48 protein-coding genes and 1 tRNA gene (2 of these 49 running past the window's edge) are annotated in these 57,227 nt (G+C 66.7%); 30 read left to right on the top strand and 19 right to left on the bottom strand.

Annotated features, from left to right (window positions below):
• From tssF to IED13_RS21395, 7 genes are all read right to left on the bottom strand, one after another.
• Positions 1-1,866 carry the 5' portion of a type VI secretion system baseplate subunit TssF gene (tssF, locus tag IED13_RS21425; protein WP_191125406.1) on the bottom strand. It extends 96 nt beyond the left edge of the window, so only the first 1,866 of its 1,962 coding nucleotides appear in the window; its start codon is at positions 1,864-1,866; its stop codon lies off the left edge, out of view.
• Positions 1,866-2,414, bottom strand: a complete 549-nt coding sequence (locus tag IED13_RS21420) for a GPW/gp25 family protein (protein WP_248312699.1) — start codon at positions 2,412-2,414, stop codon at positions 1,866-1,868. The genes tssF and IED13_RS21420 overlap by 1 nt, the downstream gene beginning before the upstream one ends.
• A 62-nt stretch (positions 2,415-2,476) precedes the next feature.
• Entirely contained in the window at positions 2,477-2,962 is a 486-nt protein-coding gene (locus tag IED13_RS21415) for an Hcp family type VI secretion system effector (RefSeq protein WP_038358308.1), read from the bottom strand.
• Between the two features lie 139 nt (positions 2,963-3,101).
• Entirely contained in the window at positions 3,102-4,607 is a 1,506-nt protein-coding gene (gene tssC, locus IED13_RS21410; RefSeq protein ID WP_038358310.1) for a type VI secretion system contractile sheath large subunit, read from the bottom strand.
• Between the two features lie 56 nt (positions 4,608-4,663).
• Positions 4,664-5,194, bottom strand: coding sequence for a type VI secretion system contractile sheath small subunit (tssB, locus tag IED13_RS21405; protein ID WP_081925067.1), 531 nt, complete (start codon positions 5,192-5,194; stop codon positions 4,664-4,666).
• Between the two features lie 124 nt (positions 5,195-5,318).
• A complete protein-coding gene (locus tag IED13_RS21400; protein ID WP_191125405.1) occupies positions 5,319-6,770 on the bottom strand; it encodes a type VI secretion system protein TssA in 1,452 nt (483 codons plus the stop codon).
• A gap of 85 nt (positions 6,771-6,855) precedes the next feature.
• Entirely contained in the window at positions 6,856-7,422 is a 567-nt protein-coding gene (locus IED13_RS21395) for an OmpA family protein (RefSeq protein ID WP_113254798.1), read from the bottom strand.
• Positions 7,423-7,539: 117 nt separating this feature from the next.
• On the opposite strand from IED13_RS21395, the gene IED13_RS21390 reads away from it, so the two are divergent.
• From IED13_RS21390 to tagH, 3 genes are read left to right on the top strand one after another with little or no spacing between them, the layout of a single operon-like run.
• A complete protein-coding gene (locus IED13_RS21390) occupies positions 7,540-9,396 on the top strand; it encodes a type VI secretion system Vgr family protein (protein ID WP_191125404.1) in 1,857 nt (618 codons plus the stop codon).
• Between the two features lie 14 nt (positions 9,397-9,410).
• A complete protein-coding gene (locus tag IED13_RS21385; RefSeq protein ID WP_191125403.1) occupies positions 9,411-9,959 on the top strand; it encodes a DUF6931 family protein in 549 nt (182 codons plus the stop codon).
• Positions 9,960-9,992: 33 nt separating this feature from the next.
• Positions 9,993-11,375, top strand: coding sequence for a type VI secretion system-associated FHA domain protein TagH (gene tagH, locus IED13_RS21380; RefSeq protein ID WP_191125402.1), 1,383 nt, complete (start codon positions 9,993-9,995; stop codon positions 11,373-11,375).
• Positions 11,376-11,509: 134 nt separating this feature from the next.
• Here the strand turns inward: tagH and IED13_RS21375 are convergent, their stop codons facing one another.
• The gene (locus IED13_RS21375) at positions 11,510-11,863 is read right to left on the bottom strand and encodes a RidA family protein (RefSeq protein ID WP_191125401.1); all 354 of its coding nucleotides are present in this window, start codon (positions 11,861-11,863) and stop codon (positions 11,510-11,512) included.
• Positions 11,864-12,011: 148 nt separating this feature from the next.
• On the bottom strand, positions 12,012-12,515 hold the full coding sequence (locus tag IED13_RS21370) for a PAAR domain-containing protein (protein WP_191125400.1): 504 nt from the start codon (positions 12,513-12,515) through the stop codon (positions 12,012-12,014).
• A 179-nt stretch (positions 12,516-12,694) separates the two neighbouring features.
• Between IED13_RS21370 and tssK the strand changes: the two genes are divergently transcribed.
• The 6 genes from tssK to IED13_RS21340 are packed head-to-tail and all read left to right on the top strand — an operon-like array spanning position 12,695 to position 22,726.
• A complete protein-coding gene (gene tssK / locus IED13_RS21365) occupies positions 12,695-14,032 on the top strand; it encodes a type VI secretion system baseplate subunit TssK (RefSeq protein ID WP_191125399.1) in 1,338 nt (445 codons plus the stop codon).
• The gene (tssL, locus tag IED13_RS21360; protein ID WP_113254805.1) at positions 14,029-15,477 is read left to right on the top strand and encodes a type VI secretion system protein TssL, long form; all 1,449 of its coding nucleotides are present in this window, start codon (positions 14,029-14,031) and stop codon (positions 15,475-15,477) included. Before tssK ends, tssL begins: the two co-directional genes overlap by 4 nt.
• A gap of 12 nt (positions 15,478-15,489) precedes the next feature.
• Positions 15,490-19,125 carry a type VI secretion system membrane subunit TssM gene (tssM, locus tag IED13_RS21355; RefSeq protein WP_191125398.1) on the top strand — a complete coding sequence of 1,212 codons (3,636 nt, stop codon included), beginning with the start codon at positions 15,490-15,492 and terminating at the stop codon, positions 19,123-19,125.
• A gap of 4 nt (positions 19,126-19,129) precedes the next feature.
• Positions 19,130-19,840, top strand: a complete 711-nt coding sequence (gene tagF / locus IED13_RS21350) for a type VI secretion system-associated protein TagF (RefSeq protein WP_191125397.1) — start codon at positions 19,130-19,132, stop codon at positions 19,838-19,840.
• A gap of 10 nt (positions 19,841-19,850) precedes the next feature.
• Complete coding sequence (locus IED13_RS21345) at positions 19,851-20,660, top strand: PP2C family protein-serine/threonine phosphatase (RefSeq protein WP_038358330.1); 810 nt, start codon at positions 19,851-19,853, stop codon at positions 20,658-20,660.
• Positions 20,657-22,726, top strand: coding sequence for a protein kinase domain-containing protein (locus tag IED13_RS21340; protein ID WP_191125396.1), 2,070 nt, complete (start codon positions 20,657-20,659; stop codon positions 22,724-22,726). The genes IED13_RS21345 and IED13_RS21340 overlap by 4 nt, the downstream gene beginning before the upstream one ends.
• A 63-nt stretch (positions 22,727-22,789) precedes the next feature.
• On the opposite strand, the gene IED13_RS21335 is transcribed toward IED13_RS21340, so the two are convergent.
• From IED13_RS21335 to IED13_RS21325, 3 genes are all read right to left on the bottom strand, one after another.
• Positions 22,790-23,068: a hypothetical protein gene (locus tag IED13_RS21335; RefSeq protein WP_191125395.1), complete on the bottom strand. Its 279-nt coding sequence runs from the start codon at positions 23,066-23,068 to the stop codon at positions 22,790-22,792.
• Between the two features lie 90 nt (positions 23,069-23,158).
• Positions 23,159-24,961, bottom strand: a complete 1,803-nt coding sequence (locus IED13_RS21330; protein ID WP_191125394.1) for a transglycosylase SLT domain-containing protein — start codon at positions 24,959-24,961, stop codon at positions 23,159-23,161.
• Positions 24,962-25,027: 66 nt separating this feature from the next.
• Complete coding sequence (locus IED13_RS21325; RefSeq protein ID WP_191125393.1) at positions 25,028-26,587, bottom strand: methyltransferase domain-containing protein; 1,560 nt, start codon at positions 26,585-26,587, stop codon at positions 25,028-25,030.
• 352 nt (positions 26,588-26,939) lie between these two features.
• Here IED13_RS21325 and IED13_RS21320 point away from each other — a divergent pair, with 352 nt between their 5' ends.
• The 12 genes from IED13_RS21320 (at position 26,940) to hydA (IED13_RS21265) (ending at position 40,946) form a co-directional block, all read left to right on the top strand.
• Positions 26,940-29,141: a caspase family protein gene (locus IED13_RS21320; protein ID WP_191125392.1), complete on the top strand. Its 2,202-nt coding sequence runs from the start codon at positions 26,940-26,942 to the stop codon at positions 29,139-29,141.
• Positions 29,142-29,810: 669 nt separating this feature from the next.
• Positions 29,811-29,884: transfer RNA gene (locus IED13_RS21315), tRNA-Gly, on the top strand.
• 257 nt (positions 29,885-30,141) lie between these two features.
• A complete protein-coding gene (locus tag IED13_RS21310) occupies positions 30,142-30,990 on the top strand; it encodes an ABC transporter substrate-binding protein (protein ID WP_260368353.1) in 849 nt (282 codons plus the stop codon).
• Positions 30,991-31,189: 199 nt separating this feature from the next.
• On the top strand, positions 31,190-32,023 hold the full coding sequence (locus tag IED13_RS21305) for an amino acid ABC transporter permease (protein WP_191125390.1): 834 nt from the start codon (positions 31,190-31,192) through the stop codon (positions 32,021-32,023).
• A gap of 11 nt (positions 32,024-32,034) precedes the next feature.
• Positions 32,035-32,865, top strand: a complete 831-nt coding sequence (locus IED13_RS21300) for an amino acid ABC transporter ATP-binding protein (protein WP_191125389.1) — start codon at positions 32,035-32,037, stop codon at positions 32,863-32,865.
• Between the two features lie 17 nt (positions 32,866-32,882).
• Entirely contained in the window at positions 32,883-33,725 is an 843-nt protein-coding gene (locus IED13_RS21295) for an ABC transporter substrate-binding protein (protein ID WP_113253594.1), read from the top strand.
• A 70-nt stretch (positions 33,726-33,795) separates the two neighbouring features.
• Positions 33,796-34,668 (top strand): polysaccharide deacetylase family protein, encoded by an 873-nt coding sequence (locus IED13_RS21290; RefSeq protein ID WP_133563457.1) that lies wholly within the window; start codon positions 33,796-33,798, stop codon positions 34,666-34,668.
• 127 nt (positions 34,669-34,795) lie between these two features.
• The gene (locus tag IED13_RS21285) at positions 34,796-36,250 is read left to right on the top strand and encodes an amidohydrolase family protein (RefSeq protein ID WP_191125388.1); all 1,455 of its coding nucleotides are present in this window, start codon (positions 34,796-34,798) and stop codon (positions 36,248-36,250) included.
• 78 nt (positions 36,251-36,328) lie between these two features.
• Positions 36,329-37,234 carry a LysR family transcriptional regulator gene (locus tag IED13_RS21280; protein WP_191125387.1) on the top strand — a complete coding sequence of 302 codons (906 nt, stop codon included), beginning with the start codon at positions 36,329-36,331 and terminating at the stop codon, positions 37,232-37,234.
• A 199-nt stretch (positions 37,235-37,433) separates the two neighbouring features.
• Complete coding sequence (locus IED13_RS21275; protein ID WP_191125386.1) at positions 37,434-38,735, top strand: Zn-dependent hydrolase; 1,302 nt, start codon at positions 37,434-37,436, stop codon at positions 38,733-38,735.
• 54 nt (positions 38,736-38,789) lie between these two features.
• The gene (locus IED13_RS21270) at positions 38,790-39,449 is read left to right on the top strand and encodes an aspartate/glutamate racemase family protein (protein WP_191125385.1); all 660 of its coding nucleotides are present in this window, start codon (positions 38,790-38,792) and stop codon (positions 39,447-39,449) included.
• A gap of 15 nt (positions 39,450-39,464) precedes the next feature.
• Complete coding sequence (gene hydA, locus IED13_RS21265; protein ID WP_191125384.1) at positions 39,465-40,946, top strand: dihydropyrimidinase; 1,482 nt, start codon at positions 39,465-39,467, stop codon at positions 40,944-40,946.
• 151 nt (positions 40,947-41,097) lie between these two features.
• Here the strand turns inward: hydA (IED13_RS21265) and phhA are convergent, their stop codons facing one another.
• The 3 genes from phhA to IED13_RS21250 all read right to left on the bottom strand — a co-directional run bounded on the left by phhA (position 41,098) and on the right by IED13_RS21250 (position 44,369).
• Positions 41,098-41,973 (bottom strand): phenylalanine 4-monooxygenase, encoded by an 876-nt coding sequence (gene phhA, locus IED13_RS21260; protein ID WP_191125383.1) that lies wholly within the window; start codon positions 41,971-41,973, stop codon positions 41,098-41,100.
• A 273-nt stretch (positions 41,974-42,246) separates the two neighbouring features.
• The gene (gene hydA / locus IED13_RS21255) at positions 42,247-43,656 is read right to left on the bottom strand and encodes a dihydropyrimidinase (protein WP_191125382.1); all 1,410 of its coding nucleotides are present in this window, start codon (positions 43,654-43,656) and stop codon (positions 42,247-42,249) included.
• Between the two features lie 8 nt (positions 43,657-43,664).
• On the bottom strand, positions 43,665-44,369 hold the full coding sequence (locus IED13_RS21250; RefSeq protein ID WP_191125381.1) for a GntR family transcriptional regulator: 705 nt from the start codon (positions 44,367-44,369) through the stop codon (positions 43,665-43,667).
• Positions 44,370-44,635: 266 nt separating this feature from the next.
• On the opposite strand from IED13_RS21250, the gene IED13_RS21245 reads away from it, so the two are divergent.
• The 5 genes from IED13_RS21245 (at position 44,636) to IED13_RS21225 (ending at position 49,390) form a co-directional block, all read left to right on the top strand.
• Entirely contained in the window at positions 44,636-45,676 is a 1,041-nt protein-coding gene (locus tag IED13_RS21245; RefSeq protein WP_191125380.1) for an ABC transporter substrate-binding protein, read from the top strand.
• An 85-nt stretch (positions 45,677-45,761) separates the two neighbouring features.
• The gene (locus IED13_RS21240; RefSeq protein ID WP_191125379.1) at positions 45,762-46,838 is read left to right on the top strand and encodes an ABC transporter ATP-binding protein; all 1,077 of its coding nucleotides are present in this window, start codon (positions 45,762-45,764) and stop codon (positions 46,836-46,838) included.
• The gene (locus tag IED13_RS21235; RefSeq protein WP_191125378.1) at positions 46,835-47,665 is read left to right on the top strand and encodes an ABC transporter permease; all 831 of its coding nucleotides are present in this window, start codon (positions 46,835-46,837) and stop codon (positions 47,663-47,665) included. Before IED13_RS21240 ends, IED13_RS21235 begins: the two co-directional genes overlap by 4 nt.
• Positions 47,662-48,462, top strand: a complete 801-nt coding sequence (locus IED13_RS21230) for an ABC transporter permease (protein ID WP_191125377.1) — start codon at positions 47,662-47,664, stop codon at positions 48,460-48,462. Before IED13_RS21235 ends, IED13_RS21230 begins: the two co-directional genes overlap by 4 nt.
• Position 48,463: 1 nt before the next feature.
• Positions 48,464-49,390, top strand: coding sequence for an allantoinase PuuE (locus IED13_RS21225; RefSeq protein WP_191125376.1), 927 nt, complete (start codon positions 48,464-48,466; stop codon positions 49,388-49,390).
• A 72-nt stretch (positions 49,391-49,462) separates the two neighbouring features.
• Here IED13_RS21225 and IED13_RS21220 read toward each other — a convergent pair whose 3' ends face one another.
• From IED13_RS21220 to IED13_RS21205, 4 genes are read right to left on the bottom strand one after another with little or no spacing between them, the layout of a single operon-like run.
• Positions 49,463-50,206 carry an aspartate/glutamate racemase family protein gene (locus IED13_RS21220; protein ID WP_191125375.1) on the bottom strand — a complete coding sequence of 248 codons (744 nt, stop codon included), beginning with the start codon at positions 50,204-50,206 and terminating at the stop codon, positions 49,463-49,465.
• A gap of 38 nt (positions 50,207-50,244) precedes the next feature.
• Positions 50,245-51,036, bottom strand: a complete 792-nt coding sequence (locus tag IED13_RS21215; protein WP_191125416.1) for a BtpA/SgcQ family protein — start codon at positions 51,034-51,036, stop codon at positions 50,245-50,247.
• Between the two features lie 13 nt (positions 51,037-51,049).
• Positions 51,050-52,090, bottom strand: coding sequence for a carbohydrate kinase family protein (locus IED13_RS29265; protein WP_191125374.1), 1,041 nt, complete (start codon positions 52,088-52,090; stop codon positions 51,050-51,052).
• Positions 52,087-53,220: an SIS domain-containing protein gene (locus tag IED13_RS21205; RefSeq protein ID WP_191125373.1), complete on the bottom strand. Its 1,134-nt coding sequence runs from the start codon at positions 53,218-53,220 to the stop codon at positions 52,087-52,089. Before IED13_RS21205 ends, IED13_RS29265 begins: the two co-directional genes overlap by 4 nt.
• A 117-nt stretch (positions 53,221-53,337) precedes the next feature.
• On the opposite strand from IED13_RS21205, the gene IED13_RS21200 reads away from it, so the two are divergent.
• From IED13_RS21200 to IED13_RS21185, 4 genes are all read left to right on the top strand, one after another.
• The gene (locus IED13_RS21200; RefSeq protein WP_191125372.1) at positions 53,338-54,153 is read left to right on the top strand and encodes a DeoR/GlpR family DNA-binding transcription regulator; all 816 of its coding nucleotides are present in this window, start codon (positions 53,338-53,340) and stop codon (positions 54,151-54,153) included.
• A 136-nt stretch (positions 54,154-54,289) separates the two neighbouring features.
• Positions 54,290-55,336 (top strand): ABC transporter substrate-binding protein, encoded by a 1,047-nt coding sequence (locus IED13_RS21195; protein WP_038358364.1) that lies wholly within the window; start codon positions 54,290-54,292, stop codon positions 55,334-55,336.
• A gap of 14 nt (positions 55,337-55,350) precedes the next feature.
• Entirely contained in the window at positions 55,351-56,418 is a 1,068-nt protein-coding gene (locus IED13_RS21190) for an ABC transporter ATP-binding protein (protein ID WP_191125371.1), read from the top strand.
• A protein-coding gene (locus tag IED13_RS21185) for an ABC transporter permease (protein WP_191125370.1) crosses the window boundary here: on the top strand, positions 56,415-57,227 show its 5' portion. It continues 93 nt past the right edge of the window; only the first 813 of its 906 coding nucleotides appear in the window; the start codon lies at positions 56,415-56,417; the stop codon falls past the right edge of the window. Before IED13_RS21190 ends, IED13_RS21185 begins: the two co-directional genes overlap by 4 nt.

Here is a 57,227-nt window from a genome sequence, read left to right as displayed (position 1 = left end):
CGCATATTCGGCGAAGAAGCGGTCGAGCACCGCGCCCAGCAGGAAGACGCCGGAGCCCTCGAAGGCCTTCTCGTCGAGCAGCACGGTGATTTCCAGGCCCCGCCCAGCCCCCGTTCCGGCCCGCTGGGGAAAACGGCGCACGACAGGCCGGCTGTCGACGTTCTTGATGCCGCGGATGCGCCGCTCCGTCGCGCTGTCGGCAAGATCGGCGAAGAGCGAAAGCAATTCGCGCAGCGCCTCGCCATTCTGCCCGGCGCCGCGCTGGACGAGGCCGAGATGGTTGAGACTGAGCAGATTGATCAGCCGCCAGGTCACGACGCCCGTGCTCGCCGTCTCCGCACGCAAGCGAAGCTGCGAGACGATCGGCTCGCGCGGCGGTGTCGGCCCGACAAGGCAGGCAAGGTCGAGCGAGACATTGTCGATCAGCCGGAAATCGGCGCCGCCGCCGCCGGTCGGCAGATGCTCGGTGAGATGCCGGTTGGAACATAGCGCGCGCACGCTCAGCTCCGCCACCGAGGCGCTGTCGCCCATCTTCGCCGGCTCGACCAGCGAGATGAACATGTCCGTGCCGGTATAGTCGGAGGCCCGCCCCTGGCGCCGCTCGGCCGAGGAACGCCGCCGCGGCAGGCGCCGCTGCGTATAGTGCAGGCCGTGAACCGGCGAGGCTCCCTCGGGCGAAGAATAGAGCGGATGCACCGGCTGCTTCTCGCGACCGCCGGTATAATGCGCATGCACCGAGAGAACGCTGTGCGGCTCGTAGTCGAGCGCGCGACTGCGGTCCGGTACGACATGGAATTCGTGCTGGTTGCTCTTCACCGGGATGCGGTCGGCCGTCTTCTCGAAGAGGTTGACCGCAGGCGCCGCGTAGAGCGCAAACATCTCCTTGCGCACCGCGCCGGGCAGCCGCGTATTGACCTCGTCGAAGACGAAGATCAGCTCGACCGTCTTGGCCGTGAGCTTGGGCATGATCCGGCCCAGCCCTTCCAGCCGGAAGCCGAGGAACTTGCGCGGGAACCAGAACAGCTCGTGCAGCAATTCGAAGCCGCGGAAGACGCGGGTATCGGCCGGCAGCAGCGCCTCGTTCTCGTCGAAGCCGATCTGCTCCAGCCGGCAGCCCTCGCCCAGCGTCACCACCGGGTCGCCGAACGCGTCGAGATGGCGGAAATGGATGCCGACGCAGTTCGCGAAGAGCTGCTCGTAGAGAGCGACCGCATCGCCCTCCCCACCGAGCAGATGGAAGGCGAGCTCCTTCGTCCGGCAGCCGGCGAACCAGCTCGCCGGATTCTTCAAGGCCTGGGCCGGAGTCGGCTCCTGCTCGGGGTCCGCCATCACCCGGTGCGTCAGGGTCAGGCGCAACCCCGCAAGCGCGCGCTGATCGGTGCGCAAGCCGAGCGCCTGCAACGGCGCCGGCGCCGGAATATACTCGGCGGCCACGATCTCGAACGGCCAGAGCGTGATGTCGCTGCCCAGCCGGTAGCGGCAGGCGACACGCCGCTCGCGCTCCAGATAGGTCGCGTCGAGATAGGCGCCGCGCGCGATGCGCATCCCCTCGCGCAGGCCCGGATCGGAGTAAGGCGGCACGACGCCCGCCAACAGCGCCGAAGGCGTCGGCGCCAGATAGTTCGGCAGGAGCTGTTCGAGCAGATTGTTGGTGAATTCGGGGAACTCGTGCTTCAGCTTCAATTGCACGCGGGCGGCGAGGAAGGCCGCGCCTTCGAGAAGGCCACCGACCATCGGGTCCATGCGCTCGCCGACGAGCCCGCCCAGCCGCTCGGCGATGCCGGGATACTCCTCCGCGAACTCCTTGCTGTGCTCCATGAACAGCCGGAGTTCCTGATTGTAGAGATCGAGAAACTCCTGGTTCATCACCGCCCCTTGATCGCGATCTTGCCGGTATCGAGTTCGAGATCGGCCACGAATTGCACGGGCACGTTCAAAGGTTCGCAGTTCAGATCGGCGCGGACGAGGAAGCGTACCTTCAACTCGGCGGAATCGAGCGTCCTGTCGCGCTCGACGGCGATGGAATTGCGGATCAATCGCGGCTCGTAGCCCATCAGGGCAGCGGCGAGATCCTCGCGGATCGTATCGACGCGGTGCTCGTCGATCGACAATCGCGTCATGTCCGGGAAGCCGTGGTTCAGGATCGAGCGGCGCACGAGCTCCAGCTCGGAAAGGTCCACCGCCGAGCCAAGATTGACCGTATTGACCAGCGCGTCGAGGTCGATGGCGATCTCGCGCCGCAGCTTCGGCTCGGTGATCGCGGCCCGCGGCGCGGCGCGACGTTGCGCGATCACACGTTCGCCGCCCTCGTCCCGCAGGTCGAGCGCGGTCCGCGCATCCTTCTCCAGATGCGCTTCGCGGAATGCGAACATCAAAGGCGGCCGAAGCCGCTTCTTCGAAAGGGGGTCGGCCATGACATCGCGTCCGGGGCGGGCGACGAACCGGCTCCGGCTCAGCCGGAGCCGGTGCGCGCGGCTCAGCTCTTGGCGTTACCCTTGAGATCCCACTTCATCTCGATCGCCGAGTCGAGCGTCTGGTCCGACTTCTGCGGCCGATATTGGAACTCGACCTTGGCATAGTTCAGCGCGAACTGGTCGGTCGGGACGCTCGAACCGCCGGCGGCATCGCCGGACTGGTAGCTCGACACGATCAGGTCCTCGAGCGTCACCGTGTAGTATTCCTGCGGCTTTTCGCCCTGCTTTCGGACGTAGAGAACCGCCTTCTTGATGTATTTGCCGCTGGCGCAATACAGGGCGAGGTTTGCCGAAGCCTTGCTGACCTGCGCGGTGAAATGCATGTCCTGGAAGTTCGCCTTGCCCGCGCCGCCGCCGCCGCCATGGGCGTAGGAGCCGGGGTTGCTGATGCCCCAGGAAAAGGAATCGACCGCGATCGTATCCTTGTGGGTCTTGTCCTGGGCCTCGCCCTTGATCTCGTCGATCTTGAGCAGAAAGTCGGCAGCCATGTTTACCTCCAAAGTAGGGTCGTCGGATTGCTCGGATGCGCGAGCGCGCTGATGGACGCATCTCTCCGATCGCGCACCCGCATCGGGTCAGCGCGTCGAAGGGTCTTCGTGCTTCCGTCACCTGCCGATCAGGTGGCGGTCACTGCTTGGGAGCTGGCAGTCGCGAGACCAGGCTCAGGCCGATATCCATGCCTTCGAGCTGGAAGTGCGGCCGCAGATAGAACTTGGCCGAGTAATAGCCAGGGTTCTCCTCGTCCTCGAAGACGTCGATGCGTGCATCCGAGAGGGGGCGCCGCGCCTTCGTCTCTTCGCTGGAATTGACCGGATCGCCGTCGACATATTCGGTGATCCACTCCTGCAGCCAGCGTCGCAGCGGCTCCTTTTCCTTGTAGGAGCCGATCTTGTCGCGAACCATGCACTTCAGGTAGTGCGCGAAGCGCGAGACCGCGAACATGTAGGGCAGCCGCGAGGACAGGTTGTCGGACGCCGTCGCCGCCACGCCGTCGGGCCCCGAGAAGGCCTTGGGCTTGTAGAGCGACTGGGCGCCGATGAAGGCCGCCTTGTCGGTGTTCTTGCGATGGATCAGCGGGATCAGGCCGGATTTCGCCAGCTCCGCCTCGCGCCGGTCGCTGATCGCGATCTCGGTCGGGCATTTCAGATCCACGCCGCCATCGTCGGTCGGGAAGGTGTGGGTCGGCAGGTTGAGAACCTCGCCGCCGGACTGGACGCCGCGGATGCGGGTGCACCAGCCATATTCCTTGAAGGCGCGGTTGATGTTCACCGCCATGGCATAGGCGGCGTTCATCCAGGCGTATTTCTCGCCCTTGTGGCCGTCGGTATCCTCCTCGAAGGCGAATTCCTCGACGGGCTCGGATTTGGCGCCATAGGGCACCCGGGCGAGCACGCGCGGCAGGCACAGGCCGACATAGCGGGAGTCGGCGGCGTCGCGCAGGCCCTTCCAGGCCGCATAGTCAGGCGTGTCGAAGACCTTGCTGAGATCGCGCGGATCGGAGAGCTCCGTCCAGGCATCCATGCGCATCAGCATCGGATCGGCGCCGGCAAAGAAGGGAGCATGCGCAGCCGCGGCGATCTTCGAGAGGTCGCGCAGAAGCTGGACGTCCGTCGCCGTGTGGCTGAAGTGATAATCGCCCACGAGGCAACCGAAGGGCTGGCCGCCGAGCTGGCCGAACTCCTGCTCATAGACCTGCTTGAAGAGCGGGCTCTGGTCCCAGCGCGCGCCGGGATAGGTCTTCAGGTTGCGGTAGAGCTCGTTCTTCGAGACGTTCATCACCTTGATCTTCAACTGAGCATCGGTCTCGGAGTTGAAGACGAGGTAGTTGAGGCCACGCCAGGCGCTTTCCAGCTTCTGGTATTCGGGAGCGTGCAGCACCTCGTTGATCTGCTCGGTCAACTTGGCGTCGAGCCGCGCGATCATCTCCTCGATCGTGTCGATGACGTCGCCCTTGATCACGGTCGAATCCGCCAACGCCTGATTGACGAGGGTCGCGACCGCGTTCTCGACTTCCGTCGCCGCGCGTTCCGTTCTGGGTTTGAAACTCTGCTTCAGGATCGCCGAGAAATCGTCGATCTCGCGCGTCTCGACTGCCGCCCCGCCGGGCTGTTGGGTTTGTGCTTCCGCTGCCATTGCCGCCTCGCTCGCTTAACCGCCTGCCGACCCGGAAAGAGGGCCCGCGCCCTGCCTCAGTTCTGCGCCTCGCCCTCGGGCTTCCCGTTCTTGCCGAGCCTGTCCTTGAGGGCTGTCATCAGCTGCGGATCGGCCAGCAGCGCCTTGATCTGGTCGCTCGCCGCCATCTTGCCGTCCATGTAGCGCAGCAGGTTGGCGAGCTGCTCGCGCGCCTCCAGCAGCTTGGCGGTCGCCGGGATCTGGCGGGCGACGGCCGCGGGGTTGAAATCCTCGAACTTGGTGAACTTCAGCGCGACGGAGAGCTTCTCGCTTTCGTCCTCGCCGAGCTTGTTGGACACGTTGAAGGCAAGGCCCGGCTCGATCGCGGCCATGCGCTGGTCGAAATTGTCCATGTCGACGTCAAGGAACTTGCGCTGCGAGATCTCCGGCTTCTCGACCGCCGAGGCGTTGCCCGAGAGATCGGCCAGCACGCCCATCACGAAGGGCAGCTCGATCTTCTGCTCGGCGTTGTAGGGGTCCTCATAGGTGATGTGCACCCGAGGCGGCCTGTTGCGGCGAATGAACTTCTGCCCTGAATCTCCGGCCATGACGCATGCCCCTTTTGCTAACCGGACCACGCTGACGTAGCGTGATACTGTATAGAACTTCGGAATTCATCGATATAGTCTCATCATCGCGACGAGAGGTTCAAATCGAAACCGAAAAACTTCCCTAGCTGTCGGCATCCGGCATCTGCGCAACCTCGGGCAGGATATTGCCGAGCAGCGACATGAAATCATGCTGCGCCAGAGCGCAGGCCTTGTCCATCAGGAGCGGCGTCGGATGCGAAGGCTCCACCTGCCGGTAGAAGGATGCGACCGCCCTCATCGCGTTGACCGCATCGGCGCGGTTGCCGATGGCGATCACCGCCATGGCGGCAGCCGGCGGCGGCACGTGGGACGGAGCCTCCGCCACACCGGAATCGGCCTCTCCGCCCTCGGCCAAGGGCTCGGACTCTTCCACCACGCCGTCGTCATGGCCGTCGCCGTCATCGCTTTCGACGGAGGCGCTGTCGTAACCGTCCTCCCCCGCCTCGGAATCATGGCCGTCCGGCACCGGAAGACGCTCGAGCGGCAGCCTGAACCGGCGCACTTCGCCGATCTCGAGAACCGCCTTGTCGACGTGCTCCGGAAACATGATCTGGATGACCTCGATCAGCGACTTGCCGATGAGCTGCTGCGCCTGCCCGATCAGCAGGACAGCCGGGCTCGACGGCTCCGTTTTGCGAAAGTAGCCGAGGCAGGCCGCCAGCGTATCCTTCACTTGGAGGATGCTCGAAAGGCCGCCCGGATTGAAGGTTGCAGCGCTAGTTGCCGGCATCTGCGCGTCGGTCGCCGCAGCCGCCGCCGAGGGCTGATGCCCCGGAACGCGCCGCGCGACCGCCATGTCCAGAAAGCCGGCGATCTGGTCCAGAAGTGCCACGAGGCGCGGGAAGCCGAGCGGATGATCGACGCCTACTCTCTCGATCCAGATCGCACGCAGGCGCGCGAGCCCTTCGCGCGCGGCGTTGATATGGCCGAGGGTCGCCGTCAGGGCATCGACCTCGACCTCCCCCAGCGCCGCCTGGATCGCGCCCGCATCGGGATGCTGCTCGCCCTCGACCAGCTTCGTCTCGCCGCTGGCGACAAGCTGGCTGCGGAAGGCGAAGGCGCCGATGCGGCGGCTCACGAACAGCGGCGCGTGCTGCAACGGCAGAACCACGGTCGGCAAATCGTCCAGCCCCTGCAGCGTGACCTCGCGCATGATGAAGTCGCCATCCAGCGCGCGCGGATGCACCTCCTCCCAATGCTCGCCGAGGATCTCCGCCATGGCTGAGAGACAGGCGGCAAAGCCGGCGATGTCGCGATTGAGGATCGAGAGCTTCGCCGCGAGCACGAAGAGCCGGAGGTCCTGCGAGCGGGCCATCAGCTTGCCGAGATCGGCGAAGGCGGCGGGGAACTCGATGCTCGAGCGGTCGAAGGCGACCTGCCTGCCGTCGTCGTCGCGGCGGAAATACGCCACCGGAAGCACGACCTCGAGCCGCGCCGTGACATTCATGAAGTCGGTGTCGTCCTCGAGGTCCGGCCCGCAGGGCCCGTCATCGGCCATCGGCTTCGACAGTTCGGCGAAATTCAGCGCGGCCATGCCTCTCCCCAGAATGCCTCTTCCCGCCCGGCAACGCGGCGGCCCGGAAGCCCCACGAACCGCCGTGAACAGATCGACCGTGCGCTCAATTCGCGGCGCGCAAGCGCGTCTCGACGCGGCGGTTGTCGCCGGAGAAGGGGTCGGCGACCACCGGCTGGCTCTGGCCATAGCCCTTGGCGACGAGCTTGCCGGTGTTGACGCCCTTCTCGCCGAGATAGCGGACCACCGCCTCCGCGCGGCGCTCGGACAGGCTCATGTTGTAGCTCGGATTGCCGGCGGCATCCGTGTGCCCCTCGACCATGAAGGTCTGGCTGGAAAGCTGGGGCGTCTTCAGGGCCTTGGCGAATTCGTCGAGATTGCCCTTGGCCTCGGGCTCCAGCACGTCGGAATTGTACTTGAACTTCACCACGAGATCGAAGGCGCTCGGCGGCTTGGCGACCTCGACCGCATGGCCAGCCTTCGCGCATTCGGCCTCGGTGCCGATGCACAGCCCGCGCGTGACGCCCGCCGGCTTCGGTGCGACGACGCCGGGCTGGAAATGCTTGACGATGTCGTCCGCCTTGTAGGTCTGCGCCATGGCGCCTGTCGCCATGGTGAGAACCATCGAGCCCGCCAGAGCGACGAATACCTTGAATGCGGATTGCTTGCGCATGGGAACCTCCCAATGTGTCACGCCAATCGGCGGATGAAAACTTACGGATCCGACGATGACTCTGAGAGTTAGTTACGTCAAGTCTAATTTAGGTTCAATCGTCGAAAGGTTTCGTTGATGCCATCGAATCCTGGGCAAGAACAAAGAATTGCATCTTTTACAACTCCGGCCGGAAAGGACGAGTTTTCACTTATCCGGTTCGAAGCCGACGAATCTTTAAGCGAATTGTTTACTTATAATGTCGAGGCGATCAGCAAAACCGAGAATGCCGACCTGCAAAGCATCATGAGCGAGAAGTGCTCGATCAAGTTCACGTTGAAGAACAAGAGCGAGCGGGTTCTCAACGGCACGCTCGTCGATGCGCAATGGCTCGGCAAGCAGGACGACCTCTATGTCTACCGATTCACGCTGAGGCCCTGGCTCTGGCTGCTCTCGCAGCGCGCAGACTGCCGGATCTTCAAGAACAAGACCGCGCTCGACATCATCAAGGAGATCTTCAAGAAGGAGAACGCGGCGAGCTTCGATGACCGCACCAGCGAGACGCTGCAGCCGATCGACTACTGCGTGCAATATCGCGAGACCGATCTCGACTTCGTGCTGCGTCTGATGGAGCAGTACGGCATCTACTACTACTTCAAGCACAGCGACGGGGACCACAAGCTGGTGCTCTGCGACTCCCGCTCGGGCCATGACCAGGTGATGCCGAGCGCCGAGGCGAACTTCACGGGCGACAGCTCGATCTTCGCCTTCGTGGCGCCGGGCAGCCGCTTCCCGCGCGCGGATGTCGAGCATCTCACCCAATGGTCGACGGTGCGGCGCCTGCGCACCGGCAAGGTCGAGCTCAAGGACTATGATTTCGAGAAATCGGGCTCCGACCTCACGGCGCGCGCCGAGGAAGGCTTCCCCAAGGCCAAGTCCTATGAGGCCTACGACTATCCGGCGAGCTACACCCAGCGCGACCAGGGCGAGCATTTCGCCCGCGTCCGGGCGCAGGCGCAACAAGCCAAGGACGACCGGCGCTACACGGCCGGCGAGGCGCCGAGCCTCTATCCGGGCGCGCTGATGAAGCTCGGCGAGCACCCTTCAGGTGCCGAGAACACCGAATATCTCGTGGTACGCGCCACGCATGTGCTGGGTGCCCAGAGCTATCGCTCCGGCCAGCAGGATGAGGCGCTCTACAGCGGCTCCTTCGAATTGCAGAAAAGCGACCGGCGCTTCCGAGCGCCCCTCGTCACGCCACGCCCGAAGGTCTACGGGCCGCACACCGCCAAGGTCGTCGGTGAGAAGAACCAGGGCGAGGAAGGCGATATCGACGTCGACGAGTACGGCCGCATCTGGCTGCGCTTCCATTGGGACCGCGAGGACGGCTCCACCTCCTGCCGCACCCGCGTCGCGCAGATGTGGGCCGGCAAGAACTGGGGCGGCCAGATCATTCCGCGCATCGGCCAGGAGGTGATCGTCGAGTATATCGAGGGCAACCCGGACCTGCCGCTCGTCGTTGGCGCCGTCGTCAACGACCAGCACAAGCCGCCCTACGAATTGCCGGCGAACAAGACGCAATCCGGCCTCAAATCGGAATCGACCGACCATGCAGGCTTCCCCGGCACCTATAACGAGATCAAGTTCGAGGACCTCAAGGACAGCGAGGTTCTCGAGATGCGGGCCGAAAAGGACCACAAGGTCACGGTCAACAATATCGAGACCCGCGAGATCGGCGAGCGCTTCCAGGGCAGCAACTATTCGCGCGAGACCACTCTGAAGCTCGGCAACGACAAGCTCGACATCCAAAACGGCAAGCTCGACGTCGAGGCGCTGACCGAGATCAATCTCAAGGTCGGCGAGAGCACGATCAAGATGACGCCCGGCAGCATCGAGATCAAATCGCCGACCATCACGATCCACAGCCAGGCCCTGACGGAGGTCAAGAGCGACGGCGCCCTCGTCGTCAAGGCCCCGATGGTGACGATCAACTAACGGCTGGAGCCTCCATGTCACGCCTGCGCTTCAGCACAGCCCGCGAAGTGTTCGAGACCTATCCCTCGGTCTCCCAGGCCGTCACCATGCCGCCGACGGCGGAGCCTCCGCTGGTTTTCCTCGCGCGCCTGGTCAGGGGCCCGGCGCCGATGGAGGCCGCCGGCTTCTGCGCCTTCCTCCTGCCGAGGCGTGAAACGGTGTGGTGGGCCCTGCAGGCGGTGCGCGCGTTGCAGCCGCCCGGCACGCAGGATCCCGGCCTCGCCGCCGCCGAGGCCTGGGTCCGGGAGCCCGGCGACAAGACCCGCTTCGAGGCGCTGCGCCACGCCCAGGCCGGTGACCGTGCGCGGCCGGGCACCTTCGTGGCCTGGGCGGCCGGCTATTCCGGCGGCAGCATGTCGGAAAGCCATGCCATCCCGACCCCACCGGACCTGACCGCGAAGATGGCCCGCATCGCCGTGCTCAATGCGATCAACCGTCTGCCGGCCCGCGAGCGTGAAGCCGCATTGCGCGCCTGTGTCGAAGCATGCATTCGTTTGGCCGAAGACGATGCCGGCAAACGCTGATCTTCTCGCGCAGCTCGGAACGGGATGTCCGCGATGGCGCTGACACTGACGATCGAGAACCAGACCTCGCTGCCCGATGGCGGCCCGCTCAGCGTGACCGCCAGCGGCGGGCGCGGCCTCGATATCGGCCGCGACCAGCATCTCGACTGGGCGCTGCCCGATCCCTCGCGCGCCGTCTCCGGCCGCCATTGCGAGATCCGCTTTCGCGACGGCGGCTGGTGGCTGCGCGACATCTCGACCAACGGAACCTTCGTCAATGGCGGCGAGCATCGCGTGCAGTCGCCCTACCGCCTCCAGCACGGCGATCGGCTCGAGATCGGCCACTACATCATCGCCGTCGCCATCGACGAGGAGGCCGGGCAGGCAAAGGCGCAGGCGGCCTCTCCTCCCCCATCCTATGCCGCCGACCCGGAAGCACTCTGGGCGCCCAGCACGGATGCCGCGCCGCCAATCTCGCGTCGCGATCTGATGCCGCCCGGCCACGCCAAGCCGGTGCATGCGAGCTTCATCGACTGGGCCACCGACATTCCGGCACCGGCCGCCGGGCCGGCGCCGCCAGCCCCTCCACCGGGCCGGTCTGCCCAGCCACCGCAAGGCGACGATTTCGCCTGGGCGCCCTTGCAGGCCGCCCCCACCCCCCAGGCGGAGCCGCTGGCGCCGATCCCCACGCCGCGCCGTCCGACGGCAAGCGGCCCGGCCTCCGCGAACCCCTGGGATGAGCTAGCTGCGGCCGAACCGGAGCCCGATGCCGAGCCGATGCCTGCGCCCGCGACCACGCCGGTGTCCGCAGCCGCCGTCACGCGGGACCCCGTCCCCATGAGCGGCCCTGCCGCGATCTCGATGGGCGAGTTCATGCAGCGCTTCGCCAAGGGGGCCGGCGTCTCGCCGCAAGCCCTGTCCACGCAGGATCCGGGCGCCTTCGCCGAGCAGCTCGGCGGGCTGATGCGCTTGATCGCGGAGGAGCTGAAGGGCCTGCTCGCCGCCCGCGCCGAGAGCAAGCGCATCGCCCGTAGCACCAACCAGACGATGATCCAGGCGCAGGACAACAACCCGCTGAAATTCTCGCCGACGGTGGACGACGCGCTGCAGCTGATCTTCGGCCAGCCGCGCAGCGGCTATCTCGACGCGAAGCGCGCCTTCGACGAGAGCTTCCGCGACCTCAAGGCCCATCAGATCAAGACTTACTCCGCCATGCAGCACGCGCTGCGGATGCTGGTCGAGGATCTCGATCCGCAAGCGATCGCCGAAGCGACCACGCCGGAAGGCGGGATCGGCGGCCTGATCGGCTCGCGCAAGGCGAAGATGTGGGAGACTTATGTTGCGCGCTGGGAGGCCAAGACCGCCCCTTACGAGGACGGCCTTGTCGACGCCTTCATGATCTATTTCGCCGAGTGCTACGACCGCGGCGGGAAGTGACGGCCGTTCCCTGCGGCCATCATGCTCGGGCTCGCCCCGAGCATCTCATGCAGAATGAGACTCCAGTGCCCTCCTGTCCGGAGATTCTCGGGTATCCGCTGCGCTGCGCCCGAGAATGACGCCCCCCTTCAATCCTACCGCTTCGCCGCCACAGCGGTGATCTCGATGCCGTAGCCGGGTGATGCCAGCTTCGCCTCGACGGTCGCGCGCGCCGGCGCATGGCCCGGCGCCACCCATTTGTCCCAGACCGCATTCATCTCGCCGATCTTGCCGATATCGGTCAGGAAGATCTGCACGCCGAGAATGCGTTCCTTGCCGCTGCCGGCATCCGCGAGCGTTTCCTCCAGCAGTGCCAGTACCTCTTGCGTCTGCTCGGTCAGCGAGCGCCCTTCCGTCTTCTCCGGCACATGGCCGGCGAGGAAGACGATGCCGTTGAAGATGGCGGCGTCGCACCAGCGGGCGGTCAGCCCGATGCGTTCGATGGTCATGGCAGGTCCTCCGAAGTGGGATTGGGAGAACCCGCTTGGCGAGCCCGAGACCTCCGGTCAAGCCGGAGGATCGGCACCCCGGCGAGCCACAGCACGGAAAACGATCCAACATCAGTGACTTGTGCGGAATCGTTGAATCAATCCGGCATCATCCGCCGATGATGACTGTCGGCAGGCCCATGACGATTTTGTTGGGCGGCCCCAGCGCTTCGAGGACCGTATCGCCCATCCGGCAGGCCGGCAGGTTGTTGATCAGCACGGTCTGCGAACCGTCGATGACGACGCCGAGTCCATGCGGCACGGGCGGCGGCACGGGCGTCAGGCAGTTATGAATATCGGCGCCGCCGGAGGCGCCGGTGATCATCGCGCCCATGCTGGCGGAGACGGCGTTCTTCGTCGCGATTTCGGCCGCGAGCGCTGCCGGCGCGCCGGGCGTGCCGGCGGCAGCCAGCGTCGCGGCCTCCGCCGCCTGCACCGTCGCATCGGCTGCGGCTTTGGCGCCCTGGATCGCCGCGGCGGCCGCAGCTGGAACCCCTCGCCAGGCCGGCAGGCTGCCGATCAGCACGTTCGGACTGCCCGGCCCCGGCTGCAGAATGCCCGGCAACGGGTGGATCACAGGGTCGGTGATGCGTGCGGCAGGGCCTTTCGGCATCGTCGCCTCCCGTTCTCGAACGGATTCGTTCCTTTCAGGACTGCCCTCAAACTCTGTCCGCCGCATCCTTCAAGTCAATGACGGCGCCTCGCGCGCGAAGCGCTAGCATTTCGTTAGGTGACGCTGGGGCAAGCCCCGGATAAGCTCGCCATGCCTGCCTTCGAGTGAGCGAGACCGGAATGTCGTGGTACAGCAAGGTCGTCTGGTCGGAAGGGCTGTTCCTCAGGCCGCATCATTTCCAGCAGAGCGACCGCTATCTTGAGAACCTGCTGGAAAGCCGGGTCAGGGCCATCACGCCCTATCCGTGGGGCTTCTCGGTGCTGGAGATCGACCGCGACCTCGCCCAGCAGAGCCGCATCGGTCTGCGCCGCGCCGTCGGCGTGATGCCGGACGGCACGCCCTTCGCGCTGCCTGACAACAGCCCGCTCCCGGCCGCGATCGAGGTCCCGGAGAATGCGGCGGGCCAAATCGTCTGGCTCTCCCTGCCGCTCTCGGCCGCCAACACCCGCGAGGTCGAGGACGCACAGACCGGCTCCGCGAGCCGCTATCTCCCCGCGACCGAGATGCTGATCGACTCAACAGCCTCGCTGCGCACCGAGGAGGAGATCGACGTCGCCCATCCGCGCCTGACCCTGGAGCTGCGCAAGACCGCCAAGGCCGGCTATGTCGGCTTGGCGCTGGGCCGCATTCTCGAAGTGCGCGACCGCGCCATCCTGTTCGACGAGAAATTCGCCCCGCCGGTGCTGGTCTGCTCGGCCTATCCGGTGATCGAGGGCTGGCTCGACCGCGTCATCGGCTGGATCGACAACAAACTGGAGGAACTCGCCCGCTATGCGGCCGATCCGACGGCCGGCGGCGGCCTGCAGAGCGCCGACTATTTCGTGCTCCAGCTCCTCAACCGCAGCATCCCCGTGCTGAAGCACATGCGCCGCTCGCGCTTCGTCCATCCCGAGCGGCTGTTCTCGACCTTCCTGGCGCTGGCCGGCGAGCTTGCGACCTTCACCACGGCCGAACGCCGCGCCCGCGACTACCCCGCTTACGATCACGACGATCTGGAGAATTGCTTCGCCCCGGTCGTACGCGACATCCAGGACTTCCTCTCGGCCAATCTCGGCCGCCGGGCGATCCGACTGGAGATCGTCGAGCGCGCGCAGAACGCCTTCATGTCGACGATCCGCGACCGCAGCCTCGTGCGCAACGCGACGCTGGTGCTGGAAGTGGCAGCCCGCCGCCCGCTGACCGAGATCCAGGCGCAGTTCCCGCAGCTCTTCAAGATCGGCCCCAACACCAAGATGAACGAGATCGTCCATGCCCATCTGCCGGGCATCAATCTCGTGCATCTGCCGACGCCGCCGCCGCAGATCCGCGCGCTCACGGATCATGTATACTTCTATCTCGACCGCACCTCGCCGCTCTGGCCGGAGTTCTCGACGGCGAGTTCGATCGGCATGCATTTTTCCGGTGACTGGCCCGATCTCGAACTCGAGCTCTGGGCCGTTCTGGAGGGCAGACGATGAGCGATCCGGGTTCGCCCTCAGATCCGTTCGGCCGCTCCGAGCGAACGATCATCAGGCCGAACCCCGGCGGGCGCCGCGCGCCCCTGCCGCCCGCTCCTGCCGCACCAACCCCGGCTGCCCCGCAGGCGCCCCAGCCCTATCAGCCACCGCAAGTGCCCTCGCCCGGCGTGCCCGGCACCGGCGACGAGTGGATGTCGAACCCGGCGCCGATCCCGCCGCGCCAGCAGCAGGCCCCGCCGCCTTCTGGCGGCGGCCAAGCCCTGCCGCGCCGCGACCAGCTCCTGACGCCGAACGCCAACCCGCTTCTGCGCGCCGCGGGCCCGCTCCTGCTCCTGCTCGGGCGGATGCGCGCCAATCTCTCCAACGCGCCCTTCGCGCAGCTTCTCGGCCAGGTCGGCGAATCCGTCGAGGCCTTCGAGCATGAGGTCCGCGCCGCCGGCGTCTCGCACGAAACCGCCCAGACCGCGAAATATGTCATCGCCGCCAGCGCCGATGACATCGTCCAGAACATCCCCGGCGACGACCGCCATGTCTGGACGCAGTACAGCATGCTCTCGCGCTTCTTCGGCGAGCGCATCGGCGGCGTGCGCTTCTTCGAGATGCTCGACAAGGCCAAGGCCGATCCATCGGTCAATTACGACCTGCTGGAGCTGATGCATGCCTGTCTGGCGCTGGGTTTCCAAGGCATCCACCGCACCTCTTCCGGCGGCGCCAACAATCTCCAGATGATCCAGCGCAACCTGTTCGAGACGCTGCGCCGGGTGAAGCAGCCCGACCCGGAGCTCTCGCCGCGCTGGCGCGGGCAGGCGATCGCGCAGGCCGTGACCGGCTTCAAGGTGCCCGTCTGGTCGGTGGCGGCGATCGCGGCCGTCGCCCTGCTCGGCGTCTATTTCGTCTTCCGCGCCCTGCTCTCGGGCAATGCCGAGGCCGCCTCGACCGCGCTGCTCTCCGTCCATCCCAAGGGCGAGATCGGCATCATGCGCAAGGTCTTCTCGGCCCCGCCGCCGCCTCCCCCGCCGCCAACGCAACCGCCGAAGGTTTGCGCCGCGGTGCAGCCGCCGATCGTCTGCCTGGTGACGCCGAACATCGTCATCGTGCGCCTCGCCGGTATCACCCTGTTCGAGCCGGGACAGGCTGCCGTGCGCGCCGAGTTCCAGCCGCTGATCGAGCGCATCGCCGCTGTGCTGGAGCAGGAGGGAGGCGCGGTCAAGGTCGTCGGCCATACCGACAATGTACCGATCCGCACCGCCCGTTTCCCCTCCAATGTCGAGCTCTCGCAGGCCCGTGCCAAGGCGGTCGGCGACATGCTGAAGACCAAGCTGACCAAGCCCGATCGCATCAGCTTCGAGGGTAAGGGCGCGGACACGCCGATCGCGCCGAATGCCACCCCCGCCGGCCGCGCCCAGAACCGGCGCGTCGAAATCCTGATCCAGCGTCAGAACTAGGAGGGCGATCCGATGAATCTCGCCACCTGGCTCCGCATCGTGGCCATCCTGATCGGCGCGCTCGCGCTCGCCGCACTGATCTGGTTAGGCGGCCCCTTCGTCGCTTTCGGCGAGGTGCGCCCATTCGAATCCTTCTGGGTCCGCATGCCCGTCGCCGTGCTTCTCCTCGTCGGCGCGCTCGCCTGGATCGCCGTCATCATCATCCGCCGCCGCAAGGCGACGGCCGCGCTGACCGAGGCGCTGGAAAAGGAAGAAACGACCGGCGACGGCGCCGCCCTCTCCAGCGCGATGAAGGATGCGCTGGCGACGCTGAAAAGCGCCCGCGGCAAGGGCGGCGACTATCTCTACGACCTGCCCTGGTACGTCATCATCGGCCCGCCCGGCGCCGGCAAGACCACGGCTCTGGTCAATTCCGGCCTGAAATTCCCGCTGGCGCGCGGCGCGACACCCGCCGCCGTCGCCGGCTCCGGCGGCACGCGCTACTGCGACTGGTGGTTCGCCGAGGATGCGGTGCTGATCGACACCGCCGGCCGCTACACCACGCAGGACACCGACACCAAGGCCGAGAAATCGAGCTGGTTTGCCTTCCTCGACCTGCTCAAGACCAACCGCCCGCGCCAGCCTATCAACGGCGTGCTCGTCGCGATCAGCGTCGAGGACCTGTTGACCTCTTCGCCTGAGGACATCGCAGCCCATGCCGACGCGATCCGCGCCCGCCTGCTCGAATTGCACGAACGCCTGAAGGTCGATTTCCCGGTCTATGCGATCTTCACCAAGGCCGACCTGATCGCCGGCTTCAACGAGTTCTTCGGCCAATTGACCGAGCCGCAGCGGCGCATGGTTTGGGGCCACACCTTCCAGACCGCCGACAAGACCCGCAACATGATCGGCGACGTGCCGCCGGAATATGACGCGCTGATCGAGCGGCTGAACGAGCGCCTGCCCGATCGTTTGCAGGACGAGCACAACCCGACCGCGCGCGCCCAGATCTTCGGCTTCCCCAGCCAGATGGCGACGCTGAAGCGCTCCATCGTCGATTTCCTGACCCGCGTCTTCGAGCCCACGCGCTACCACGCCAATGCGACCTTGCGCGGCTTCTACTTCACCTCGGGCACGCAGGAAGGCACCCCGATCGACCAGCTGATCGGCGCGCTCTCGCGCAATTTCGGCTCGGACCATGCCGGCGCGGCCTCCTTCTCCGGCAAGGGCAAGAGCTATTTCCTGACAGAGCTCGTCCAGAAGGTCGTGATCGGCGAATCCGGCTGGGTCTCGACTGATCTCGGCGCCGCCCGCCGCATGACGGCGCTACGCATCGCCGGCTTCGCAACGGTCGCGCTGCTGTCGCTCGCCGCGCTCGGCCTGTGGTGGACGAGTTTTTCGCGCAACAGCGACCTGATTACCGCGACCAATTACGGCCTCTCGGATTATCGCAGCGCCGCAGCTCCGGTGCTGCAGGAGACCACGATCTCCGACCGCAATTTCAGCCGTGTCCTGCCGCTGCTGCACAAGCTCCGGAACATGCCGGCCGGCTACGCCACGCAAGCCGAGCCGACGCCGACGCTGGCCACCTTCGGGCTCAGCCAGCGCGAGCGCCTCCAGAACGCGAGCGAGATCACCTACCAGCAGGGTCTGGAGCGGATGCTGCGGCCCCGCATCATCTTCCGCCTGGAGGAGCAGCTCGAACAGCAGGCCAACAATCCCGGCTTCGTCTACGAGGCGCTCAAGGTCTACATGATGATCGGCGGCCAGGCGAAGCTCGACCGCGACCTCGTGACCTCCTGGATGCGGCTCGACTGGGCCGAGAACCTCTTCCCCGGCCCGGCCAACGCCAAGGGCCGCGAGGCGCTGGAGGAGCACCTAACCGCCATGCTCGACCTCGACGAGGGCACGGGCGAGCCGATGGTGAAGCTCAACCAGTCGCTGATCGAGCAGAGCCAGCGTACGCTCCGCCGCCTCAGCATCGCCGAGCGCGCCTATGAATTGCTGCGTACGCAATCCCGCAGCGACAGCGCCAAGGACTGGGTCGTCTCGCAGCGCGGCGGCTCCGATGTGCGCCTGGTCTTCGAAGGTGTTGGCGGCGAGGATCTCGATCAGGTCCGCGTGCCGTATTTCTACACCTATGACGGCTTCCAAAGCGCCTTCATCGGCCGGCTCGGCGATATCGGCGACCGCATCGAGAAGGAACGCTGGGTGCTGGGCGAAAACGTCGACCAGCAGGCGATCACCGCGCAATACGCGACGCTGTTCCAGGACCTGATGAAGCTCTACAGCCGCGACTATGTCGCGACCTGGCAGAAGACGCTGCGGCGGTTGAAGCTCCGGCCGCTCAATGCCGACAAGCCGCGCTATGTCGCACTCAGTGCTATCTCGGCGGCGACATCGCCCTTCAAGCAAGTGCTGGAATCCCTGCGCGACGAGACGCAGCTCACCAAGGAGCGCCCCAACGCGAAGAAGGCCGTGGCGCAGACCGCCGCGAAGAACGCGGCGCAGACGCTGGACGAGCGCGCCAGCCAGGCGCTCGGCCGTCTCGGCGCCAACCTGCCGATGGCCTCGGCCGGCGTCGACCGCGTGCTCGCCGGCAGCAACGACGTCTCGCTCGGCGCCGATATCGAGGCGCAGTTCAAGCCCTACCACGTCCTCGTCGACGGCGATCTCGGCCGCCGGCCGGTCGACCAGCTCCTCCAGACCTTCTCGGAGATCAGCCAGAACCTCGCCATCGCCGCGACCAATCCGTCCCAGTCGGCGGCGGCGAATGCGGCGCTCGTGCCGCTGATCGCAACCTTGCGCGCCAATTCCTCGCGTTACCCCGCGCCCTTCGACGGCATGATCGTGCAGGCGGTCAACGATTTCGAGGGCGATGCCACCGGCGCCACCGTCGCCCTGCTCAGGCAGGCGCTGGCGGAACAGGTCACCGGCGTCTGCAACGAGATCGTCACCAACCGCTATCCCTTCACCAAGGCGAGCGCTCGCGACGTGCCGCTCGCCGATTTTGCCCGGCTCTTCGCGCCCGGCCAGATCATGGACAAGTTCTACAAGGAGCGGCTGGAGCCCTTCGTCGACACCTCCAAGCCGCAATGGAGCTGGCGCGTCGACAGCCGCGTGGCGCGGGCGCTCTCGCCGACGACCTTGCGCGAATTCCAGCGCGCCAGCGAGATCAAGGAGGCCTTCTTCCCGACCGGCGGCAACCTGCCCTCCTTCCAGATGGTGGTGACGCCGACCGCGCTCTCGGCGGACGCTTCGAGCGCCAAGCTGGAGATCAATGGCTTTACGGTGACGAGCCAGCAGGGCGTCAACACGCCGGCCCCGGTGATGTGGCCGGGCGGCGGCGTCGGCAAGACGGCGGTGACGCTGACGCTCGGCGGGGCAAGTGGCAACGCCTCGGGCGGCATGTTCGGCGGCGGCTTCTTCTCTTCGGGCTCACAGAGCGGCAACGCTGCGCAGGGCGAGGCCAAGCTCTTTGAGAAGGACGGCACCTGGTCCTTCTTCCGTCTGCTCGATGCCGGCTCGGTACTGAAGCAGGGCGACAATGTCGGCTTCAACCTGAGTGCCGGCGGCCGGCAGGTCGGCTATTCCTTCGGTGTCGGCTCGCTCAAGAATCCGCTGATCCTGCCGGCGCTGCGGGAAATCCGCTGCCCTTCGGGGATCTGACACGGTGGCCTGTGGCCTCTTCGGCAAGCTACCTGCCAAGCGTGACTTCATCGCGCTGAACGCTCCCTCCGGCTTCCTCGGGCCTTACGAGAAATGGCTGCAGGGCGGCCTGACCGCGAGCCGATTGGAACTCGGCAACCGCTGGCAGGAGGCTTATCTCAACGCTCCGATCTGGCGCTTCTGGCTGGGCGGCGCGCAGGCCGGCGGGCAGACGGTCGCGGGCGCCTTCATGCCCTCGGTCGACGGCGTCGGCCGCTATTTCCCGCTGACCGTCCTTGCTGCCGCCGGCCCCGGCGCAGCCATTCCGCCGCCGGAACTCGACCCGCAGGATCCATGGTTCGAGGCGGTCGAGGATTTTCTGCTGCAGGCGCTCGATCCGGAAGCGAGCTACGAAGCCGTGGCGCAAAGGCTGACCGCCCTGCCCGTCCCCAATGACCACCTCCTCGCCGCCCCGCCGCAGGACATGGTGCGCCTTTCGGATGGCACCATCGTCAGCGCCGCGACCGCTGCCGGCTTTCCCGAGCGGCTGGCGGCCCTGCGCATCGAGGATCATGCCCGTGCCTATGCTCATGCCTCCTATCTCTGGACAATCGGCGGGCCGAATTTCGAGCCGCTGGCGCTGACCGGTCAGGCCCTGCCCGACCCCTATCTTTTCTCCGGCCTGTTGACGGGTCGTTTCGATGCCCATCTCGAACCCAAGCGCGTCAGCTCATGAGGGTTGCGCCATGAACGAAGCCCCACGCGAGGCCTCAGACTTCGAGACCGGCTGCATCAGCCATACCGGCAAGGTGCGCAAGGCGAACGAGGACAACTTCATCCTGCGGCCGGAAATCGGCCTCTGGGCGGTCGCCGACGGCATGGGCGGGCACGAGAACGGCGCGCTTGCCAGCGCGACCGTGGTCGCCGCGCTTGAAGCGGTGGGCGCGGCGGGCTCGGCGCCCGATCTGCTGGCGATGCTGGAAGACAGCGTGCTCGGCGCCAACGAGACGCTGCGCGAGGAGATCCGCAAGCGCGGCGCTACCATGGGCGCGACGCTGGTGGTGCTGCTCGTCCACCGGCGCCATTTCGCCTGTGTCTGGTCCGGCGACAGCCGCATCTATCTCGTCCGCTCCGGGCAAATCACCCAGATCTCGCGCGACCACACCGAGGTCCAGGACATGGTCGACCGCGGGCTGCTCACCGCCGAGGAGGCGAAGCGCTCGCCGCGCCGGCACGTCATCACCCATGCCATCGGCGTGCACGAGACGCCCGAGCTCGATATCGAGAGCGGCGAAATCGCCGATGGCGACACCTTCCTCCTCTGCTCGGACGGGCTGACCGAACATGTCGCGGATACCGAGATCCTGCGCGCCGTCGAGGCCGAGAGCGCCCAGGCCGCCTGCGACGCCCTGCTCGCCCTGACGCTCGAACGCGGCGCGCGCGACAACGTCACGATCATCATCGTCCGCTATCGACAAGGCCAGGCCGAACGGACACGCTGGATGCCGAACCGGCGCATGGCAGGGAGCAGCACGCCAGGGAGTAACACGCCATGAGCGACGACTCCGAGCGCACCGTCATCGCGCCCCGTGCCAATGCCCGCATCGGCACGAAGCTCAACGGCATCTACGAGATCGAGAGCCTGATCGCGGTCGGCGGCATGGGAGAGGTCTATCGCGGCCGCGCGATCCAGACCGGCGATGCGGTCGCGATCAAGATGATCCGGCCCGAGATGGCCCGCGACGAGGCGGCCCTCGCCCTGTTCCGGCGCGAGGCGGCGGCCCTGCACAACCTCTATAACGAGGCCATCGTCCGCTACTACGTCTTCACCATCGATCCGGTGACGGAATCGCCCTATCTCGCGATGGAGTTCGTCGATGGCCAGCCGCTTTCCGAGCGCATCAAGGAGCGGCCGCTGACGATCGAGGAAGCCGACATCCTGCGCCAGCGCGTCGCGCCGGGGCTGCATGCCGCCCACCGGCTCGGCATCATCCACCGCGACATCTCGCCGGACAACATCATCCTGCCGGGCGGCGATCCTTCGCGCGCCAAGATCATCGATTTCGGGATCGCCCGCTCCAGCATCCTCGGCGAGGGCACGGTGATCGGCTCCGGCTTCGCCGGCAAATACAACTATGTCTCGCCCGAGCAGCTCGGCCTCTATGGCGGCGAGGTCTCCGGCCGCTCGGACATGTATTCCTTCGCGCTCGTGCTGGCGCAGGCGGTGACCGGACACGCCATCGACATGGGCGGCAGCCAGGCCGACATCCTCGACAAGCGCCGCCGCCTGCCCGATCTCTCGCAGGTCGCCGCCAGCTTGCGCCCTCTGCTGGCGCGGATGCTGGCACCCGACCCGCAAAATCGCCCGGCCGACATGGCCGAAATCGCCGCCTGGCAGCCGCAGCCGGTCGGCAAGAAGGCCGCAGCGGCCGCCAGCCGATCAGCCAGCAAGCAGGCGCGTTCACCGCTGCCGCTGGTCGCCGGCATCGCCGCGCTCGCCCTGCTGGCCGGCGGCGGCTTCTATGCCTGGACGGCCCTGAGGCCGGCCGAAACCAGCCAGGCCGCACGCCTTCCGGCCAATTCCCCGCCCCCGCTCTCCGAACCGCCACCTTCCGGCCGAACCGAGTCCCTCGGGGGCAACCCGCCGGCTCTGACCGAGACCAGGCCCGAAACCGCGGCTTCGGGACGGAGCGATTCCGGTGACCCCAAGGCCACGCCGGACAATGCGAGCCCGCCACTCTCCTCGCCCCCGCAGACGACGCAGCAGAAGCCGGCCAATGGCCAACTTGCTGTCGATACCGAAAACGGCACGCAGCTTCCGCCCACGCCGCCGGTGGCGCCTCCCGTCAGGCCGCCCGCGATCACGCCCCCGCCTGTCTCGCCGCCCGGTGTCGACACCAAGCCCCCGGTGAAATCGCCGGTCGCCATCAACACGCAGAAGCCTCCCGGCGAAAATACGAATCCCCAGCAGTCTCCGCCGATCGTGAAGGAACCCGATGCGCGCACGCCGGCCGAGCGAATCGAACGCTTCGTCCGCGACTATGACGGCGGCTCCTGTTTCTTCCTCTGGCCGATCGATATCGGCGATCGCAAGGCCGTGCTCGAAGGCTTCGGCAGCGGCACCGAGCCTTTCGTCGCCTTCGACAGCACCTTCAAGGCGGCGCAGGGCTTCGAGGCACAGATCAACCTGCGCCCGCTGACCAAGGCGCAGTGCCCCATGGCCGATTTCCTGCGCCAGCCCGGCCTCGCGATCGATCGCAACGTGAAGCTGCAGATCGGCTCGTTCAACATGAAGAGCGGCGAGGTACTCAACGGCTCAGTCGAGGCCGGCGGCGGCCTCAATCTCGATGTCGTGCTGATCGGCGATGACGGCCTCGTCTACAATCTCGCGAGCTTCATGAAGCGCGAGGGCGACAAGGTGAGCTTCAACCTGAAGCTCGAATCGACCGGCGGCGCGGCCCGCCCGCAGACGGTGCTCGCCCTCGTCAGCCAGGAGCCGTTGCCGGCGCTCTCCGGCCCCAACCCCTCGCCTGCCGGCGACTTCTTCGGGAATCTCAAGCTCGACCTCGCCCGCCAGACCGGCAAGCTCGGCCTCGGGGTCAAGTATTTCCGCATCGAGTGAGGAAGCGCGACCCCGTCATTGCGAGCCAAGCGGAGCAATGACAGGGGTGCGCGACCGGCGCCCTCACATCTCCCGGTAGAGCACGCCCCACTCGTCCTGCCAGACGCCCGCCACGTCCTCGACCACGATCGGAGCCCTGATCTCGTTGGCCAGGCGGATCGCGGTGCGATAGGCGTCCTTGGCAGCCATCTCGTCGCTGACGAAATCGTTGACGAGATGGCCCGCCGCCAGCTTCGCCGGGCAATGGACCCGGCCGAAAGCCTCGCCGCCGCGCTCCGACAGGCTGAGCGTGATCGCATCGGCCTGCGGCCCGTCCACCTGTTCAAAACGATTGCCGGCCATGGTCGTCACTCCTTCCCGAGCCCCGGCCCCGCGGGGAATGAAACGCCGCGCGCGGGATTGCCCGCGGCGAGAGGCACACGATCAAGGCCATCACCTCTTCAGCTGCGGCCGGGCGATGCCCGCCCCCATCGTCGGCCTGACCGCGCTGTAGCGGTCGAGCCTGATCTTGATCATATCGTTGAACTTCTTGTGGACCTCGGAGACCGAGAGCGTCTTGGTCTCGCCGCCGGCATCGACGTAGAAGATCGGCCGGTTGGCCTGCGCCGGCTTCGGCAGGAGCTCCGCGGCCTTGACGCCCGGCGTCTCCTCCATCGTCTCGATGAAGGTCTGCGCGGCATCGGGCCCAAGGAAATGGATCAGGTAGATCTCGCCGCCGGTGAGATGGCGGCCGAGCGCCCGCTCGAGCCGCAACGTGTCGCGCTTGAGCATCTCCGCCGCCAGCAGCGCCGAGATATAGGGTTCGCGCCGCATGTCGAGGATGCGCTGGCGCTGCGAGGAATCGGTGACGACGAACTGCCGGCCGGACTTGCCGATCAGCTTGGTTTCCGCCACGAGCCCGTGCTTCGCGCCGAATTCGTAGATCACGCCGAGCCAGGTCTGCTCGATGAACTGGTAGAGCCCGGTCGCCGAAGAGGTCTGCGCCTTCACCGCCGTCGAGAACGAAGATTCCTTGTCCGCGACAGCCATCAAGAGCGTCGGATCGGCACCGACGACCTTGCTCGCGCGCACGATGGTGTCGACGAGATGACGGCGGATCTTGATCGGCCCGAAGGTCAGGACCTGGTCCGGGTCGCCGCTGGATATCATCGGCGGCGGCTGCGGCGCTCCGCTTGGCGAGGCCGGCCCCGCCGGCGCCGCCGGCGCCGGCACACTGCCCTGCGCCTTGGGTGGCACCAGGAGGATGTTGGACGGCAACTGCAACTGGTTGACCGGGATCTGCTGCGTCGGCGCGTCGTCCTGCGCCTTGATGTTGGCGAGCGAAGGATCGTTGTCGAGCGCGAACTGGGCCGCCTGCCGCGCGCCCTCCAGATCCTGCTCGACGGAGGAGAGGATCAAGGACGGCCGCGCCGGGGCATCCTTCAGCGCCGGGACCACCTGCTCCGAAGCGAATTCGGTATTGTCCGGCGGCCTGTCCTGCTGCTGCAGCCTTGCATAGGCCAGCCCCACGATGGCCGCGACGACACAGACGACGCCCGCCGCAATGCCCGCCATCGCCATGCGGCCCGAGAACGCCTTCTTCGGAGCGGCAGCGGGAGCCTCGGGCTCCGGTCGCGCTGTCCGTGGCGCAGGCGGCGGAGATGGTGATGACGGCTGCGGCGCCTTCGGCATCGCCGGTTCGCGCGGCAGCGGTGGCGCACGCGGAACATTGGCCTCGGCGACCGGACGGGGCAGCGGCGGCGGGGCTGGCGGCCGAGGGACAGGCCGTTCCGGCGCCTGCGGCCGCATCGGCAGGACGGCGGCAGAAGCGACTTGCGGCTCGCCCCTGCCGGTCACAAGTTCGCGCAAGGCGGGGAGCCAGGAGGGACCGCCCTTTTCGCCGAGTGCGGTCAACTCGTCGACGAGGCGCTTGGCTGCGAGCTGGGGCAGGCCCGCCTCGCGGGTCAAGGCCGTGACAGCCGCCTTCGCCGATGGCTCGGCCATTAGCTTCACGGCGAAGAACCAGCGCTGCAGGGAGATGCGCCGGCTCTCCAGCGGCGTGCCGGCCGCCGGATGGATCATGTAGTTGCAATGGTTGCAGGAAAAGCCGCGCAGCTTCGGGCGCGGCTCGAAGGTCGCCGGCCGGCCGCAGGCCGGGCAGGCCATGGTCGTGCCGCCATGGCGCAGGCGCATCAGCGCTGCGAGGCAGGCTTCCTCCGGAAACGCGACTTGGAATTGCCGGAAGCGCTCGCTCATCCCGACGATCCGCGCTCCACCTCACATTGACGCAAGGTTACGCCGCACCGCTGCGCGCGACAATCGTCAGCCATGGAGCAGCCCGAGCCGCGCCACGTCCTTGAGATGCATCGCAACCTCTTCCGCCGTCGCCCGCTCGGGCAGGCCCGGCTCGACGATGCTCGCTGCGCGCGCCTCGCCGAAGAAGGCATTCATGTCGGCGAGCAGCATGCGCTGGTCGCGCGAGCCATCGAGCAGGCAGATGAATTTCCGCACCACGGCACTGTCGAGCAGCACGGTGCGGTGGCGCAGATCGGTCACCTCGGCCGCATTCGCGGCCTGCCAGCGCGCGACCCGGCTCGCCTGCGGCCTTTCGGTGATGATGGTCGTGAGCGGAGGCGGTTCGAGCCTGATATCGAGCAGCCCAGCCTTGAAGATCGCGGTCAGTGCCTCTTCCAGCCGCGCGGTCTCGCGATCGCGATCGAAACCCGCTCCCGCCTCGGCGGCGGCAACGTCCAGCGCCTGCGCGACGAGATCGGCATAGGCCATGTTCGCCGGCCAGGCCGCTCCCAGGATTCTCAAGGCCGCCTTGCAGGCCGGCAGATCCACCGAGAGCTTGACGCCTTCCGCAAAGGCGAAGCGCTCGACGCCCGGCCCTTGCTCCTCCGCGTCCTCCTGCACCGGCTGGACATCCGCGGCAAGGCAATAGGGCCGTAACGAATCCGCCCTGACGCCCCGGCGCAGCGGCACCTGCGCCCGGCACAGCAACGTCTCGCGGAAGGGCCGGCCGATCAGCAGGTCGATGGTCTGCTCGCGCCGCAGCGGCTGATCGAGGGGAATCTCCGCCAGCATCCGCTGCGCCGGCCCCTTCGAGGCGCCGTACAGGTTGGGAAATGAGGCCTCCGCCAGGAATTGCAGGCCGTGCCGCACGCCGGCATCGAGCACCTCGTGCAAGGCGAAAGCCCGCGCGATCGGATTGAGATCGTCGTGGTAGAGCACGTTGTCGGCGAGTTCTTCGATCTGCTGCAGCCGCTGGCGCAGAATGGCGCCGTGATAGTTCTCCGGATCGCTGGCCTCGGCATAGGCCTTGAGCGCCGCCCGCGCGACCCGCACCCGCTCGCGCGGATCGGCGATGTGGCGCGTCTCGAACAGCATGATATCGCGCGCCATATCGCGGAAGCGGCAGCCCGGCAGCGCGTTGTAGCTGACATAGGCGACGCCCTGCGGCGCCAGCAGCTCGCCGAACAGGGCGATGATCCGCTCGCGCACCGGGTCCGGCACCCAGGAATAGACGCCGTGGACGATGATGTAATCGAAGGCGCCGATCTCGGCCGTGACAGCGAGGATGTCGCGCTGCTCGAAGGCGATGTTCGACAGCGCGAGCTCGGCTGCCCCGGCATTCGCCTGCCGGATCGAATCCCCGCTCAGGTCGATGCCGAGGAAGCGGCTTCCGGGATGTTGCACCGCCATCGGGATCAGGTTGCCGCCGCGCCCGCAGCCCAGTTCCAGCACCCGCATCGCCTTTGGCGACGCCGGCTGCATCCCGTGGAAATGCGCGATCGTCGCCAGGCGCGACGGGTGCGTCTGCGCAAAGGAATGCGCCGGATAGGCCACCGCGTCGTAAGGGTTGATCGCTGGATCGCTCATCATCGCGACCCGCATTGCAGCCTATGGCCGCGTGCTGCGCTTCATCCATTTGAAGGAGCGTCCGGCGCCATCTCCCAAGGCGAGGCCAAGCAAGGCGCAGGCCTATGGCAAAAACATCACAATACGCCGCCTTCGGTTGAGACAATGCCCTAGGGTCAAAGACCAAGCTTCCGGAAACACTCGGCAATATCCAGCCGGCCGCGAATAGCAACGAGCCTCTGCCCGGCCTTGTTTCGGCTTGCTTCGCCTGCGGTGGAGCGCAAGCTCCATCATATGGCGGATGCCGTCGGGAATCGCAGACGCCACACAAGTCCTTGCGAGTCGTTTCGCTGACACCACAAGGGACACGAGGATGCGGATCCAGGCCTGGGCTCACGCGTTTCTCTGCGTCATGGCGGCGACGGCCTTCGCGGCCTTCGGCCTGGGCGCGACCCCGGCCTTCGCACAGCAGAAGCGCTACGCCTTCGTTATCGGCAACGGCGCCTATGCCAACGTCACCAAGCTCCCCAACGCCCTCAACGACGCCAGCGCCACCCGCGCCATGCTGCAGGATGCCGGTTTCGACATCACGCCCGCTCTCGACCTGTCGCTCGCCGGCTTGCGCGGCGCGCTCGACGTCTTCATCGACAAGGTCAGGAAGAGCGGTCCCGATACGACGGCGCTGGTCTATTATGCAGGGCATGCCGTCCAGCTCGACGGCGCCAATTATATCCTACCCACGGATATCCGCCCCGAAACCTCAGCCAATATCCCGAGCCAGGCGCTGTCTCTGAGCGAGATCCTGCGCCGTCTCGATGGCGCCGGCGCCAAGTCCAAGATCGCCATTCTCGACGCCTGTCGCGACAATCCCTTTGCTGGACGCGAACTGTCCCGCGGCCTCGCCCTCCAGATCGTCGACGGTGCCAATGACGGCGTCCGCAGCGAGGCCGGCCTCGCCCGCGTCGATTCCGGCAGCGGCACCTTCGTCGCCTTCGCCACCTCTCCGGGCTCCGCTGCGGCCGACGGCACCGGCCCCAACAGCCCCTTCACCACGGCCTTCCTGAAGGAGGCCCGCGAGCCCGGCCTGCCGGTCGAGCAGATCTTCCGGCGCATCCGCCTGGCGGTCTATGACACGACCAACGGCGTCCAGATTCCCTGGGACACCTCTTCGCTCATCACCGAATTCGCCTTCTTCCCGCGGCAGGCCAGCGCCGCGCCGGCGCAGACAGCCATGGCCGGCAATGTGCCGCTCGCGGCACGCCCGACGCCAGCCGCGCTGCGCGGGATGTCGCCGGCCGACGCCACGCGGACCGCCATCGCCTGGGACCGGCAGGACATCTACGGGACGGTGCTCACCGCTGATCTGGACGACCAGAGCGCCCTGCGCCTGCAGCGCATCCTCTCCCAGCGGACCGAGGAACGGGCCTGGGCCGAGACGGTGCTGGCCGGCGACGCCGAATCCTTCAAGCTCTATGCGCGGCTCTACCCGGTGTCGTCGCATGTCCAGGCCGCCATCCGGCTCGCTGAAGCGGCCCCGAGCCGCAACCGCGTCCAGGTCGCACAGACCTGCCCGGTCTGCCCGGCCCTGCCCGCGCAGCCTCGCATGCGCCGCGCCGATTACACACCGCGCGGCGTCGCCCCGGCCCACAGCTTCCCGCGCCGGGCGCCGGCCTACACGCCGCCGCTTCCCCCGGCACAGCAGCAGGCGATGGCGCCGGCCGTGCCGATGCTCCTGCCGGAACGGCCGCGCTGGACCGGCTTCTATGTCGGCGGCTCCCTCGGCGCCGGGCGCCAGAACGGGCGAACCTCGGTCGCCGGCCCCTATGGCAGCCCGACGGTGATACCGAGCACGAACACGACGACAACTGCGACAACAACGGCGACAACAACAACGACCACCAATCTTCCGACCTCGTCCTTCCCGACGACGCAGACCACCGTCACAAATACGACCGTCATCACGAACACGACCGTCTTTGGCGCCCCGGTTCCTGCTCCCAGCGCCATCGATCCGGCAGCGCTGCCCGGCCGGCTGTCGCCGGACGGCAACGGCATGGTCGGCGGCGCGCAGTTCGGCTTCAACTACCAGATCGGCGCCGTGGTGATCGGCGCCGAGACCGACCTCTCCGCCACCCGTCTGGGCGGAAGCCAGAACGCTTCCGCCAATCCCGGCGGCACGCGCTTTACGACCAAGGCGGAAACCGAACTCTCGATGCTTGGCACGGTCCGGGCCCGCGCCGGCTTCGTGCTCGGCGATTTCCTGATCTACGGCACCGGTGGCTATGCCTACGGCCTCCTGGACCAGAAGGGCTTGATCACGCCGGACAATCCGGCCGCAGTCTCAGGCGCCTCCGGCTCGCGCTCGCCGCTGGCCAGTGGCTGGGCCCTCGGCGGCGGAGTCGAATATGCGATCCTGCCCGGCACGACGATCCGGCTGGACTACACCCACTACGACCTTGGCAACCAGAAGCTTCCCCTGCGAGACTTCACGGGGCTGGCGCCCGGCCAATATGCATCCATGCGCAGCCGCACGACGGGCGATATCCTCAAGGCCGGCTTCAACTTCGGCTTCTGAGCGAGCGCGAACCAAGCTGCACTCCCCTGCCTCTCCGTCGTGGGCGGGCCGGGTCCGCAGCGGCAAGCGCATTCATGCCGGCAGCGCCGCCTGGATGACCAGGGCGCCGGCTCATGCTCGATCCAGACGATCCTTATCCAGGCGATCCTTGGGCATGCGCCAGTTGGGTTGATCCAGCCCGGCGATCCTGCGAATCATTTCGCGCCTCTCCTCCAAATAGGGGATGTTTTCCGCCATCCGTTCTGAAACGCTTCAGGCGCGGCGCTGGAAATCAAGTGAATGAAACCCGGAAGCAAGCTTTCTGCAGCACTTCGGCGTGCCAGGATCAGGCGTGCGAACGCCGTCACGGAGACGTCACGGGATCGGATGCCTCCGAAAGCTCCCTATTTGCGGCTGATCGTCGTGAACAAGGCGATGGCCGGCACTGAGGCGAGGCCTGCATCAGGCGGTTCGCCGGCTCTTCAAAGCGACCGATCCCAGCTCGACGGACACATCTGACGCTGCCTGCCCAGCCGCGGTTGCGTTTTCCTGCAGCATATCCGTTCCGGCCACTGGCGGCCGTTCTTCGGCCCCGGCACGCCATACAGGTGCAGAAGCCGGTCCGAGAGCCGGAACGCGCGAGCTGGACGCTTGACTTCCACTGCCATGATGGGGAATTTGGCGCCGGTCGCGGGTGTAGCTCAATGGTAGAGCAGCAGCCTTCCAAGCTGAATACCCGGGTTCGATTCCCGGTACCCGCTCCAGCTTTCCGATCCCCTTGATTTATCCGGCTCATGGCGAGCCGGCGTGCCTCAGGGCCCGCCGCGTCATATAAGCGCGCCGAATAGCGGCCGGACATAAATCATAGCCCGACGCCACCGGCTCGCGCCCCGTTCCGAAACGCTCCCGCTAAGATCGCCGCGGCGCCACAACGGCGCCCGCCTGCGGATCGTTCTGCCTTCGCGGCCGGCGATCTCGCAAGCCGACAAAACGGGGAACGACGATGACCGCCTGGATTTCAGTGAACCGACATCTTCCGGCAACCGCCCTGGCAGCGGCGCTCAGCCTCGTGGCCGCAGTGCCGGCCGCCGCTCAGCAAGCCGGCATCGCGCCGCCCGCCGCGCTCAAATCGGCCGGGCACATTGTGGTCGGCATCGAGAGCACCTATCCGCCCATGGCCTACAAGGACCCGAAGACGAGCGAGCGCATCGGCTTCAATGTCGAGCTCGTCAACGCGATCGCCAAGGAACTCGGCGTCCCGGTCAAATGGGAGGAGATGAGCTTCGAGCAGCTCATGACCTCACTGACCACCGGCCGCATCGACATGATCGGCACCGCGATCAGCGATCTGCCCTCCCGACGCGACAAGCTCACCTTCGTCGACTACCTCGCCACCGGCGCCCAGCCTTTCGCGCTGGCGGCCAAGGCGGGCGAGTTGAAGGGCAATGTCGATCTCTGCGGCAAAACCGTCGGGGCCCCGCGCACCACGAGCTACATGCCGGTCACGGTGGCGTGGAGCGAGAAGAACTGCGCCGCCGCGGGCAAGCCGGCGATCACCGTGAACGGCACGGCGGGCGCCACGGCGACGAGGCTCGATCTCAAGCAGGGCAGGCTCGACGCCGCCGTGCTCGGACCCGAATACGTCGCCTATCTCATGGCGGATGAGCCGAACACCTATGCCTTCGTCGGCGAGCCGCTGAACAAGACGCTCTTCGGCCTCGCCTTCGAGAAGAAGAACACCGAATTGCGCGACGCCGTCGCCAAGGCGACTGCGGCCGTCATGAAGAACGGCGCCTACCAGCAGGCCTTGAAGAAGTTCGGCCTCGAGCGGCAGGCCCTTCCCGAACCCTCCATCGACGCCGGACAGTGAGCGGGCTCTTGGGCGACGGCCCGTGAAGGCCGTCGCAGGCTCCGCTTATAAGGCAGGCGAATACAGCAGCGGGATAAATCATAGACGCGCCATGGGAAGCCGCCTCGCAAGCCGGTTCCCCTCCGGTAAGATCGGACAGCGCCCCGGCATGCCCGCGCCCGCTCATCGCCTTCCGACGACCTGAAGCCATCGAGGCAAGATGATCGCTGAATCCGACAACCTCATCATCGTTCCCCGCCGGCATTTCGGCAGGATCATCGGCGCCGCCATGGTTTGCCTCGCGCTGGCCGCGATCGTGCGCGCCTTCGCGGTCGGGCAGATCGAGTGGAACTATGTCGCCGAGTTCCTGACCGTCCAGGCCATCATGACCGGCCTCGTCAACACCATCGTCATGGCGATCCTGGCGATGCTGCTCGGCATCGCGCTCGGCGTCGTCTTCGCGGTGATGCGGTTGTCAGCCAATCCCGTGCTCTCGATGACGGCGGTCGGCTATATCTGGTTCTTCCGGGCCGTGCCGGCCCTGTTGCAGCTGCTGCTCTGGTTCAATCTCGCGCTGGTCTTCCCGACCATCGGCATACCCGGCCTGTTCTCGTTCAAGACCGTCGAGGTGATGACGCCCTTCGTCGCGGCACTGCTCGGCCTCGGCATCCAGCAGGGCGCCTTCACCGCGGAGGTGGTGCGCGCCGGCCTGCTCTCCGTCGACAACGGCCAGTACGAAGCGGCCCAGACGCTCGGCATGACACGGCTCAAGCTGCTGCGGCGGATCATCATGCCTCAGGCCATGCGTGTGATCGTGCCGCCGATCGGCAACGAGTTCATCGGCATGGTGAAGCTCACCTCGCTGGCGAGCGTCATCCAGTTCGCCGAGATCCTGCACAGCGCGCAGAACATCTACTACGCCAATTCGCGGGTCATCGAGCTGCTGATCGTCGCCGCGATCTGGTACCTGGTCGTCGTCACCGTCCTCAGCCTGATCCAGGGTCGGATCGAGGCCTATTACGCCCGCGGCGTCGCCGCCCCGGCGCAGCGCTGAGGGCTGGCACGATGACCGACATCCTGACCCAGACCGCCCTCTCCGAAGTCCGGACGGTCGACCCCGACCATCTCGCCGGCGCCCCGCTCGTTCTTGCCCAGAAGGTCGAGAAGCAGTTCGGCACACTCAAGGTGCTGAAGGGCATCGACCTTGCGATCCCCAAGGGCGAGGTGCTCTGTATCATCGGCCCCTCCGGCTCGGGCAAGAGCACCTTCCTGCGCTGCATCAACCAGCTCGAGCGCATCGATGGCGGCGCGCTCTGGGTCTCCGGCGAGCGCGTCGGCTACCACCGCGAGGGCAACAAGCTTTATGAGCTTGACGATGCCGCCATCGCCCGCCAGCGCCGCTCGATCGGCATGGTGTTCCAGCGCTTCAACCTGTTCCCGCATCTGACAGCCCTGCAGAACATCATCGAAGGACCGGTGCAGGTGCTGGGCGAGTCGGCCAGGGAGGCGACCGCCCGGGCGCTCGCCCTGCTCGAGCGCGTCGGCCTCGCCGACAAGCGTGACGCCTATCCCTCGCAGCTTTCCGGCGGCCAGCAACAGCGCATCGCGATCGCCCGTTCGCTCGCGATGCGCCCCGAACTGCTGCTCTTCGACGAGCCGACCTCGGCGCTCGATCCGGAACTGGTCTCGGAGGTGCTCAAGGTGATGCGCGATCTCGCCGAGACCGGGATGACCATGATCTGCGTCACCCATGAGCTCGGCTTCGCCCGGGATGTCGGCCACCGCGTCGCCTTCATGGACCAGGGCCAGATCGTCGAGCTCGGCGATCCCCGCTCGGTCCTGGTCGATCCCAAGGAAACGCGCACCAAAGCCTTCATCAACGCCGTCAGACACTGATCAAAAAGGGGAAAGCCATGTCGAAGACATCCATCCTGCTCGGCCTGTCGGCCATCGCGCTCTGCGCCGCCACGGGCCTCGCCCAGGCCCAGAGCCTGCCGGCACGCATCCTCGAGAAGAAGACGCTCTCCGTCGCCAATGTGCCGAACTACCCGCCGCTGGAGTTCAAGGACCCCAAGACCGGCACGCTGACCGGCCTCGACATCGATCTCGGCAATGCGATCGCGCAGAAGCTCGGCATCACCATCAAATGGGAGGAGATCAGCTTCGAGGGCATGATCCCGGCGCTGACCACCGGCCGCGTCGACATGATCCTGTCCGGCATGAGCGATCTGCCGAGCCGTCGCGAAACGCTCGACTTCGTCGATTATCTCGCCTCCGGCGCGCAGTTCTACACCAATGCCGACCGCAAGGACGAGTTCAAGAACCTCGCGGACCTCTGCGGCAAGAAGGTCGGCGCCAGCCGCCGCACCTCCTTCCCGAAGGAGATGGAAGGCTGGAGCAAGGAAAACTGCGAGGCCAAGGGCAAGCCTGCACTGCAGATCGTCGGTACGGAAGGCTCGGCCGACGCACGCACCCAGCTCCGGCAGAAGCGGCTCGACGCCGCCGTCCAGGGCAGCGAGACCCTGCCCTATCTGATGGGCCAGGAGCCGGGGAACTACGCGATCCTGGGGACGCCCTTCACCACCGTCTACCAGGGCCTGGCCTTCGCCAAGAAGGACACCGAACTGCGCGACGCCGTCGCCAAGGCCTTCGCCGAAATGCTCGCCGATGGCAGCTATGCCGCCGTGCTGAAGAAATGGGAGCTGGCCGACGCCAAGGTCGACAAGCTCATGATCAACGGCGAAACCAAGAACTGAACCCGAGTACCAACCGCTCCCATCGCGCCCCGCTCCGAGGTGGGGCGCTTTCTCGCGAAAGACGCCTGTCATGCTGACCGATTTCCCCCACCGCATCGCCAATCTCTCGGACCCGGCCCCGGACTATCCCTGGCCGGCCGGTTACCGATGCGCGGTGTTCCCCGCCTTCGACGTCGACGCCGAGACGGCCTGGCTGCAATACGACGCCAAGAACACCGACCGGCTGGTGACGCTCTCCTTCGGCGGTTACGAGGAGCGGGTCGGCGTTCCGAAGATCCTCGATCAGCTCCGCGCGATGGAGATCAAGGCGACCTTCTTCATCCCCGGCTGGGTCGTCGAGGTCCATCCCGGGATGTGCGAGGCCATCGTCAAGGACGGGCACGAGGTCGGCCATCACGGCTACTCGCATAAGCGGCCCGACCCCGCTGACTTCGCCGTCGACAAGGAGGAGATCGACAAGACGCTCGATATCTTCAAGCGCATCCTCGGCGTCACGCCGGTCGGCTACCGCGCGCCCTCGGGCGAGAACTATGACGAATTGCTCGGCTATCTCCGCGAGAAGGGCATCGTCTACTCCTCCTCCTTCCGCGACGACATCCGGCCCTATCGCCACACGCTGCGCGACGGCTCGAAGGGCCCGGTCGAATTGCCGGTCAACATGTCCTTCGATGACTGGCTCTACGGCCTGTCGCAGCGCTTCAGCCCGCGTCCGATGTTCCCGAAGGAGCATGTCCTTTCGATCTGGAACGACGAGCTCGACCAGACCCGCGAATGGGGCGGTCTCGTCTCGATGGTGATGCACCCGCAGGTTTCCGGCCGCCCGATGCGCATCGGCATCATGCGCGACTTCCTGGCGCGGGCCCGCGGTTATGGCGATGTCTGGATCGCGACCGGCAAGGAGATCGCCGAGCATTTCCTCGCGCAGGAAAAGAAAGCCGGCTGAGCCCGGCCATTCTCGCTCCGCCGTCATCCCGGGCGGAGCGAAGCGGAGACCCGGGATCCATGCCGGAACGGCTCAGGCATGGATCCCGGATCGGCGCCGCTGACGCGGCTTGTCCGGGATGACCTCGATGAGCAGGACCAGCGACCGCATCATGATCACCCGCATCCGCAACGCCGACATCGTCATCGCCTATGATCCGGCCTCCGACGACCATGTCTATCGCCGCAATCTCGATGTCGTCTTCGACCAGGGCGGCATCCTGCATCTCGGCGGTGGCTTCACGGGCGAGGTCGCGCGCGAGATCGACGGCGCTGGCTTCATGGTCATGCCCGGTCTCGTCGACATCCACTCCCATCCGTCGAGCGAGCCCGGCAACAAGGGCATGACCGACGAGGTCGGCACGCCGAAGCTCTACAACTCGTCGCTCTACGAGTTCCTCTGGCTCTTCCGTGCCGATGCCGAGGGCATCCCGCATCTCAACCATGTCGCCTGGTCGGAACTGCTGATGTCCGGCACCACGACACTGGTCGACCTCTCCTTCCCGAGCGAGGGTTGGCTCGACCGCGCAGCGGCCTCCGGCCTGCGCATGGTCATGGCGCCGATGTACCGCAACGGCCGCTGGTTCACCCGCAACGGCTATCAGGTCGAATACGAGCTCGACGATGCCGCCGGCCGCAAGGCGATGGAAGACGCCTTCAAGGTGATCGACGCCGCGCTCGCCCATGAATCCGGCCGGCTCTCCGGCCTCGCCTGCCCCGCCCAGATCGACACCTGCACGGAGGAGCTGTTCCGCGCCTCGATCGCCGCCGCCAACGAGCGCAACATCCCGATCCAGACCCATGCCGGCCAGTCGATCAGCGAGTTCCACGAGATGGTCCGCCGCAGCGGGCTTTCGCCAATCCAGTGGCTGGACAACGTCGGCTTCCTCGCGCCCAACGCCTCGATCGCCCACGCCATCTTCCTCGACGACCACCCCTGGGTGCGCTGGCCGACTAGGACCGATCTCGCCCGGCTCGCCGAGACCGGCACCTCGGTGGCGCATTGCCCGACCGTCTTCGGCCGCCGCGGCTTCACGTTGCGCGATCTCGGCCGCTACCTGAAGGCCGGCGTCAATATCGGCATCGGCACCGACACCTTCCCGCACAACATGCTGGAAGAGCTGCGCCATGCCGGCGTCTATGCCCGCATCACCGGCGAGAGCCATGCGGTGGTGACGACCGGACAGGTCTTCCGCGCCGCGACGCTGGGCGGCGCCAAGCTGCTCGGCCGCGACGACATCGGCCGCCTGGCCAAGGGCGCGCAGGCCGACCTCGTCATGGTCGACCTCACCCATCCGATGATGCGCCCGACGCGTGATCCGCTGAAGAGCCTGATCAACGCGGCCGCCGACCGCGCCGTGTCTCATGTCTTCGTGCAGGGCAAGCAGGTCGTCGCCGACGGCAAGGTCCTGACCATGGACTATCAGGCCGCCTCCGATGGGCTGGAACAGGCGCAGCGGCGCGCGCTCGCCAAGGCCTCCTCGCTCGACTGGGCCGGGCGCTCGGTCGACGAGCTCTCGCCGCCCAGCCTGCGCTGGGCCTGAGCACGTCTCAAGAGTCAGAAAGCTGGCATATGATTTGCTGACCGAATAGTGTGGGCACACTCTATTTGGACCGATCATATGAACCTTCGCCAGATCGAGCTTCTGCGGGCGGTCGTCCGCTGCGAGACGACGGTTCGTGCTGCGCAGGAACTGGGGCTGTCGCAGCCGGCCGTCAGCAACGCGATCAAGCATCTCGAAAGCCAGGTCGGCTTCCCGCTGTTCGAGCGCGTCAACAACCGCCTGTTCCCGACCGCCGAGGCGCGCACGCTCTACGAGGAATCCGAGCCGATCTTCACCCTGCACGCGGCCCTCGAGGCGAGGGTGCAGGACATCAAGGAGAATCGCGCCGGCCATATTCGCATCATCGCGACGCCGCCTCTGGGCTATGGCGTGCTGCCGGCAGCGCTGCGCAATTTCCTGGTCAAGCGACCGAAGGTCAGGGTCTCCTTCGACGTCCGGCGCTTCGAGCATGTGCTGGAAAGCGTCGAGAACGGCACGGCGGAGCTCGGCTTCGTCATGGGGCTGGACGATGATCGCGGGCTCGATGCCGAGACGTTCTTCACCGGCAACATGGTCTGCGTCATGCGTCCGGACCATCCCATGGCGGCCAAGGCCACGGTCACCCCGGAGGATTTGCGCGAGGTGCCCTATATCGCACTCGAACAGGGCACCCGCATGGGCACGATCGTCCGGCGGGCCTTCGCCCAGGCCGATGTGCCCCACCGCTTCTCCGTCGAGGTCCGCTACTGCAACACGGCTTGCGTGCTGGCGGAAAGCGGCGTCGGTGTCGCCGTGGTCGATCCGCTCTCGCCGGTCTTCAGCGGCCATTACGACCTCGCCATCCGACCCTTCGCGCCCGCGTCCCGGGTGACCGCCTCGGCCGTACGCTCGCGCAAGCGCCCGATCTCCCGCGCCGCCGATGCCTTCCTGCGCGAGGTCAGGCTGATCGCCGCCGAAACCGCAGCCAAGCTCGGCCCCGGCTGAGCGCGCGCGTGCTATTCAACGCACGAATGACACCCCGGAAATCCGCATAGATGGCACCATTGTCTGGCCAGGCACGCTGGCCCAAGGTTTGGTGCCGGCTGCCGGCGACACGTATCATGAGACACCGCGCAGGCTCGATCACCGCCGCTTCACGGCTGGGCGCGTGATGGGGCCGCAAACCACAGCCCACCGGATCGAGATGACTGCAACAGCCAGGACGCCCCACGCTGATACGGCGATCGCCCAGGCCGTCGCCGCCCAACGCGAATGGGTGGCCGCCCTCTTCGATCGGCTGGCTGCCGGCAGCCGCGACGAACCCGGCGTCACGCGCGACACCTACGGCGCAGGCGAGGATTTCGGCCACCGCCTGCTGGCGGAACACGGCAAGGCGCGCGGGCTCGCCGTCTCGCATGACTTCGCTGCCAACAGCTATGTCACCCTGCAAGGCCGCGACGCCTCGGCCCCGCGCATCCTGATGGGCTCGCATCTCGACAGCGTCCCGCATGGCGGCAATTTCGACGGCGCGGCGGGCGTCGTGGCCGGGCTCGTCGTCATCGAGACCTTGCGCGCGCTCGGCATCGCGCCGCGCTGCGACGTCACCGCCATGGGCGTAAGGGCCGAGGAAAGCGTCTGGTTCCAGGTCTCCTATATCGGCAGCCGCTCCGCGCTCGGCACGCTGCCGGATGGCGCGCTCGAAGCGAAGCGCATCGACGATGGCCGCGTGCTCGCTGCCAGCATCGATGCCAGTGGCGGCGATTCCGCCGCGATCCGCCGGCGCGAGCGCCATCTCGATCCCGCCACGATCCGGGCCTTCCTCGAAGTCCATATCGAGCAGGCGCCGAGCCTCGTCGAATCCCGTTTGCCGGTCGCGATCTGCACCGGCGTGCCCGGCAATTTCCGCTATCCCGATGCGCGCATCGTCGGGCGGCACGACCATGTCGGCACACCCCGCCGCTTCCGCCGCGATGCCGCGATGGCCGGTGCCGAATTCGCGGTAATGCTCGACCGGCTCTGGCAGGAGGAAGAGGCCAACGGCTTCCCGATGGCCGTCACGCTCGGCCGCTTCCACACCGATCCCGCCGTCCACGGCCTGACGACGGTTCCCGGCAGCTTCGCCTTCAGCCTAGACGTGCGCGCCTATGATCCCGCCGTGCTGGAACGCGTCGAAGCGAAAATGCTGGCGGAAATCCGCGAGATCGAGACGCGTCGGCGCGTCACCTTTGAATTAGGCGCGCGCGCCAGCGCCGCCGTCGGGCCGGTCGATCCGGTCATCGTCGCCGGTCTAGAAGCCGCAGCCGCCCGGCAGGGCATCGCGACGATGCCGCTCGGCAGCCCGGCATCGCATGATTCCGCTGCCTTCGCCGCCGCCGGCGTGCCCATCGCCATGCTGTTCGTGCGCAACGAGCACGGCAGCCACAACCCGCTGGAGGCCATGGAGATCGACGATTTCCTTGCCGCCTGCACCATCCTGGCCGATTGGGTGATGCGTGAGGTCGCCTGAATCGGCGCGCAATGCCATGCTGAACCACAGGCCCGCCACTTCGGATCATCCGCGATGAATCGCCGCCCCCGCATCCTCGTCATCAACCCCAACTCCAACGAAGCGGTCACGGAAGGGCTGCGGCAGGCGCTCGTGCCGCTCGCCTTCGCCGAGGGTCCGGAGATCGTCTGCGAGACGCTGGCCGAGGGACCGATCGGCATCGAGACGCAGGAGCATGTCGAGAGCGTGACCCTGCCTTTGCGCCGCCGGGTCGAGGCCGCCAACGACGTCGATGCCTTCGTCATCGCCTGCTATTCCGATCCCGGCCTGCACGTCGCCCGCGAGGGCACGGCCAGCCCGGTCTTCGGCATTGCGGAATGCGGTGTGCTCACGGCGCTGACGCGGGCGGACCGCTTCGGCGTCATCGCGATTAAGTCGCGCTCGATTCCGCGCCATCTCCGCTATCTCCGCCAGATGGGGCTGATGGACCGGCTGGCGGGAGAGCGGCCGCTCGAAATGTCGGTGGCGGAGAGCGCCTCCGGCGAAGGCACGCTGGCACGCATGATCGCGATCGGACGGGAGCTGCGAGACGAGGACGGCGCCGGCGCCATCGTGATGGGCTGCGCCGGCATGGCGCGCCACCGCAGGCCGCTGGAAGATGCCCTCGGGATCCCCGTGATCGACCCGACGCAAGCCGCAGTCGCCATGGCGATCGGCACGCTGATGGTGCGCTAGGAAGGACGAAGGCAGATGACGGCGAACTATGATCTGGTCATTCGCGGCGGCACGATCGGCTCCGCGACCGGCAGCTTCCGCGCGGATGTCGCGGTGAAGGACGGCAAAATCGCCGCTCTGGGCCTCGGCCTCGCGGCAGGCGCCCGCGAGATCGACGCGACCGGCAAGCTCGTCCTGCCCGGCGGCATCGACACCCATGCCCATGTCGAGCAGGTCTCGGCCGGCGGGCTGCTCAACGCCGACACCTTCGAGAGCGCCACGACCTCGGCCGCTTTTGGCGGCAACACCACGCTGATCTCTTTTGCCGCCCAGCATCGCGGCCTCGATCTACGCAAGGTCGTCGACGATTACGCGGCCCTCGCCCGGCGCGGCGCGCTGATCGACTACGCCTTCCACCTCATCGTCGCCAACCCGGACGCCAAAACGATCCGGGAGGATCTACCGGCCCTGATCCGTGAGGGCCATGCCTCGATCAAGGTCTTCATGACCTATGACCTGATCAAGGTCGACGACGAGCCGCTGCTCGATCTGCTGCTGACCGCCAGGCAGAACCGCGCGCTGGTCTGCGTACACGCCGAGAACCACGGCATGATCTCCTGGATGGGCAAGAAGCTCGTCGAGAAGGGCTATGTCGCGCCGAAATACCACGCGATCAGCCATCCGCGCGGCTCCGAGGCCGAGGCCTTCAACCGCCTGATCACGGCGGCCGAACTGCTCGACCAGCCGATCATGATCTTCCATGTCTCGACCGCCGAGGGCGCGCAAACGATCCGCGATGCCCGCGGGCGCGGTCTCAAGGTCTTCGCCGAGACCTGCCCGCAATATCTCTTCCTGACCCGGCACGATCTCGACAAGCCCGGCCTGGAAGGCGCGAAATGGATGTGCTCGCCGCCGCCGCGCGAAGAGTCGGATCAGGACGCGCTCTGGCAGGCCCTGGCGCTCGGCGACATCCAGACGGTCTCCTCGGACCATGCGCCCTATCGCTTCGACGAGACCGGCAAGCTCTCGGCCGGCCCGAACCCGAATTTCAAGCAGATCGCCAACGGCCTTCCCGGTCTGGAGACGCGATTGCCCCTGCTCTTCGACGCGCTCGTCTCGAAGGGCCGGCCCGAATTCGCCGGACGCGGGCTCGACGCCTTCGTCAACCTGACCGCGACCGCTCCCGCCGCGATCTACAACCTGCCGGGCAAGGGCGCACTCCTGCCCGGCTACGACGCCGATATCGCGATCTGGGATCCTGGCAAGCAAGTAACCATCACCGATGCGGCGATGCACGACCTGACCGGCTTCACGCCCTTCGCGGGCCGCAGTGTGACGGGTTGGCCGGAGCGCGTTCTCGTGCGGGGTGCAGAGGTCGTGGCCGAGGGGACGCTGCACGCCAGGCCCGGCTCCGGCCGCTGGCTGCCGCGCAAAGGCGGCCCGGCCGCGACGCCGACCGGCAGGCTCGTCGCCGAGATCGACGCGCAGCGGAATTTTGGTGCCGCGATCCTCGATTAGAAACGCGCCTCTGAGGGCATGCTCGGTTTTCTTGGAACCACGCGGTCATCCCGGGCTTGGCCCGGGATCCATCGAAGAGTTCCGGGCTGGGCGGTTCACGAACCGTGTGGGGTCCTCGCCGGCATCCTGAACGGCAGGTGACAGACGAACCTCACTTCAGCTTCGTCTTCGTGGCCGGGAAATCGCGCCAGAAATGGCCGGTGCCTTTCCGGACGACCACGTCCTGCGGCAGGATCTCGAAGGGCGTGTAGGCCGGCAGGGTGCGCAATTCGTCGAAACGGGTGGTGAAATCGCTGCCCCTGAGCAGGTCGAACAGATCCTCGAAGCGATCGATGACGAAATAGGTCGCCTGGAAATCATCGATGTAATAGCCGGTGCGCAGCACGCGCTCGAGATCGAAGGCCAGGTGGTGGGCGGAAGGGTCGTCCACCACATATTTCGCTTCGCCGAAGGACGAGACGATGCCCGCGCCATAGATGCGGATGCCCTCGGGCTTGCGGATCAGCCCGAACTCGATGGTGTACCAGTTGAGGCGGGCGAGGAATTTCACCCCCTTGGTCTCGACGGCGACAAGCCCGATGCGGCCGTACTCGTTCATATAGTCGGCATAGGCGGGATTGGTCAGCAGCGGCACGTGGCCGAAGACATCATGGAAGATGTCGGGCTCCTCCAGATAGTCGAGCTGCTCGCGGCTGCGGATGAAGGTGCCGGCCGGAAACTGGCGGTTGGCAAGCATCTGGAAGAAGGGACGCGAGGGGATGAGCCCCGGCACCGCCACGACTTCCCAGCCGGTCAGCCGCCGCAGCCGCTCGTTCATGCGCGCGAAATTCGGCACGCCTTCGGGGCCGATGCCGAGCGCGGCGAGACCATCGAGATATTCCTGGCAGACATGGCCTCGCAGGGTCCGCTGCTGGCGCTCGAACAGCACGCCCCAGATGGCGTGGTCCTCAGGGGTGTAGTGCTCCCAGCCCTGGTCGATGATGCAGTCCTCGACGGTCTGTGCGTTCAGAAGAGCATGTCCGGACATCGCTTTCACTCCTGAGAGCCCGCCCGACTCCGGCTGCGAGGCTCCATATCGTCATAACGAGCGAGATGGCCTCCCAGATCCGGCGGCGCCGCGAGCGAAGTCAGAATAGGCGCGTTTCGGTCGCGGAGCGATGAGCGGCTGGCTTCCGCCTCGCGCGACCGCGAAGGCTGTCTGTCGCCCGAAACGGGGCACTATTACGCGCCCTCTGGAACCCGCCTAGCATCGACAAAGGGCCTGCGGCAAAGGATTGCGCTTGTGGCGCCCACGCCCGTTTCAGCCGGCGGGGCGAGCAAAAGCGGAACGGTCTCTTGCGACATGCCTGCCCGCGCCGGGTCGTGCCTCCAATACGCCGTCGCAGACCACGACCTGCCCTCGAACGATCGTCGTCACGGGCCATCCCCTGACCGCTATCCCCTCATAGGGCGTGTAGTCGCTGCCATGGTGGAGCAGGGATTGGCCGATCGTGACCTCGCGCTCGGGGTCCCAGATGGCGATGTCGGCGTCCATGCCGACCGCGATCGAGCCCTTCTTCGTCAGCCCGTACATCTTCGCGTGATTGGTCGCCGACAGCGCGACGAACTGGTTCAGGCTGATGCGGCCCTTGCCGACCCCTTCGGAGAACAGGATCGGCAGGCGCGTCTCGACACCGGGGATGCCGTTGGGTACCCAGCGGAAGGAGGTGCGTCCCTTCGGATTGAGCTTCCCGGCGGGATCGTCATAGCGGAACGGGCAATGGTCTGACGAGAAGGTCTGGAAGACACCGTTCTGGAGCCCCTCCCAGCAGGCGGCCTGGCTGGCATGGTCGCGCGGTGGCGGCGAACAGACATATTTCGTCCCCTCCATGTTGAGCCCGTCCATGTCCGCCTCGGTCAACACCAGATATTGCGGGCAGGTCTCGCCATAGACCTTGAGGCCACGCGAGCGGGCCCGGGCGATCTCCTCCATCGCCTCGCGGTTCGAGACATGGACGATCATCACGGGCACATCGATCAGCTCGGCGAGCGAGATCGCCCGATGCGTCGCCTCGCGCTCGACCGGGATGGGCCGCGAGGTGCCGTGGAACTTCGGCGCGATCTTGCCGCCCTGTTCCAGGCGCTGCGTGAGGAAGCGGATGGCGTCGTAGTTTTCGGCATGGACCATGACGAGCGCGCCGGTCTCGCGCGCCACGCTCATGACCTGCAACATTTCGTAATCGGCGAGTGCCAGCCCCTCATAGGTCATGAAGACCTTGAAGGAGGTGTAGCCATCCTCGATCAGCGCCGGCAGGTCCTGGCCCAGCACCTGCTCGCTCGGCTCGGAGATGACGAGATGGAAGGAGACGTCGGTATAGCAACAGCCTTCGGCCTTGGCGTGGTATTCCCGAAGGGTCCGGCGCAGCGGCGTGCCCTTCTCCTGCACGCAGAAGGGCATCACCGTCGTATTGCCGCCGAACGCGGCCGACAGCGTGCCGCTAGCGAAATCATCCGCCATGACGATGCCCTCGCCGCTCGGCTGCGAGATATGGACATGGCTGTCGATGCCGCCCGGCAGCACGAGCTTGCCGGAGGCGTCGATTCTGCGATCTGCCGCGCCGAGATCGTGGCCCAGCGCGGCGATACGTCCCTCGCGAATGCCGACATCGCAGTTGAAGGTGTCGGAGGCGGTCGCGACCGTGCCGCCGGCAATAATCAGATCATAAGACATCGGCTTCCTCACTCTGCCGCGATCGTCGCTTCGCGCGACTCCCGGGCGATCTCCTCGCGAAGAACGTCGTCGAGCGATGGCCCCACCGCTTCGCAGAGCGTCGGCCGCAGGCGCGTCTCCACAAGCGAAAGATGCGTCGTCATCGCCTTGACGGCCTTTCCGCGCTCGCGCGCCGCCAGAGCCCGGAAAATGGCGCGATGCTCCTCGCAGCCGCAGGCCGATCCGGCGGTGGTCTCGTAACGCTTCACCAGCATCAGCGTGCGGCTGATCAGTTCGTGCGCCTGCCGCTGCACCAGCGGATTCTCCGTCATCTCAGCGAGCAGGAAGTGGAATTCGGCCGATAGGCGCTGCCATGTCGGCTGGTCGTCCTGGCGTAACGCCTCCCCCTCGGCTTCGACATGCCGGCGCAGCCGCGCGATCTGCGCCTCGCTCAGGTTTTCGGCCAGATGCGCGGCCATGCCGCTCTCGAGAATGCGCCGGGCTTCGTAGACCATATGGCTCTCGCGCAGATCGGGCTCGATCGTGAAGGCACCGCGATTCTTGATGATGTCGAGCAGCCGCTCGGCACCGAGCCGGTGGAGCACCTTGCGGATCCGCTCGCGGCTGACGCCGAAGATATCGGCCAGCCGATGCTCGCCCAGCTTGACGCCTCCGGGCAGCCGGCCGGCGCGCAGCACCCGTGTCAGGATCGCGTGGATATCGCCTTCGTTCATGTCGCGATTATCGCCTCCGCACACCGAAACGCCAATCGTGACGCTGCCCGTTCTTTCGGCAAGGACATGTGAATATGAAGCACAATAGTAGCGCTATTGTGCACAAAATAGCCTTTCGCGGGCGCATCGCCCGATCCATCGGCGACGCCAGGAAATTGATCTAACCGATTGCTATAACACAAGTTTATTGAGACGACGTTGTCGACGGCCACCTTGGCATGCCGGTTGCTGAAGGGATTGCGCACTCTTTGCCGAAAGGACCGATCATGGATGCCTTCGCCCTTGCCCGCCCGAGCCGCCGTTCCATCCTCGCCGGCACCGCCGCGCTGATCGCCATGCCGTCCGTTCTGCGCGCCCAGACCAGGGAGCTCGTCGTCGGCGGCGCTGCCGGCCATAAGCCCTGGGTCGAGCAGATCGTCGTCCCCGCCTTCGAGAAGAAGTATAATTGCAAGGTTATCTTCGAGGGCACGCGTTCGCTCGTGAATCTGGAGAAGATGCAGAAGAACAAGGACCGGCAATACATGTCCGTTGTCCAGATGGACGACCCCGTCATGATCCTGGCCGTGAAGGAAGGGCTGCTCGACCCGCTGACGCCGGCGAAGGCGCCGAACATGGCCGATCTGCTGCCCGGCTCCACCCATATGGACGGGATGTGGGCGAACTATCTCCAGCCCTGGCTCGGCATCGCCTACAACAAGACCGCGGTGAAGGCGCCGCCCGTCTCCTGGGCCGAGCTGTTCGATGCGACGTATAAGGGCCGCGTGATCATCCCCTCGTTGCAGAATACGGAGGGGCTGCCGATCCTGTTCGCCGCCGGCCTGCTGACGGGCGCCTCGCTCGATGCCGCGCAGAAGGACACTGATATCGGCTTCAAGAAGCTCGCGACCCTCAAGGCCAACCTGCTCACGATCTACACCCAGCAGCCGCAGGCCTATAACCTGCTCGAGCAGGGCGAGGCCCATCTGATCGGCCCCGCCATGTCGTCCTACTGCCTCGAGCGCAAGGCCGCCGGCGCGCCGATCGATCTGGCTGCACCCAAGGAAGGCGTTTTCGCCATGCCCTCCGGCATCGCCGTCATCAAGGGCGCGCCGCAGCCGGAGCTCGCCTTCGCCTATGTCAACGAGCTCCTTGGCGCGGAGCTGCAGGGGAAGCTCGCCGGACCGACCTTCTCGCTCGCCACCAACAAGGCGGTGCCGAAGCCGGAGGGGCTGGGTGCGGACGTCAAGATTTTCCAGATCGACTGGGCCAACGTTGCCGCGCAACGCAACGACTGGATCAAGCGCTGGGACCGCGACATGGCGATCTGATCGATCCCTTGCCTTCGATGGCCATCCCCTGCGCCGCTGGCATCGGAGGATGGCCGACACACTCACGGCCTGAGCGGGATCTGTCATGACCACGGCCTTCCTCGACATCACCGGCGCGGGCAAGCGCTTCGGCGCCGCGACAGTGCTGGACGGCGTCGACCTGTCGGTCGGGAAGGCGGAGTTCATCTCGCTGCTCGGCCCGTCGGGCTGCGGCAAGACCACATTGCTGCGGATCGTCGCCGGCCTGATGCCACCCGACACCGGCAAGGTCGTGCTCGACGGAGATGAGATCACCCGCAAGCCGCCCCATCGGCGCGATGTCGGCGTCGTCTTCCAGAACTACGCGCTGTTTCCGCATCTGACCGTCGCGGAGAACGTCGCCTTCGGACTCAAGGCGCGCCGCGCCCCGGCCGCCGCGATCGCGCCCACCGTCGCGCGCTTTCTCGATCTCGTGCAGATGGGCGCCTTCGCGGACCGTTCGGTCAGGGCGCTCTCGGGCGGCCAGCAGCAGCGCGTGGCCGTCGCCCGCGCGCTCGCGGTCGGTCCGAAGCTCCTCCTGCTCGACGAACCCTTCTCGGCTCTCGACCGCAAGCTGCGCGAGGCGATGCAGATCGACTTGCGCCGCATCCTGCGCGAGGTCGGCACGACGGCGATCTTCGTCACCCACGACCAGGACGAGGCGCTGACCATGTCCGACCGTATCGCGGTCATGCATCGCGGCGGCATCGAGCAACTCGGCACGCCGGCCGAGATCTACCATCGGCCCGCGACGCCTTTCGCCCTCGACTTCGTCGGGCTGTCGAGCCGCCTGCCCGGCAAGGTCGCGAGCGAAGACTCCGGGATCGTGCATGTCGATACCGGCGCCGGGGCCATCCGCGCGCCGGGGAACTTCATCTCCGGCAGCGCGGTCGTGCTGGGCGTCCGTCCCGAACGCATCGCCGTCGGAACCGAGGGCGAGAACCGCATCGACGCGACGCTCCGAGACGTCGTCTTCCAGGGGGGGCGGGTGCAACTCCATTTCGTGGCTCCGGAAGGCGGCAGGCTTCTGGTCGAGGCCCATGAAGTGCCGTCCGGCGTCGCGCCCGGCGTCACGCTGCCATTGAGCTGGAAGCTGGCGGACACGCTCCTCTACCCGGCCGGCCCGGAAGGGTACGCCGCATGAGCACCACGCGCCGCCTCGACCCGGTGCTGCTGCTCGCGCTGCCGGCGACCCTCTACATCGCCATCGTCTACGGGCTGCCGCTGCTCTTCCTGCTGGGCCGCAGTCTGTTCGGAACGGGAGGGCTGGACTCCTTCGTCGGTTTCTTCGCCGATCCGTTCAGCTGGACCGTCCTCGCCAACACGCTGCGCAGCGCAGCGCTGGTCACGCTCGTCTGCCTCGTCATCGGTTATCCCACGGCGCTCGTGCTGGCTCGCGCGGGTGGCTTCGCCCAGGCAGCGATCCTCGTCGCGATCATCCTGCCGCTCTCGGTCGGCGTCGTCGTGAAGGCCTTCGCCTGGCAGATCGTGCTGAGGCGCGACGGCATCGTCTCCCAGGCGATGACGGGCCTAGGCCTGTGGAGCGAGCCCCAGCGCCTGCTGTTCACCGAGGCCGGCCTCGTCATCGGTGCCGCCAACATCTTCGTGCCGTTCATGATCCTGCCGATCTACGCCGTGCTGAAGCTCGTCGACCCGCGCCTCGGCGAAGCGGCGGCGACGCTGGGCGCCTCGCCGGTCTATCGCTTCCTCAAGGTGGCGCTGCCGCTCTCGCTGCCCGGGATCGTCACCGGCGTAGCCTTCGTCTTCTCGATGGCGGCCTCGATGTATGTCATCCCGAGCCTGGTCATCGGCGACCGCTTCCAGACACTGGCGACGCTGACCGGCCGCTCCTTCCTGTTCATGCGCAACGAGCAACTCGGCTCCACCACCGCGGTCGTACTGCTGGCGCTGACGGTCGCCGTCGTGATCGCGAGCGCCTCGCTCTCGCGCCGACTGGGAGGCGCTCAATGACACCGATCGAGAAGATCGCCGGCTGGGTCACCGCCCTGCTCGCAACCGTCACGGTCGTCTTCCTCATGACCCCGCTGTTGGTGACCGTCGCGGTTTCCTTCGGGTCCAGCGCGGTCTTCACCCTGCCCGCGCCGTCCTGGTCGCTGCGCTGGTACGAGGCGCTGGCGCGTTCGCGCGATCTCTGGCCGGCGGTCTTCACCTCGCTGCAGATCGCCGCGCTATCGACCGCGATCGCGCTCGTGCTCGGCACGCTGTGCGCCATCGGCCTGTTGCGTGGCAATTTCCGCGGCCGCGAGGCGGTGGTCACCTTCCTCGTCTCGCCGCTGATGCTGCCCGGGCTGGTCATCGGCATCGCCATGCTGGAGAGCTTCCGTGCCGCCGGGTTGCGGGACGTCTGGGCGAGCCTGATCCTTGCCCATATCGTCATCACCCTGCCCTATGTGGTCCGAACCGTCTTCGCCTCGCTTTCGCTCTTCGACTTCACGCTGATCGACGCGGCGCGTACGCTCGGCCTGACCTATCCGAAGGCAATCCTGAAGGTGCTCGTGCCGTCTCTGGCGCCGGCTTTCCTGACATCGGGAATGTTCGCCTTTCTCGCCTCGATGGACAATTATCCGATCTCGATCTTCTTCACCGACGCCTGGACCAAGACCTTGCCGATTCAGATGCTGCAATATGTCGAGGAAAGCCCCGACCCCACCATCGCCGCGATTTCGACGCTGCTGATCCTGCTCTCCATCGCCGTGCTCGCGATCGGCGATCGGCTCGTCGGCCTGCGCCGCATGGCGGATCTCTGACATGCTGCCGGACACCACGACCGACCGTGACTTCCGCGGCTATGGCGGAAACGTTCCCGCCATGCGCTGGCCGAACGATGCGCGTCTCGCCGTCAATCTCGTCATCAATGTCGAGGAGGGCGGCGAGCTCAGCATCGGCCAGGGCGACGAGAAGAACGAGTCGATCTACGAGGTCGTCGAGGAGATTCCAGGCGTCCGCGACCTGTGCATGGAGTCGCATTTCGAATACGGAACGCGCGCCGGCTGGCCGCGCATCCGGCTGCTGCTGCAGACCTATGGCGCGCACGGCACCGTCAACGCCATCGGCCGCTCGCTGATGATCTCGCCCTGGCTGGCGCAACAGGCGGTCGCGGACGGCCATGAGATCGCCGCCCATGGCTGGCGCTGGGAGCGTCACGCCAACATGACGGTCGACGAGGAGCGGCTCGCCATCGCGCGCACCGTCGAGGCGATCACCCGTACCGCCGGTAGCCCGCCGCGCGGCTGGCACACGCGCTCGGCGACCTCGCCCAACACACGCCGCCTGCTCATCGAGCAAGGCGGGTTCTTCTACGATTCCAATGCCTATAACGACGACCTGCCCTATCTCGTCGATGTCGCAGGCCAAGACCATCTCATCCTGCCTTACTCCTTCGACACCAACGACATGCGCTTCACCCGCGGCGGCGGCTTCGTCTTCGGCGACGATTTCGCCCGTTACTGCATCGACGCCTTCGACCGGCTCTATGCCGAAGGCGCGAGCGCGCCGCGCATGATGACGGTGGGGCTGCATCTGCGCATCATCGGGAAGCCGGGCCGGATCGGCGGGCTGGAGCGGTTCCTGGCGCACGCCGCATCGAAACCGGGCGTCTGGTTCGCGCGCCGCGACGAGATCGCGCGGCATTGGCTGAACGCAATCGGGCGCGAGGATCTGCTCGCAGGTCGATGAGGCTTTCGCCGCAGAGCCCCGCGGCAGCCGTCATGGCCGGGGCGAGGCCCGGTCATGACGGGAAAAGACCCCTCACCTTCCCTCGATCCGCGCCGCCAGCGCCTCGGGCAAGCCCTCGGTGGGCTTCGGCGGCGGCCGACGGAAGGTGCCTGCCGTCGCCTTGCGCGGCTTCAGCGCGACCAGCGCTTCCGCCTGCTTCAGCGCGGCGCCCATCTGGTCGACGACGGGGACGGGAATGCGGTCTGCGACCCTCGCCGCGAGGCCCGCCAGCGGCGCGCCGGCCAAGATGACGCAATCGGCCTCGTCCTCGGTGACCGCCCGCAGCGCAAGCTCGACGATCACCGCTTCCTTCTCCTCCTGCACGCCGGCAATGTCGGCGAAGCCCTCATCTAGCATCCGGATGCCGGCACAGCGGCCTTCCAACCCATGCATCGCGACGCATTCCCGATACCAGGGGCCGAGCGCGCGGGCGAAGGTGACGATGGCGAAGCGGCGCCCCAGCATGCAGGCGGTCAGCATGGCCGCCTCCGCCATGCCGACGACGGGCATGTCGAAGAGCTCCCGCGCGCCCATGAGGCCGGGATCGCCGAAGGCGGCGATGATGGCCGCGTCGACCTTGTGATGATGCTCGGCAAGCATCTCCAGAGCCACGGCCCCGCCGATCTGAGCCTCCGCCCGGCTCGCAATATAGGGCACCCCGCGTGGCGCCGTCAGCGGCACGATCTCGGTGCCGGGCGATGCCACCGCCGCGGCCGCGGCGACGAGACGTCCCGTGATCGCCTCGGTCGTGTTCGGGTTGAGGAGCAGGATCCGCATGCCGGCCTCTTGCCGCCGTCGCGGCGTCTTGGCAAGCGCTAGGCGCCAGCGCGTGCCGCGTCCATGAACCGCCTCGCCCGATCGACGTCCCAACGCAGAATGTCGGTCGGCGCAGCATCCTTGCGCATCAGCGCCGTACTGACGACGACGCCATCGCAAATGGAGAGCGCCTCGCGGACATTGCCCTCGGTGACGCTGCCCCCCAGCAGGATCGGCCGCTTGATTCCCGTCTCGTGCGCCTTGCGGATGCGAGCGAGCGAATCCGCCCAATCCGCGCCGGTGAGAATCAGCCCGTCGGCCCCGGTCTTCTGTGCCCATTCGGCCGCGAATTCCGCGGTCTCCGACGACATCGGCACCGCGGTCCGGTCATGGACATCGGCGAGGATCGCGATGTCGTCACGCCCGAGCGCCGTCCGGAAGGCCATGGCCTGCGCGCCCATGCCTGAGCGCAGCCCCTGCGCGGTCATGGCCTGCCCGACGAAGACCTTGAGGCGCACGAAATCGGCGCCCGTCGCATGCGCGATCGAGAGGGAAGCGACCGGATCATGCGCCTCGACGATGATACCGAGGCCGAGGCCCGGCAACTCGGCCTTGAGGAGGCGGCCGAGCGCAGCGGTCATCGCCAGCGAGCTCGGCTGCATCGCGCCTGCCTCCCGCGTCTGGTCCTGCAGTTTGACGTAAGGGATACCGGCCTGCGCGAAGACCCTGGCATTGGTCACGACATAGTCCTCCAGCCAGGCCATGCTCTTGTCGCGCAGCCTGCCAAAATCCGGCAGGTGCAGGGCGGCGATGACGAGGGGACGGGCGGAGAAGAGGCGCAGGCTGGTCACGATCGGCGTCCGTTCAGGCTGAAAATGGGGAGCGGCCGAGGCGGCCGACAAGTGTATCGAGCTTCGCCCGACAGACGGCGTGATCGACCGGCAGCGCGCCGTCGGCGCCGTGACGACTGACGATGAGCGAGGCGGAAACGGCTCCATGCGCAGCCGCGAGCACGGGATCACCTGTCGCAACCAGCCCGGCAAGGAAGCCGCCACAGAAGGAATCGCCGGCGCCCGTGGGATCGATCGCATCGGTCGGCACGACCGGAACGGGCACCGCGGCACCGCGCGCCTTGTCCCAGACGAGACAGCCGCGCGGGCCGAGCTTCACGGCGACGGTGCCGCGGCATCGCGCAGCGAGCAGGGCCAGCGCCGTCTCGACGCCGGTCTGCGGGAGGATGGCCGCGAGTTCGATCTCGCTTGGCAGGAAAGCATCGACCTCGGCGAGGAAGGGCGAAAGCTCGTCGAGCGTCAGCTCCGCCAGTTGCCAACCGGCATCGAGCGTCACGACCATGCCGCGACCGCTAAACAGGGGCAGGAGCTCGTTCAGCACCACCGGCCGCGCCGGCGCGCAATGCGCACCCCTTGCCCAGAGATAGCTTTCCGGAACCTGCGCCGCGACCATCGGGTGAATGTCGCGGAACTGGGAATAGGAAATCTCGTCGGCGTCTCCACGCCGGCGCAGATGATCCTGCCAGGCGGCCACCTGTCCGGGGCTCAGCCGATCCGTCGGGAAACCGGCTTCCGCAAGCTCTTCCGGCCGGCTGGTCAGCCTCTCGCTCCGGTCCCCCCGCTCGTCATAAATGAACCAGTTGCCGCTGCGCAGGGCGGCCTCAGTCATCACGACGCCATCGAGCGCGATGCCGTTCTGGCGCAGCCTCGTCAGCGTCGCACGGGGATAGGTCGAGACGGCGACGCTGATGAGCCCGACCGCATCGACCCAGCAACGGGCGCCGACGGCGGAATAGGCACCGTTGCCGCCGACCTTGTCGAGCGCGACGGTGCCGTCCGCCGAGATCACATGGTCGACGGTCAGCCCGCCTGCCGTGACGAGCGTCGGTGTCACGCCGCCCGGCCACCGAGCAGCGGTGCCCCGAGACCGAGCGCATCACGCGCCTTGGTCACGTGATAGCCGAAGAGATGCAGCGGCACGCTGTAGACGAGCGGCGCGAGCTCGTCGCGCACCGGCGGCAGCTTCCAGACATGGTCCGCGATGCCGTCGAAGCCCGCCTCGCCTTCCGGCACGAGCACGATCGTGTAGCCACCCACTGCCTTGCCGACGATCGCAGTTTCCAGGGCGCGCTGGCGGCTGGCCTGATCGGGTGCGATCAGGAACAGCGGGTCGCCAGCCTTCTGGGTGCGGTAGTGATGATATTCCTCGAGCGGAAAGGCGACCGCATGGATCGGCGCCAATTCCTTGAGCTTGGCCGCGCCGAAGGCCGCCGGCGCCAGATGCGGCCCTGCTCCCGCGAGCAGCACCATGTCGGCGCGCGCCAGCGTTTTGCCCAGCGCCGTCGCGCGGTCGTAGAAGCCCGTCGAAACTCGGTCCATCACCTCCGGCAGCGCAGCGAGATCCGCCGCCAGGCCGACCGCCTTGCCCTCGCCGAGCCCGCGCGCCTTGGCGATTTCGAGCGCCAGCGACAGCATGAGCGCCATCGCCGCCGTGCTCGACTGCGTCGGCCAGCCCCCGCGCGTCGCCTGGATCAACAGGGCGGCGGGAAACTCCTTCGTCATCGCGGAGGCCGCCGTGTTCGTCAGCGCCACCGCATAGCCGCCCTTGGCAAGGGTCGCCCTGAGGCTGGCGCTCACCGGCGCCGTATTGCCGCTCGACGACAGGCCGATCACGAGCGTTCCGTCATCGATCATGTCGAGGCCGTATTGCTCGAGATCGAAGGCTTCATAGGGTTCGCAAACGACGCCGAGCAGGCGCTCGAACGCCAGCCGCACGCCGATGCCCGAAATCCAGGAATCGCCGCAGCCCACGATGACGACGCGGGAGAGCCTGCGGCCGGCGAGTTCGGCTGCGATATGCTGCACCGTCTCGCGCGTGGTTTCGAGCGTGCGGCGCATGGCATCCCCCTGCGCCATCATCTCGCTGCGGGTCAGTTCGACACGACGGAAGCGTTCCGGATCGCCCGGCGCGTCCGAGGACGATTCGCGCTTGATCGCTTTGTACTGCTGCATCAGATCGGCCATGGTCGTCCGTCCCGTTGGAAGTGCCGGAAGCGGCACGCGGAGCCGCCTCCTCTCTCGAAAATTCGACTTTCGATATTCTTCATTATATCATCTAACGCAAGCGGAAACGAAAGGCATATGAGTCAGCACCCCTCGCCCGCAGAGTTGCCGCGGGGCAACTCCCTTCCGCGCCACGAGCGCATCATCGAAATGCTGGCCACGCGCGGCACCATCGAGGTCTCGGCACTGGCGGAGGCGCTCGGCGTTTCGGCGGTGACCATTCGCGCCGACCTCGACGCCCTCGAAAAGCGGCGCCTGATCCGGCGCATCCGCGGCGGCGCCATGGCGCTGCGACCGGCCCGCTTCGAGCGGCCTCTCGACCTGCCGAGCCAGAGCTTTTCCGAGGAAAAGCAGCGCATCGGCACGCTTGCCGCCAGCATGGTCCGCGACGGCGAGACCATCATCCTGGATTCCGGCACCACCACGCTGGCGTTGGCGCACAACCTCCCCGAAACGTTGACCGACGTGGTGGTCGTCACCAACGGCCTGGACATCGCGATCGCGCTGCGCGCCCATCCCGGCATCACCGTCATCGTCACAGGCGGGCGGGTGAAGACAGGCGGACGCAACCTCGAAAGCTACAGCCTGATTTCCCCCTTCGGGACGACACTTCTGCGCGAAATCAATGCCGACACGGCCTTTCTATGCTGCGCCGGCATCGATGCAGAGCGCGGCTTCACCAATGGCAATTGGGACGAGGCCGAGGTGAAGAAGGCGATGATCGACGCCGCCAGGCGTGTCGTCATGGTCGCCGACCATGCCAAGATCGGCCATGTCGGCAGCGCCCGCATCGCCTCACTCGATGCCGTCGAGGTGCTGATCACGGACAATGGCGCCCCGGCGGCGGACCTGCAGAGACTCGAAGCGGCAGGCCTGCGCATTGCGGTGGCATGACGGCGCGATTTTCAGCGCTGGCCGGCTAAGTTTTAAACTTGCGATATCTTTCATTGAAGTACAAAGTGAAAGTACGCGGTCGCCATCCACCGTCGTCGTCGGCCGGAACGCCACGAGCCGCGCTCAGGAGGCTTGCATGAAGACAGTGTCCAGACGCGATTTCCTCGCAGCCACCGCGACTGCCGGCGCGGTCATCGCCAGTCCCTCCGTGCTGCGGGCGCAGGCTCGTGAACTCGTCATGATCGGCTATGGCAGCGCACAGGACGAGCCGCTGAAGCGCGCCGGCGACATCCTCGGCAAGCGCCATCCCGGTGTCAGCCTTCGGATCATCGGCGGCCTTTCGGCCGAGGCCATCGCCCAGATCAAGGCCGCCCGCGGCGCCTCCCCTTACGATTTCGCCGTCATGGGTTCGCCCGCGATCATCAACGCCGTCGACGAAGGCGTGCTGGAGAAGGTCGACATCTCGAAGGTGCCGAACGCAGGCAAGCTCGACGAACGCTTCCCGCCCTATGCCTATGATTGGGGCGTGCCGGTGAGCTTCGCCGGCATCGGCATCGCCTACAACAAGCAAATGGTGGCGAACCCGCCGAAGACCTGGGCCGATCTCTGGAAGCCGGACTATGCCGGCAAGATCGGGCTGTGCCGTCCGCAATCCAATCTCGGCCTCGCCTGCATCTCGATCGGCGCCACCGCATTCGGCAAGCCGGACGCCGATACCGATTTCGGCCTCGCCAAATGGAAGGAACTGAAGCCGCTGGTCGGCCGCAATCCCAACCTCTTGCAGCAGATGCTGGAGCGCGGCGAGATCGGCCTGTGCCCGCTCTGGCACGACAATACCGGGATCGCGGTCTCCAGCGGCCTGCCGCTCGGCTATGCCAAGGTCACCAGCCCGGGCCCGCTCATGTTGCCGACGATGATCGTCAAGTTCGCGCGGACCGCCCATAGCGACCTCGTACATGAATTCGCGGACATCCTACTGGAGAAGGACAGCCAGGAGTTCGCATCGAAGCCGCCCTATTATTTCGGCACCGTAATCAAGGGCGTCATGCCGCCCGCGGGTGCCGCGGCCTATCTGCCTTCGACGCCGGAGGAGATCGCCTCCATGACCTCCGTGGATTGGCCGAAGGTCGCGCCGAACCGCGGCAAGATCGTCGAAGCCTTCGACCGGCTGTTCGCGGCTTGAGCCGAGCCCTGACCATGCCTGCCACGGCCGCTTCCGGCAGCCAGGCTTGCGTCGTCGAGATCCGCCGGGTGCGCAAGCGCTTCGCGGATCTTATCGTGCTCGACGATTGTTCCCTGACAGCGCAGGAAGGCGAGATCCTGACGCTGTTGGGCTCGTCCGGCTGCGGGAAGACGACCCTGCTGCGCTGCATCGCCGGCTTTCTCAAACCCGATGCCGGCGAAATCCGGATCGACGGCCGCGACACCGTGCCCGTGCCCGTGAACCGGCGGCCTGTCGGCGTGGTCTTCCAGAGCTATGCGCTGTTCCCGCATCTGACCGTGGCGAACAACGTCGCCTATGGGCTGAAGATGCGCGGCGCGCCGGTCGAAGAAATAAGGGAGCGCGTCGCGAAGGCGTTGGCGACGGTTTCGCTGTCTGGCTTCGAGGAGCGATATCCGAGCCAGCTTTCCGGGGGACAGCAGCAGCGCGTCGCGATCGCGCGCGTCTTGGTGCTCGAGCCCCGCGTGCTGCTGCTGGACGAACCGTTCAACGCACTCGACGCCAAGCTGCGCGGCAGCATGCAGGTCGAGTTGCGCCAGCTCATCAAGCGTCTCGGCATCACCGCGATCTTCGTCACGCATGATCAGGAAGAAGCGTTGACCATGAGCGACCGGATCGCCGTCATGCGCGCGGGCCGGATCGAGCAGCTCGGCACGCCTGAAGACATCTTCGACCGTCCGCAGACCGCCTATGTCGCCGACTTCGTCGGCGCCTCGAACTTCTGGGAAGCGAGAGCTGCTTCCGGCCAGATCACGCTGCCGAGCGGGCAGATCGTCGCGACGAAGCTCGACGGTGATGTCAGCCTCCTCATCCGGCCGCACAATCTCGCTCTGTCCAGCGCGGGCAGCTCGACCTGGAACGGCCGGATCATCTCGCGCCGCCATGTCGGTGCGCTAATGGAATACGAGGTCGAGGCCGGCGCCACCAGGCCGTTGAGGATCGCGGCGCTGCGCGACGTGGAAGCCACCTTGCTCAGCACCGGCGAGGCTGTCTCGATCAACCTGCGCGACCCCACCGCCTGCATGGCCTATCCACGGCCATGACGGCGACCGCGCTCCCTCGCCGCCTGCTCGACGAGGTGCTGTCGGGGCGCGGTATCTGGCCGGCCGTTCCGGCGGTCGTCGTGCTGACGGTCGTGGCCGTCATTCCGTTCTGCATCCTGCTGTCGCTCGGCTTCTCAGACATCACGGTCTCGCGCGGCGTCATCGTCTCCCAGACATTCTCATTGCGCCATCTGGCGACGGCGCTGTCGGACCCGCTCTACCAGATCACCTTCCAGCGCTCGCTGACGCTGGCGCTGTCGACCACCGCGCTCTGTGTCCTGCTCGGCTTTCCGGTCGCCTATCTCTTCCTGATCGGCAATGCCTGGGTGCGGCGGATCATCCTGGTTCTGACCATCGCGCCGATCCTGACGAGCGGCATTGTGCGGACCTATTCCTGGATCGTAATCCTGGGCGGGCGGGGCGTGGTCAACAGTCTCCTGATCGACCTCGGCGTGATCTCGGCTCCGCTCAGGATCATCAACACGCAATGGGCGGTGATCATCGGCATGGTGCAGGTCCATCTGCCGATCATGATCCTGCCGTTGATCGCCGTGATGAGCCGGCATGACCGCAGGCTAGACGAAGCCTCCGCCAATCTCGGCGCGAGCCGGCTCGGCACGCTGCGGCACGTCATCCTGCCGCTCAGCATCGGTGGTCTCGGCACGGGCGCGGCGCTGGTCTTCACGCTCAGCTACACCACATTCGTCGTGCCGCAACTGCTGGGCGGTGGCAATTACCTCAACGCCGCGACGATGATCTACGAGCAGATCGTCTACTCGCTCGAATGGAGCAAGGGAGCGGTCACGGCG

It is taken from the genome of Allobosea spartocytisi (assembly GCF_014764685.1).
Taxonomy (GTDB): domain Bacteria; phylum Pseudomonadota; class Alphaproteobacteria; order Rhizobiales; family Beijerinckiaceae; genus Allobosea; species Allobosea spartocytisi.
The sequence above is the reverse complement of the archived record's forward strand: the minus strand, read 5'-3'. Positions and strand labels throughout refer to the sequence as shown.

What these genes read in the sequence shown, in the direction of transcription:
- IED13_RS21420 (WP_248312699.1), bottom strand. Translation starts at nt 2,414, where the DNA reads ATGGCCGACCCCCTTTCGAAGAAGCGGCTTCGGCCGCCTTTGATGTTC.
- IED13_RS21415 (WP_038358308.1), bottom strand. Translation starts at nt 2,962, where the DNA reads ATGGCTGCCGACTTTCTGCTCAAGATCGACGAGATCAAGGGCGAGGCC.
- tssC (WP_038358310.1), bottom strand. Translation starts at nt 4,607, where the DNA reads ATGGCAGCGGAAGCACAAACCCAACAGCCCGGCGGGGCGGCAGTCGAG.
- tssB (WP_081925067.1), bottom strand. Translation starts at nt 5,194, where the DNA reads ATGGCCGGAGATTCAGGGCAGAAGTTCATTCGCCGCAACAGGCCGCCT.
- IED13_RS21400 (WP_191125405.1), bottom strand. Translation starts at nt 6,770, where the DNA reads ATGGCCGCGCTGAATTTCGCCGAACTGTCGAAGCCGATGGCCGATGAC.
- IED13_RS21395 (WP_113254798.1), bottom strand. Translation starts at nt 7,422, where the DNA reads ATGCGCAAGCAATCCGCATTCAAGGTATTCGTCGCTCTGGCGGGCTCG.
- IED13_RS21390 (WP_191125404.1), top strand. Translation starts at nt 7,540, where the DNA reads ATGCCATCGAATCCTGGGCAAGAACAAAGAATTGCATCTTTTACAACT.
- IED13_RS21385 (WP_191125403.1), top strand. Translation starts at nt 9,411, where the DNA reads ATGTCACGCCTGCGCTTCAGCACAGCCCGCGAAGTGTTCGAGACCTAT.
- tagH (WP_191125402.1), top strand. Translation starts at nt 9,993, where the DNA reads ATGGCGCTGACACTGACGATCGAGAACCAGACCTCGCTGCCCGATGGC.
- IED13_RS21375 (WP_191125401.1), bottom strand. Translation starts at nt 11,863, where the DNA reads ATGACCATCGAACGCATCGGGCTGACCGCCCGCTGGTGCGACGCCGCC.
- IED13_RS21370 (WP_191125400.1), bottom strand. Translation starts at nt 12,515, where the DNA reads ATGCCGAAAGGCCCTGCCGCACGCATCACCGACCCTGTGATCCACCCG.
- tssK (WP_191125399.1), top strand. Translation starts at nt 12,695, where the DNA reads ATGTCGTGGTACAGCAAGGTCGTCTGGTCGGAAGGGCTGTTCCTCAGG.
- tssL (WP_113254805.1), top strand. Translation starts at nt 14,029, where the DNA reads ATGAGCGATCCGGGTTCGCCCTCAGATCCGTTCGGCCGCTCCGAGCGA.
- tssM (WP_191125398.1), top strand. Translation starts at nt 15,490, where the DNA reads ATGAATCTCGCCACCTGGCTCCGCATCGTGGCCATCCTGATCGGCGCG.
- IED13_RS21345 (WP_038358330.1), top strand. Translation starts at nt 19,851, where the DNA reads ATGAACGAAGCCCCACGCGAGGCCTCAGACTTCGAGACCGGCTGCATC.
- IED13_RS21340 (WP_191125396.1), top strand. Translation starts at nt 20,657, where the DNA reads ATGAGCGACGACTCCGAGCGCACCGTCATCGCGCCCCGTGCCAATGCC.
- IED13_RS21335 (WP_191125395.1), bottom strand. Translation starts at nt 23,068, where the DNA reads ATGGCCGGCAATCGTTTTGAACAGGTGGACGGGCCGCAGGCCGATGCG.
- IED13_RS21330 (WP_191125394.1), bottom strand. Translation starts at nt 24,961, where the DNA reads ATGAGCGAGCGCTTCCGGCAATTCCAAGTCGCGTTTCCGGAGGAAGCC.
- IED13_RS21325 (WP_191125393.1), bottom strand. Translation starts at nt 26,587, where the DNA reads ATGAGCGATCCAGCGATCAACCCTTACGACGCGGTGGCCTATCCGGCG.
- IED13_RS21320 (WP_191125392.1), top strand. Translation starts at nt 26,940, where the DNA reads ATGCGGATCCAGGCCTGGGCTCACGCGTTTCTCTGCGTCATGGCGGCG.
- IED13_RS21305 (WP_191125390.1), top strand. Translation starts at nt 31,190, where the DNA reads ATGATCGCTGAATCCGACAACCTCATCATCGTTCCCCGCCGGCATTTC.
- IED13_RS21300 (WP_191125389.1), top strand. Translation starts at nt 32,035, where the DNA reads ATGACCGACATCCTGACCCAGACCGCCCTCTCCGAAGTCCGGACGGTC.
- IED13_RS21295 (WP_113253594.1), top strand. Translation starts at nt 32,883, where the DNA reads ATGTCGAAGACATCCATCCTGCTCGGCCTGTCGGCCATCGCGCTCTGC.
- IED13_RS21290 (WP_133563457.1), top strand. Translation starts at nt 33,796, where the DNA reads ATGCTGACCGATTTCCCCCACCGCATCGCCAATCTCTCGGACCCGGCC.
- IED13_RS21285 (WP_191125388.1), top strand. Translation starts at nt 34,796, where the DNA reads ATGAGCAGGACCAGCGACCGCATCATGATCACCCGCATCCGCAACGCC.
- IED13_RS21280 (WP_191125387.1), top strand. Translation starts at nt 36,329, where the DNA reads ATGAACCTTCGCCAGATCGAGCTTCTGCGGGCGGTCGTCCGCTGCGAG.
- IED13_RS21275 (WP_191125386.1), top strand. Translation starts at nt 37,434, where the DNA reads ATGACTGCAACAGCCAGGACGCCCCACGCTGATACGGCGATCGCCCAG.
- IED13_RS21270 (WP_191125385.1), top strand. Translation starts at nt 38,790, where the DNA reads ATGAATCGCCGCCCCCGCATCCTCGTCATCAACCCCAACTCCAACGAA.
- hydA (WP_191125384.1), top strand. Translation starts at nt 39,465, where the DNA reads ATGACGGCGAACTATGATCTGGTCATTCGCGGCGGCACGATCGGCTCC.
- phhA (WP_191125383.1), bottom strand. Translation starts at nt 41,973, where the DNA reads ATGTCCGGACATGCTCTTCTGAACGCACAGACCGTCGAGGACTGCATC.
- hydA (WP_191125382.1), bottom strand. Translation starts at nt 43,656, where the DNA reads ATGTCTTATGATCTGATTATTGCCGGCGGCACGGTCGCGACCGCCTCC.
- IED13_RS21250 (WP_191125381.1), bottom strand. Translation starts at nt 44,369, where the DNA reads ATGAACGAAGGCGATATCCACGCGATCCTGACACGGGTGCTGCGCGCC.
- IED13_RS21245 (WP_191125380.1), top strand. Translation starts at nt 44,636, where the DNA reads ATGGATGCCTTCGCCCTTGCCCGCCCGAGCCGCCGTTCCATCCTCGCC.
- IED13_RS21240 (WP_191125379.1), top strand. Translation starts at nt 45,762, where the DNA reads ATGACCACGGCCTTCCTCGACATCACCGGCGCGGGCAAGCGCTTCGGC.
- IED13_RS21235 (WP_191125378.1), top strand. Translation starts at nt 46,835, where the DNA reads ATGAGCACCACGCGCCGCCTCGACCCGGTGCTGCTGCTCGCGCTGCCG.
- IED13_RS21230 (WP_191125377.1), top strand. Translation starts at nt 47,662, where the DNA reads ATGACACCGATCGAGAAGATCGCCGGCTGGGTCACCGCCCTGCTCGCA.
- IED13_RS21225 (WP_191125376.1), top strand. Translation starts at nt 48,464, where the DNA reads ATGCTGCCGGACACCACGACCGACCGTGACTTCCGCGGCTATGGCGGA.
- IED13_RS21220 (WP_191125375.1), bottom strand. Translation starts at nt 50,206, where the DNA reads ATGCGGATCCTGCTCCTCAACCCGAACACGACCGAGGCGATCACGGGA.
- IED13_RS21205 (WP_191125373.1), bottom strand. Translation starts at nt 53,220, where the DNA reads ATGGCCGATCTGATGCAGCAGTACAAAGCGATCAAGCGCGAATCGTCC.
- IED13_RS21200 (WP_191125372.1), top strand. Translation starts at nt 53,338, where the DNA reads ATGAGTCAGCACCCCTCGCCCGCAGAGTTGCCGCGGGGCAACTCCCTT.
- IED13_RS21195 (WP_038358364.1), top strand. Translation starts at nt 54,290, where the DNA reads ATGAAGACAGTGTCCAGACGCGATTTCCTCGCAGCCACCGCGACTGCC.
- IED13_RS21190 (WP_191125371.1), top strand. Translation starts at nt 55,351, where the DNA reads ATGCCTGCCACGGCCGCTTCCGGCAGCCAGGCTTGCGTCGTCGAGATC.